Annotated in this window: 50 protein-coding genes and 4 pseudogenes (1 of these 54 running past the window's edge); 41 read left to right on the forward strand and 13 right to left on the reverse strand. The window is 39.5% G+C overall.

The window, feature by feature from the left end; all coding sequences use genetic code 11:
- Nucleotides 1–164: the 3' end of a glycosyltransferase family 4 protein gene (locus JN080_RS05380; protein ID WP_256234893.1), read on the forward strand. It extends 898 nt beyond the left edge of the window; the window shows 164 of its 1,062 coding nt (coding positions 899–1,062); its start codon lies beyond the left edge, outside the window; it ends in the stop codon at nucleotides 162–164.
- Between the two features lie 27 nt (nucleotides 165–191).
- Here JN080_RS05380 and JN080_RS05385 read toward each other — a convergent pair whose 3' ends face one another.
- On the reverse strand, nucleotides 192–1,232 hold the full coding sequence (locus JN080_RS05385) for an LCP family protein (protein WP_256234894.1): 1,041 nt from the start codon (nucleotides 1,230–1,232) through the stop codon (nucleotides 192–194).
- Nucleotides 1,233–1,384: 152 nt separating this feature from the next.
- Nucleotides 1,385–2,017 carry a YigZ family protein gene (locus JN080_RS05390; RefSeq protein WP_256234895.1) on the reverse strand — a complete coding sequence of 211 codons (633 nt, stop codon included), beginning with the start codon at nucleotides 2,015–2,017 and terminating at the stop codon, nucleotides 1,385–1,387.
- Between the two features lie 362 nt (nucleotides 2,018–2,379).
- Between JN080_RS05390 and JN080_RS05395 the strand changes: the two genes are divergently transcribed.
- The 7 genes and pseudogenes from JN080_RS05395 to JN080_RS05420 all read left to right on the forward strand — a co-directional run bounded on the left by JN080_RS05395 (nucleotide 2,380) and on the right by JN080_RS05420 (nucleotide 8,523).
- Nucleotides 2,380–3,522: a sensor histidine kinase gene (locus JN080_RS05395; RefSeq protein ID WP_256234896.1), complete on the forward strand. Its 1,143-nt coding sequence runs from the start codon at nucleotides 2,380–2,382 to the stop codon at nucleotides 3,520–3,522.
- Nucleotides 3,523–3,789: 267 nt separating this feature from the next.
- Complete coding sequence (locus JN080_RS05400) at nucleotides 3,790–4,482, forward strand: response regulator (RefSeq protein WP_256234897.1); 693 nt, start codon at nucleotides 3,790–3,792, stop codon at nucleotides 4,480–4,482.
- A 247-nt stretch (nucleotides 4,483–4,729) separates the two neighbouring features.
- A complete protein-coding gene (locus JN080_RS29760; protein ID WP_375141580.1) occupies nucleotides 4,730–4,909 on the forward strand; it encodes a DegV family protein in 180 nt (59 codons plus the stop codon).
- Nucleotides 4,845–5,135, forward strand: a pseudogene (locus JN080_RS29765) (DegV family protein); the annotation flags it as partial. The gene JN080_RS29760 and the pseudogene JN080_RS29765, both read left to right, overlap by 65 nt.
- Nucleotides 5,136–5,327: 192 nt before the next feature.
- Entirely contained in the window at nucleotides 5,328–6,290 is a 963-nt protein-coding gene (locus JN080_RS05410) for a nuclease-related domain-containing protein (RefSeq protein ID WP_256234991.1), read from the forward strand.
- Complete coding sequence (locus tag JN080_RS05415; protein WP_256234898.1) at nucleotides 6,291–7,781, forward strand: ATP-dependent helicase ComFA; 1,491 nt, start codon at nucleotides 6,291–6,293, stop codon at nucleotides 7,779–7,781. It abuts the gene before it with no gap.
- 25 nt (nucleotides 7,782–7,806) lie between these two features.
- Nucleotides 7,807–8,523 carry a ComFC family protein gene (locus JN080_RS05420; protein WP_256234899.1) on the forward strand — a complete coding sequence of 239 codons (717 nt, stop codon included), beginning with the start codon at nucleotides 7,807–7,809 and terminating at the stop codon, nucleotides 8,521–8,523.
- Between the two features lie 767 nt (nucleotides 8,524–9,290).
- On the opposite strand, the pseudogene JN080_RS05425 reads toward JN080_RS05420, so the two are convergent.
- The 3 genes and pseudogenes from JN080_RS05425 to JN080_RS29770 all read right to left on the reverse strand — a co-directional run.
- Nucleotides 9,291–9,536, reverse strand: a pseudogene (locus JN080_RS05425) (IS4 family transposase); the annotation flags it as partial.
- Between the two features lie 773 nt (nucleotides 9,537–10,309).
- On the reverse strand, nucleotides 10,310–11,095 hold the full coding sequence (locus JN080_RS05430) for a methyl-accepting chemotaxis protein (RefSeq protein ID WP_375141587.1): 786 nt from the start codon (nucleotides 11,093–11,095) through the stop codon (nucleotides 10,310–10,312).
- Nucleotides 11,069–11,266 (reverse strand): annotated as a pseudogene (locus tag JN080_RS29770) (protoglobin domain-containing protein); the annotation flags it as partial. The gene JN080_RS05430 and the pseudogene JN080_RS29770, both read right to left, overlap by 27 nt.
- A 252-nt stretch (nucleotides 11,267–11,518) precedes the next feature.
- Between JN080_RS29770 and JN080_RS05435 the strand changes: the two are divergent.
- The 27 genes and pseudogenes from JN080_RS05435 to JN080_RS05560 all read left to right on the forward strand — a co-directional run bounded on the left by JN080_RS05435 (nucleotide 11,519) and on the right by JN080_RS05560 (nucleotide 39,629).
- Nucleotides 11,519–12,271 (forward strand): helix-turn-helix transcriptional regulator, encoded by a 753-nt coding sequence (locus JN080_RS05435; RefSeq protein WP_256234901.1) that lies wholly within the window; start codon nucleotides 11,519–11,521, stop codon nucleotides 12,269–12,271.
- 532 nt (nucleotides 12,272–12,803) lie between these two features.
- Nucleotides 12,804–14,168: an MFS transporter gene (locus JN080_RS05440; RefSeq protein ID WP_256234902.1), complete on the forward strand. Its 1,365-nt coding sequence runs from the start codon at nucleotides 12,804–12,806 to the stop codon at nucleotides 14,166–14,168.
- Nucleotides 14,169–14,224: 56 nt separating this feature from the next.
- Entirely contained in the window at nucleotides 14,225–15,073 is an 849-nt protein-coding gene (locus tag JN080_RS05445) for a creatininase family protein (RefSeq protein ID WP_256234903.1), read from the forward strand.
- Between the two features lie 541 nt (nucleotides 15,074–15,614).
- Entirely contained in the window at nucleotides 15,615–16,028 is a 414-nt protein-coding gene (locus JN080_RS05450; protein ID WP_256234904.1) for a TIGR03826 family flagellar region protein, read from the forward strand.
- Between the two features lie 59 nt (nucleotides 16,029–16,087).
- Nucleotides 16,088–16,351 carry a flagellar biosynthesis anti-sigma factor FlgM gene (gene flgM / locus JN080_RS05455; RefSeq protein WP_256234905.1) on the forward strand — a complete coding sequence of 88 codons (264 nt, stop codon included), beginning with the start codon at nucleotides 16,088–16,090 and terminating at the stop codon, nucleotides 16,349–16,351.
- 11 nt (nucleotides 16,352–16,362) lie between these two features.
- Entirely contained in the window at nucleotides 16,363–16,833 is a 471-nt protein-coding gene (locus tag JN080_RS05460; RefSeq protein ID WP_256234906.1) for a flagellar protein FlgN, read from the forward strand.
- Nucleotides 16,834–16,849: 16 nt separating this feature from the next.
- Nucleotides 16,850–18,397, forward strand: coding sequence for a flagellar hook-associated protein FlgK (gene flgK / locus JN080_RS05465; RefSeq protein WP_256234907.1), 1,548 nt, complete (start codon nucleotides 16,850–16,852; stop codon nucleotides 18,395–18,397).
- A gap of 9 nt (nucleotides 18,398–18,406) precedes the next feature.
- The gene (gene flgL, locus JN080_RS05470; RefSeq protein WP_256234908.1) at nucleotides 18,407–19,297 is read left to right on the forward strand and encodes a flagellar hook-associated protein FlgL; all 891 of its coding nucleotides are present in this window, start codon (nucleotides 18,407–18,409) and stop codon (nucleotides 19,295–19,297) included.
- Nucleotides 19,298–19,347: 50 nt separating this feature from the next.
- Entirely contained in the window at nucleotides 19,348–19,902 is a 555-nt protein-coding gene (locus JN080_RS05475) for a DUF6470 family protein (protein WP_256234909.1), read from the forward strand.
- Nucleotides 19,903–19,924: 22 nt separating this feature from the next.
- On the forward strand, nucleotides 19,925–20,350 hold the full coding sequence (gene fliW / locus JN080_RS05480; protein WP_256234910.1) for a flagellar assembly protein FliW: 426 nt from the start codon (nucleotides 19,925–19,927) through the stop codon (nucleotides 20,348–20,350).
- Between the two features lie 5 nt (nucleotides 20,351–20,355).
- Entirely contained in the window at nucleotides 20,356–20,592 is a 237-nt protein-coding gene (gene csrA / locus JN080_RS05485; protein WP_256234911.1) for a carbon storage regulator CsrA, read from the forward strand.
- A gap of 326 nt (nucleotides 20,593–20,918) precedes the next feature.
- Entirely contained in the window at nucleotides 20,919–22,316 is a 1,398-nt protein-coding gene (locus JN080_RS05490) for a flagellin N-terminal helical domain-containing protein (RefSeq protein WP_256234912.1), read from the forward strand.
- Between the two features lie 594 nt (nucleotides 22,317–22,910).
- The gene (locus JN080_RS05495; RefSeq protein ID WP_256234913.1) at nucleotides 22,911–24,491 is read left to right on the forward strand and encodes a DUF4046 domain-containing protein; all 1,581 of its coding nucleotides are present in this window, start codon (nucleotides 22,911–22,913) and stop codon (nucleotides 24,489–24,491) included.
- Between the two features lie 931 nt (nucleotides 24,492–25,422).
- Nucleotides 25,423–26,565, forward strand: coding sequence for an acyl-CoA dehydrogenase family protein (locus tag JN080_RS05500; protein WP_256234914.1), 1,143 nt, complete (start codon nucleotides 25,423–25,425; stop codon nucleotides 26,563–26,565).
- A gap of 95 nt (nucleotides 26,566–26,660) precedes the next feature.
- Nucleotides 26,661–29,030 carry a hypothetical protein gene (locus tag JN080_RS05505; RefSeq protein WP_256234915.1) on the forward strand — a complete coding sequence of 790 codons (2,370 nt, stop codon included), beginning with the start codon at nucleotides 26,661–26,663 and terminating at the stop codon, nucleotides 29,028–29,030.
- Entirely contained in the window at nucleotides 29,027–29,323 is a 297-nt protein-coding gene (locus JN080_RS05510; protein ID WP_256234916.1) for an EscU/YscU/HrcU family type III secretion system export apparatus switch protein, read from the forward strand. The genes JN080_RS05505 and JN080_RS05510 overlap by 4 nt, the downstream gene beginning before the upstream one ends.
- 54 nt (nucleotides 29,324–29,377) lie before the next feature.
- Entirely contained in the window at nucleotides 29,378–29,800 is a 423-nt protein-coding gene (fliS, locus tag JN080_RS05515) for a flagellar export chaperone FliS (protein ID WP_256234917.1), read from the forward strand.
- Between the two features lie 17 nt (nucleotides 29,801–29,817).
- Nucleotides 29,818–30,783, forward strand: a complete 966-nt coding sequence (locus JN080_RS05520) for a flagellin N-terminal helical domain-containing protein (RefSeq protein WP_256234918.1) — start codon at nucleotides 29,818–29,820, stop codon at nucleotides 30,781–30,783.
- A 107-nt stretch (nucleotides 30,784–30,890) separates the two neighbouring features.
- A complete protein-coding gene (locus JN080_RS05525; protein WP_256234919.1) occupies nucleotides 30,891–31,328 on the forward strand; it encodes a YaaR family protein in 438 nt (145 codons plus the stop codon).
- Between the two features lie 126 nt (nucleotides 31,329–31,454).
- The gene (locus JN080_RS05530; protein ID WP_256234920.1) at nucleotides 31,455–33,059 is read left to right on the forward strand and encodes a flagellar hook-associated protein 2; all 1,605 of its coding nucleotides are present in this window, start codon (nucleotides 31,455–31,457) and stop codon (nucleotides 33,057–33,059) included.
- A gap of 26 nt (nucleotides 33,060–33,085) precedes the next feature.
- Nucleotides 33,086–33,436 carry a flagellar protein FliT gene (gene fliT, locus JN080_RS05535; protein WP_256234921.1) on the forward strand — a complete coding sequence of 117 codons (351 nt, stop codon included), beginning with the start codon at nucleotides 33,086–33,088 and terminating at the stop codon, nucleotides 33,434–33,436.
- 141 nt (nucleotides 33,437–33,577) lie between these two features.
- Nucleotides 33,578–33,952 carry a flagellar protein FlaG gene (gene flaG / locus JN080_RS05540; RefSeq protein WP_256234922.1) on the forward strand — a complete coding sequence of 125 codons (375 nt, stop codon included), beginning with the start codon at nucleotides 33,578–33,580 and terminating at the stop codon, nucleotides 33,950–33,952.
- 66 nt (nucleotides 33,953–34,018) lie between these two features.
- Complete coding sequence (gene fliS, locus JN080_RS05545; RefSeq protein ID WP_256234923.1) at nucleotides 34,019–34,420, forward strand: flagellar export chaperone FliS; 402 nt, start codon at nucleotides 34,019–34,021, stop codon at nucleotides 34,418–34,420.
- 163 nt (nucleotides 34,421–34,583) lie between these two features.
- Nucleotides 34,584–35,636 (forward strand): annotated as a pseudogene (locus JN080_RS29775) (HAMP domain-containing protein); the annotation flags it as partial.
- 93 nt (nucleotides 35,637–35,729) lie between these two features.
- Nucleotides 35,730–36,575, forward strand: a complete 846-nt coding sequence (locus tag JN080_RS29780; RefSeq protein WP_375141588.1) for a methyl-accepting chemotaxis protein — start codon at nucleotides 35,730–35,732, stop codon at nucleotides 36,573–36,575.
- Between the two features lie 290 nt (nucleotides 36,576–36,865).
- Nucleotides 36,866–37,414: a ribosome hibernation-promoting factor, HPF/YfiA family gene (gene hpf / locus JN080_RS05555; protein ID WP_256234926.1), complete on the forward strand. Its 549-nt coding sequence runs from the start codon at nucleotides 36,866–36,868 to the stop codon at nucleotides 37,412–37,414.
- Nucleotides 37,415–37,703: 289 nt separating this feature from the next.
- Nucleotides 37,704–39,629, forward strand: coding sequence for a YecA family protein (locus tag JN080_RS05560; RefSeq protein WP_256234927.1), 1,926 nt, complete (start codon nucleotides 37,704–37,706; stop codon nucleotides 39,627–39,629).
- Nucleotides 39,630–39,787: 158 nt separating this feature from the next.
- On the opposite strand, the gene JN080_RS29610 is transcribed toward JN080_RS05560, so the two are convergent.
- The 7 genes from JN080_RS29610 to JN080_RS05595 form a co-directional block, all read right to left on the reverse strand.
- A complete protein-coding gene (locus tag JN080_RS29610) occupies nucleotides 39,788–40,786 on the reverse strand; it encodes an Ig-like domain-containing protein (RefSeq protein WP_256234928.1) in 999 nt (332 codons plus the stop codon).
- 354 nt (nucleotides 40,787–41,140) lie between these two features.
- Entirely contained in the window at nucleotides 41,141–42,397 is a 1,257-nt protein-coding gene (locus JN080_RS05570) for a cytochrome c3 family protein (protein WP_256234929.1), read from the reverse strand.
- A 353-nt stretch (nucleotides 42,398–42,750) separates the two neighbouring features.
- Nucleotides 42,751–43,896, reverse strand: coding sequence for a cytochrome c3 family protein (locus JN080_RS05575; RefSeq protein ID WP_256234931.1), 1,146 nt, complete (start codon nucleotides 43,894–43,896; stop codon nucleotides 42,751–42,753).
- 98 nt (nucleotides 43,897–43,994) lie between these two features.
- The gene (locus JN080_RS05580) at nucleotides 43,995–44,960 is read right to left on the reverse strand and encodes a 6-bladed beta-propeller (RefSeq protein WP_256234932.1); all 966 of its coding nucleotides are present in this window, start codon (nucleotides 44,958–44,960) and stop codon (nucleotides 43,995–43,997) included.
- 16 nt (nucleotides 44,961–44,976) lie between these two features.
- Nucleotides 44,977–45,681, reverse strand: a complete 705-nt coding sequence (locus tag JN080_RS05585; RefSeq protein WP_256234933.1) for a tetratricopeptide repeat protein — start codon at nucleotides 45,679–45,681, stop codon at nucleotides 44,977–44,979.
- Between the two features lie 95 nt (nucleotides 45,682–45,776).
- The gene (locus JN080_RS05590) at nucleotides 45,777–46,943 is read right to left on the reverse strand and encodes a cytochrome c3 family protein (protein WP_256234934.1); all 1,167 of its coding nucleotides are present in this window, start codon (nucleotides 46,941–46,943) and stop codon (nucleotides 45,777–45,779) included.
- A 181-nt stretch (nucleotides 46,944–47,124) separates the two neighbouring features.
- Nucleotides 47,125–48,279 (reverse strand): cytochrome c3 family protein, encoded by a 1,155-nt coding sequence (locus JN080_RS05595; RefSeq protein WP_256234935.1) that lies wholly within the window; start codon nucleotides 48,277–48,279, stop codon nucleotides 47,125–47,127.
- A gap of 495 nt (nucleotides 48,280–48,774) precedes the next feature.
- On the opposite strand from JN080_RS05595, the gene secA reads away from it, so the two are divergent.
- Nucleotides 48,775–51,288 (forward strand): preprotein translocase subunit SecA, encoded by a 2,514-nt coding sequence (gene secA, locus JN080_RS05600; protein ID WP_256234992.1) that lies wholly within the window; start codon nucleotides 48,775–48,777, stop codon nucleotides 51,286–51,288.
- A 404-nt stretch (nucleotides 51,289–51,692) separates the two neighbouring features.
- Nucleotides 51,693–52,794 (forward strand): peptide chain release factor 2 gene (gene prfB, locus JN080_RS05605; protein WP_256234936.1). Its coding sequence is split into 2 segments (ribosomal slippage): nucleotides 51,693–51,764 and nucleotides 51,766–52,794, totalling 1,101 coding nucleotides; the frame shifts between segments, so codons are not numbered across the junction.
- Nucleotides 52,795–53,112: 318 nt separating this feature from the next.
- On the opposite strand, the gene JN080_RS05610 is transcribed toward prfB, so the two are convergent.
- Nucleotides 53,113–53,580: a hypothetical protein gene (locus JN080_RS05610; protein ID WP_256234937.1), complete on the reverse strand. Its 468-nt coding sequence runs from the start codon at nucleotides 53,578–53,580 to the stop codon at nucleotides 53,113–53,115.
- A 322-nt stretch (nucleotides 53,581–53,902) separates the two neighbouring features.
- Between JN080_RS05610 and cccB the strand changes: the two genes are divergently transcribed.
- The 4 genes from cccB to JN080_RS05630 all read left to right on the forward strand — a co-directional run bounded on the left by cccB (nucleotide 53,903) and on the right by JN080_RS05630 (nucleotide 57,655).
- Nucleotides 53,903–54,238, forward strand: coding sequence for a cytochrome c551 (gene cccB / locus JN080_RS05615; RefSeq protein ID WP_256234938.1), 336 nt, complete (start codon nucleotides 53,903–53,905; stop codon nucleotides 54,236–54,238).
- Nucleotides 54,239–54,519: 281 nt separating this feature from the next.
- Entirely contained in the window at nucleotides 54,520–55,206 is a 687-nt protein-coding gene (ftsE, locus tag JN080_RS05620) for a cell division ATP-binding protein FtsE (RefSeq protein ID WP_256234939.1), read from the forward strand.
- The gene (gene ftsX, locus JN080_RS05625) at nucleotides 55,196–56,089 is read left to right on the forward strand and encodes a permease-like cell division protein FtsX (RefSeq protein ID WP_256234940.1); all 894 of its coding nucleotides are present in this window, start codon (nucleotides 55,196–55,198) and stop codon (nucleotides 56,087–56,089) included. Before ftsE ends, ftsX begins: the two co-directional genes overlap by 11 nt.
- Before the next feature lie 216 nt (nucleotides 56,090–56,305).
- Nucleotides 56,306–57,655: a murein hydrolase activator EnvC family protein gene (locus tag JN080_RS05630; protein ID WP_256234941.1), complete on the forward strand. Its 1,350-nt coding sequence runs from the start codon at nucleotides 56,306–56,308 to the stop codon at nucleotides 57,653–57,655.
- Nucleotides 57,656–57,671: the final 16 nt, after the last annotated feature.

The following is a 57,671-nucleotide window of genomic DNA, read 5'->3' on the forward strand; positions in this document are numbered from 1 at the left end:
TGATATTTTCACAAGCAAAGCTTTGGGGCTCCATGTTATTTGGGATTGTTTTATTGTTTCTTATAGAAATATTAGCAGAGAAGATAGGGTTATTAGGAAGGGAATTCCGTCCTCTTCTAAAATTGATGAGAATACTTAGATTTTCTATAGATAAAGATCGTTAATAAACAAAGGGACTCTAATTAAGTCCCTTAGCTATTTGAAGCTTCTTTATCTGTATTGCTGAAGGTTTCTGCATTTGTACTTTCAGCACTCTCTGTATTTAAACTTGATTGGAGTTCTAACTTTGCATTCGCTAAAGAATGCGGATCAAGCTGGTAGTAATAAACGCCACCGATTGTTGAATCTTTACCATCAACATGAAGGGTGGTAAAGTCCAAACCCTTACTTGATGTTGTATAGCTTATTAATGATTTTATATCATCAAAGGTAAGGCTGGTCTCCATATTTTTACCAACTGCTTCAATCACTTTTCCTTCTTTAGGTATTGAATCCACAGAAACAGCCTTTTTCAAAATTGCTTTTAAAATTTGCTGTTGGCGAAGACCTCTTTGAATATCATTGTCTTTGTGACGGGTCCTCGCAAGAGCTAGAGCTTCTTCAGAATTTAAATGCTGCATACCAGATTTGAGATGGATCGCATCTGGTCGATCCTTTGAATCCTGTTCAGACAATGCATAAGGGACGTTAACATTTATGCCGCCTAGAGCATCGACCACATCGAGGAATGCATTAAAGTTCATTTTTACATAATAATCAACCGGAACATCTAATAAGTCTTGAACCGTTTCAATCGCAAGCTTTGTACCGCCGTAGGCATTTGCTTCATTAATTTTCGTTTTTTTGCTTCTTCCTGGAATGGCAACGTAAGAATCACGGGGAATGCTTAACATTTTAACTGAGTTTTCTTTTTTATTAAGAGTAACTACCATTAATGCGTCTGTTCTTGTTCCTGTTCCAAAGTGTCTGGTTTGACTGTCATCTACCCCCATTAAAAGGATGGATACATTGTCTAATTTTGGATTTGGCTTTACAATTCTTTTGGATGCTACATCAACTGGTTTATAGGACTTATTTATGGCTGATTCTGCTTTATTATATAGAAATGTTCCATAAGCTGCTGCACTTAGAGCTATTACTAATAGTGGCGTAAATATCCAAAGGACGATGGGGCGAATTCTTCTTCTCTTCTTTTTTTGATTTGATCTCGAGGACCGTAACTGCTGAGACATACATTTATCTCCTTTAAATTGGATAGTATATAACTAGCAAACTAAACTTTATTGTACTATCTTTTCGTTGATTCGTAAATTGTAAGTTTTTGAACAAAAAGAGAAAAAAATCCCCTTACTTGTCGTAAAAGGGGATTTTCGTTTGTTATTTTTCATTTGTCTTCCTCTAAATAGACCTGCTCTCCGCCATCGATCTTGCACTGTCCATTCGTCAATTCCACCATCCACTCAGTGAATGCCTGGATCTTGTCCTCCTCGACATAGGCTTCGATTTCGACGGTGTCTAAATAGTGAATTTCCTTGATGGTGTAGGCTGATGCCCGCAATTCCTTTTCTAGTTTGCCAAGCCAGGTGTAGTCTACTTTAACGTGCATGATTTGGACGAGCTTTCTTTCGACAATTCCAACCTCGTTTAGTCCTTCTGACGTTGCTTTCCCGTAAGCCCGGATCAGTCCGCCTGCACCCAGCTTAATGCCCCCAAAATATCTGGTAACCACAACAACGGTGTCTTTTAGATTGCGCTTTTTTAATACCTCAAGAATTGGTACCCCTGCTGTTCCGCTTGGTTCACCATCATCATTTGCCTTTTGAATCTGGTCGTTTTCGCCTATTAAATAGGCGGAACAATTGTGGCTGGCATTCCAATGCTTTTTTTTTATAGTTTGGATAAATTCCTGTGCTTGCGCCTCTGTTTCTGCTCGAGTGATTTGCGCAATAAAACGGGACTTTTCGATGCTAATTTCATGTTCACCGGTCGTTTTCACTGTATAATAATAGGAAAGCATTGGACAACTCCACCCTCTAAAATCGTGTAATAGCGCTCTTTCTATTATAAATCCTCATAATGACATTCACCAGTGTAATAAAACTTTAATATCGCTGAAATGTTGGCGTGGTATAATAAAACAAGTTCTTACTGTTGGTGAAGTGGGAAAATAGACATGGAACTCTTGCACGTTTTCACTACTTAAGACTGATTTTAAGGAATTCATCTACCATTTCAACATGTTAAAAATGGTAAATAAACGTATAAAACGTTAAAATATGGGAAAAGTAACTTTTTTTAGTAAGAATTCCCAATAGTAGCTGACTCTACTGTGTAACAAACAGTGCTTATTGACAGAGCGCAATGCCTGGAGGAATATGCATGAAAATCATGAAATTTGATACAAAAGCTCTCGATGAGATCATTAGTCGGATGATTAATACAGTGGGATCGAGTAAGGATGAAATTTTTCAAATTGGTGAGCAATGCCGCAATGACTTTGAAAGTTTAACTGATGAATTAAAAAGTGTTAAGGAAATGGTTTTAAAGGTTATTGATGAAGGTGATCGTCTAGAGGCAAAGGCTAGATTATCAAGAAATCGTCTTTCAGAGGTTAGCATGAATTTCAATCAGTACTCGGAGGAAGAGGTTCGTGAAGCCTATGAAAAGGCCCACCAGCTGCAAATGGATTTGTCAATAGCCCGTCAAATGGAGAAGCAGCTTCGTGAACGCAGGGATGATCTTGATCGAAGACTTCATGGAATCCATGAAACGATTGAAAAAGCAGACCATCTTGTTTCGCAAATTTCCGTTGTGCAGAATTATTTAATGAGTGATATTAAGCAAATGGGCGAAGCACTTGAAGATGCGAAGGCAAAGCAGGACTTCGGTTTGAAAATTATCGAAGCCCAGGAAGAAGAGCGTAAGCGGCTGTCGAGGGAAATTCATGATGGCCCTGCACAAATGATAGCCAATGTCATCATGCGTTCTGACCTGATCGAACGTGTCTATCGCGAGCGGGGTGGAGAAGAGGCGATTGCTGAGGTAAAAAGCTTCAAAAAAATGGTCCGGTCAGCGCTTTACGAGGTGCGGCGGATTATTTATGACCTGCGTCCAATGGCACTTGACGATCTAGGTTTGGTTCCGACCCTCAGAAAATACCTGCAAACGATCGAAGAATATCATAATAAGGCTAAAATTGAATTTTCGAATATGGGCTTAGAACGCCGTCTTCCTCCCAAATACGAGGTCGCCATGTTCCGGCTGATCCAGGAGGCAGTACAAAACGCCCTCAAGCATGCGGAAGCAAAAAATATTCTTGTTAGACTAGAAATGACAAAGTCAAATATTAATGTTTTAATCAAAGATAATGGGAAGGGCTTTGATGTGAAAAGAGCCTGCCCAAAATCGTTTGGATTGCTTGGAATGCGTGAGCGAATTGAACTGCTCGACGGTGATATCACAATTGAATCAAAAATTGGGAAGGGTACACTGGTGTACATTCATGTGCCTGTGCCGGAGTGATTGATATCATCATGGACAAGCGGCACGTTCAATGACCTGTTTCGAAATGGTCGGTTCAGCGAAGCGGGAAAACAGAATACTTTCATGAGGTAATACTGGAATGACGGGTGTAATTGCGAAAATGTGTTCATCAACGAATGAGCTGATTACTAATTTAAAAAAAGTAAAATTTATAAACATAAGGTTTTAGAGATTGCTTGACTGCTTGATTCGTGGTTAAGCGTGTTGGTTGCGAAAAATGGGGAATTTTTACGGGAGGCGAAACACATGACGACAAAAATTGCGATTATCGATGACCACCAGCTTTTTAGAGAAGGGGTTAAGCGAATCCTTGAGTTTGAAAAGGCGTTCCAGGTTGTGGCTGAAGGTGATGATGGAAGTGAGGCCTTGAACATTGTGGCTGAACATCATCCAGATGTTGTCATTATGGATATTAATATGCCAAATGTTAATGGTGTTGAGGCTACAAAATTACTAGTTGAAAATTATCCTGAAGCCAAGGTCATTATTTTATCGATTCATGATGATGAAAACTATGTGATGCATGCACTGCAAACAGGTGCTGCAGGATACCTTTTGAAGGAAATGGATGCCGATGCTTTGATTGAAGCCGTTCGTGTCGTTGCTGATGGCGGATCCTATTTACATCCAAAGGTCACCCACAGCTTAGTTAATGAATACAGAAGGCTTACCGCAAATCAGGTTAGCGGGGGGAGCAGCTACTCCAGCATACATAACATTGAAATCCGCCGGCCGTTGCATCTGTTAACTAGACGTGAATGTGAAGTGCTGCAAATGCTTGCAGATGGCAAGAGTAATCGCGGCATTGGTGAAGCACTGTTCATTAGTGAAAAAACAGTTAAAAACCATGTAAGTAATATTTTGCAAAAAATGAGTGTAAATGACCGGACTCAGGCTGTTGTTGTGGCCATTAAAAATGGCTGGGTTGAAGTTCGGTAGTTCATATTTTTTGAGATATGGACAAGCGGATATAGTTTTAGAGATTGGAAGAATTATCCATAATAAGAATGACTTGGAAAAGCATATATTGATAGGATTGAGTACGTCAGGAATTTGGCGTACTCTTTTCTATGTTTTCAGATGAAGTATAGGTAAAAAAATAAGGACGGTACTTTACTATGAAAACGGCAGTTGTAACGGATAGACGACGTATATCCCGTAGGAGTTGCGCGCTAAATGGAGATACATGATCCCCTTACAAGTCGTTTCTGGTGAGGAGGTCTACGAGGAAGAGATCGACCTTCGTTCGAGTGAAATTTTTGAAAAAGTAAAGCATCAGGATCTGCCCGCTACCTCACAGCCGCCCGACGAGTGCCCAGGCCTTTATCAGCAGCCTGCTGCAAGTAAAGCCGCTCCTCCATTTTGAAAATAAGGTAATTGTCCCGTCCGAAAAAGTCCGCACCCGCAAAAAAGCCCAGAAGCGAATCGGGGAACTGCTGGGGGAAGCAATGGGCGGAAGCGCTGAGCCTTATCGCGCCGCTGTGATCCACGCCAATCGCGAGGAAGAGGCGCTGGCTGCGGGTATGCTGCCAGTGCTTTTTTTTGTGGCATTTTGGGGATTGGCGAAATTATTGTGTGGTTTGGCGAAATAAATGAATTTTTGGCGAAATTATCATAAAGATTGGCGAAATAAATGAAAAAACGGCGCAATAATCACCAAGTTTGGCGAAATCAAACTTTATCAACTCACGCAGCCCCAAACTTTTTTTAAAAATAAAAAGGATTTTGTCGATAAACCTAGAATTTTATTTAACAAAGTGCAAAGGAGGAATGATTTTTTGATTATGCAAGAGCGTCAATACCCATTACGTGCCATTTTAGCAAAAATATCGCTAATGCGGCTCCCGTTAAACCATTACAAGCGGCCGCCCATCGAAGAAATGTTTCACCGAGAGGACGCAGGCTATTGGGGAGAAAAGGCTTTAGATTACTATTTAAGCTTTCTACCAAATGACAAGTACTATATTTTTCAACATCTCCGCTTAACCTTCGAAAAATGGACATTCCAAATCGACTTCCTACTCCTTACTAAAAACTTTGCCCTTATTATTGAAGCAAAAAACTACAAGGGAAACCTCCATTTTGAGAGTAAATTCAATCAAGTCATTCAAACTCAAAATGATAAAGAAAAGAGCTACGATGATCCACTTTCACAGGCACAACGGCAAAAAATATTACTTTCAAAATGGTTAAAAAAGTACACCTCTATTGAGCTTCCCATCCAATACCTCGTTGTCATGAGTAACCCCAACGCCCTTTTAAAAACAGATCCCGATAACACAGAAGTCTTAAAAAGAGTATGCAAACCCTTCAAACTTTTGGATAAAATCAAGGAAATAGAAGCCACACATCAAACAGAAATAATGACTGAAAAAGAATTACGAAAAACCAGTAGGCTTCTTGTAAAGAACCATGTCCCTGAGCAATTTAACATCCTCAAATACTTCAAAATTGCACCCGAAGAAATTCTAACCGGTGTCCGTTGTGAATCTTGCGGTAAGCTCCCAATGGAATATAACAAAAGAAAATGGTATTGCCCATCTTGTCACACCTATTCGAAAACGGCTCATATTGAAAGCGTGAATGATTACTTCCTTCTCACCAAAGATACGATAACAAACTCCGAGTTTAGAGATTTTCTTCATCTGCAAACAAAAGACATCGCCCAAAAACTTCTATTAAAAATGAATCTCCCCAGTACTGGAAATACAAAAGCCCGAGTCTACCACAAAAAGGAGCTGACCTAAATGCGCTTCATTGTCCAGGAAGACAAGCTGATTGCTGTGAAGAACAAAGCTGAAAACACCTTTTCTCTTGGAAAAATCAACTCCATTCCCGACCCTCCACTTAATCCTGCGTTCCGATTCATCCCTGAACTCCAAGCGTTTTTGACCGGTAAACAACTCCTCATCGACGAACTTCCTTTCACGCTCGAACAAATCCAAAGTCATTATGAAAATGGGTATATTACTTATCGAAAAGGGATCGACTATAGCGGGAAAAAGCCAATCTGTATCAGGTGCGGGAACCAGGACCCATCCTGGTTTGCGTCCTTTCCATGCTCACGCTGTGGCGAAACATGCTTATACTGCCGAAAATGCTTAATGATGGGAAGAGTCAGCGCCTGTACACCGCTCTTAGGCTGGAAGGGACCAGCACCGCAAACGTTGCTCCCGCAGCAAGTCCTCGAATGGAACGGGAAGCTTTCGGAGGGACAAAAGAGAGCATCAGATCAAGTAGTCGAGGCAGTTCAACAGGACAAAGAGCTGCTGGTGTGGGCAGTGTGCGGCGCCGGCAAAACCGAGGTGCTTTTTCAAGGGATTGAAGCTGCTCTCACGGCTGGAAAACGTGTTTGCATTGCCACGCCGAGAACGGATGTTATCCTGGAGCTGACGCCCCGGCTGAAGGCAGCCTTCCCGAAAATTACCGTTGCATCACTTTATGGCGGCAGTGAGGACCGCCATTTGTATGCCCCGCTAACAATCGCGACCACGCACCAGCTGCTCCGCTTTTACCAAGCCTTTGACACGGTTATTGTCGATGAAGTCGATGCCTTTCCTTACACTGCTGATCGATCGCTGCAATATGCAGCAGCTCAGGCGCGAAAGCCAACCTCCACGATCATTTACCTCACAGCCACTCCAAATGAAAAATGGCAGCGGGAATGCCGGCTAGGGAAAAGGCACTTTGCCACGATTCCGGCCCGGTTTCACCGCCATCCGCTTCCGGTCCCGGAATTTGCGTGGTGCGGCAACTGGCAAAAGCTGCTCAAAAAAGACAAACTGCCTGCCAATATCCTAAACTGGGTCAAAACCCGCCTCCAAACCAACAAACAAGCACTCCTCTTTTTCCCGCATATCCCCTTAATGGAAAGATCATTGCCAATCCTTCGCGCCCTCAACCTAAAAATAGAAGCCGTTCACGCTGAGGACCCCGACCGTAAAGAGAAGGTACAGCAAATGCGCAGGAAAGAACTCGCTTTGCTGCTGACAAACACCATCCTCGAGCGTGGTGTTACGTTTCCCAATATCGATGTCGCCGTCATTGGTGCGGAAGATACCATTTTTACAGAAAGTGCCCTGGTCCAAATTGCCGGCCGGGCCGGCCGAAGTGCTGAGCACCCAACGGGCAATGTAACCTTTTTTCATTATGGGAAAACCGAAGCAATGCTAAAGGCACGAAAACAAATCATATCGATGAATCGGGAGGGGGTGAAAAGGGGGTTGATTGATGTATGAATGATTTTGAAAGGGGTGAGAAACGATGAACCTATTTCCACAACTACGTTGTCTGCTTTGTCACGAGATTATTCTGCCCACCATCGGATGGAACGCACTGTTTTCAGCTGAGAAAGAAAAGCTACTATGTGCAGCGTGCGAGGGCAAGTTAGAAAAAATCAGCGGCGAGTGCTGCCGAATTTGCAGCCGCCCATTCTCACAATTGGATGTGCAGTTCCGTCATGGTGATTTGTGCAACGACTGTGTCCGCTGGGAGGAAGACCCCGAGTGGAGCGGATATCTCGATAAAAACGTGTCACTTTTTCATTACAATGATTTTTTAAAGGAGGTCATTGCCAGGTATAAATTTCGCGGCGATTACCTGATTGCAAAGGTATTTGCTGAACAAATGAAATCAGAGCTGGCACTACTTGATTACGACTTTCTTGTGCCCATTCCTTTGAGTGAGGAGCGGCTGTACGAGCGCGGCTTTAACCAGGCGGAGGCACTCCTCGCCGAATCAGGATATACTCCCACATCTCTCCTCACAAGAATCCATTCCGAAAAACAATCGAAGAAATCACGGAACGAGCGTATCCATGTTCCACAGGTTTTTCAAGTTTCAGAGGATCGTGAATTAAATGGAAAGTTGATTCTGCTGGTCGACGATATCTATACCACCGGCTCTACGTTGAGACACGCGGCTAAGGTCCTTAAAGGAGCGGGTGCGGACCGCATTCAATCTCTCACACTAGCAAGGTAAGTTATAATGGAAATTAAATAGCAATTAAAAATTGCAACAGATAGATTATAGTAAGCCCTAAAAAAACCATTCAAGAATACTACGATAAGTATTCTTGTTTTAATAATTTAGGAAGTGAGGAGTTCCTGTCACTTAATCAATTTAAACAAACCAAATCGGCTTCGAAGAATTAAGTAAAATGTTAAACAGATAAATAATATTCAAAATATTTGAATATTTACTTTATTAATATCTTATAATACGGTAATATTAGGATGTATTTACCTGAGCTGGAAAACTATGATATTTTTATTAGCTATAATAGCTCATGTTAAGGCAGGCAATTGAAATATTTTAAATTAATGTACTCTTTGATTCATTTGGGGTTATATTCTATCTTATTAACTTTTATTTTGTAAGAATATTTAAAATTCACAAACTCATTACAAGGCATTTACTTTTCAACCATGGTAAATTAACAAATCAGGACTAAAATAACCCTAAAGTGAAACTTGTAGGAGGAATTATATTGAAGAATTACTATGTTCCACTAATTCTTTTATTCACACTTTTTCTATCGTTTAATAAAATTAAAGAAACTCTTGAACAATTAATAAGAATATATTTTTATTTATGAATTCACTAGTGTTGCATAAATAATATCACAATTTTATGTTTGTCAGTTATTTCCATTTTAGCCAAAAACTTAAATACCTAGTTAAAGGCGGCTTTGTAAAATTGGAAATAATTTTACAATTATACCTGTGCGACGACAACAATTTTGCTTATCAAGGGATGGCTGGTCCTTCAATCTTTCGCAGCCAAAAATGCGCTGGTTTCCATAATGCAGCTCTCAAATAACGGCTAATTTGTAAAGCTTTTCACTTACTTTTTGTTTCAATTTGTACAAGAACATGTAGGCAAAAAACAATAAGTGCGATAAATACTTGATTTTGAATCGCTCATTCCCTCTGACCGTAAAACTTTTTAATGCTGAGATGTTGTTTGATCCATTTGAAAAACAATTCGATCGCCGCAACACTAGCGTTATGAAATTAGTGTTAAACACTATCTTCACATATCAAGAACTACATAAATTTGATAATAATCTGAAATGCATGTGATTTTTCTTTCTACAAATTGACCGCTAAAACATCCAATATTAGGAAACTGTGCTCTTGATTTTAACTCTTACCAACAAAAAGGTTTTGCAATTCATATTTTCTCCATTTTATAAAAGACGATCAATTATTACGTTTAAAACATGATAAGATATAAGCTCTTTATCCATCAGACTCATAGGTAATACCAGTGACCCTAACTTCTTTCGAGGAGTTAGGATTACTTTATTTTAGGAGCAGTACGAGCGCGGCTTTAATCAGGCGGAAGCCCTTCTCGTTGAATCAGGATATACTCCCACCCCCAAGAATCCACGTCGCAAAACAATTCAAGAAGCCGCAGACCGAGCGTATTCATGATCCGGAGTTTTTTCAGGTTTCAGACAATCTCGGACTAAACGGCAAAACGATCGTTTGGTCCACGATATTTATACAACTGGCTACACGCTAAGGCACGCGGCCAAGCTTCTAAAAGGAGTGGGGGTCTGCCCAAATTAATGATGTAATAATGCTAGTCATGTTTTTCCATTAAAGGGTCTATAAAGTAGAGTTGAAGATTAACAATCTTATTAAAAGACACATAGTTTTAGGAATAATCGTGGTGAACCGTACCATAAGTAAATGAGGTTTTCATAACTATAAAAATAAATGCAGCCATTCAAGTTAAATGGCTGCTATATTGAGTTCTTTTAAAGATCTTTTGTTAATGTTTTTAATTCGCCCATTAATTTCAGAACCCCTGTGGAAGCATTATTTATTTGCTGGATATTATCATTTAATGAGTTTAATTCTTCTTCGATTTGATGATTTTTTGCTTGAGTTTCAATCATGGAATCTAGAATCAGTTCAAAAGAAGAACTTGTTTTTAAACTTATTTTATTACCTGTATTCGCTTGATCTTTCACTATTTCCATTGATTGTACCAAATTGACCATTTTCTGAGTGGCCGCGTTAATCAAGTCTGTAATGTCATTAGCAGAAATTTTTGTTTGTTCGGCTAGTTTTCTGACCTCATTCGCTAAGACAGCAAAACCTTTTCCAGACTCGCCAGCACGTGCCGCTTCAATGGCAGCATTTAGGGCAAGCAAATTTGTTTGGTTGGCAACATTTTGGACGATCTGTGTGATGTTCTTCATTTGCATAAAATTACTTTCTAGGTTCTGTAATTCCTCTGAAATTGTTACAGTTCCCCCTTCAACATGAAGCGCATTTTCCTGCAGTTCTTCCATCTGTTCTTTACCTTCCTGTGCCTTATTCTTTGTTTTGATGGAAAGCTTCGATCCTTCTTTAGAATGAGCAGAGACTTCATGAGTTTGATTTATAATCTCCTGAATAGAATGATTCGTTTGGTTTACCAGCTCTCCTAATTGAGCAGCTGTAATTGTTACCGCATTTTTAATTTCATTCCTAAATTGAAAACTCTCTTCAATTACTCTCTTACTTTCTGTTTCATAGGCTCCTAAAATAAGAAGCATTTCAAAATTTAAGATTTTACCTACAGCTGACACAATGGTTAAAGCGTCTTTTAAATTAGTTATATTTTGGGCAACTAATTCAAGGAAGCAATTGTTAATAACTTGAATGGCAGAAATAAACCATGGGACTGATAATTCCAAAACCGAATTGTTGTGGAAAAATTTCATCATATAGGCCTAACTATCTATAATTAGACAATATTTTTACAAATTCACCAACTTGCAAATGGAAGCATGGGGACGGTTCTCATGCTTCATTCACTCCGTTTTTTTTCACAAGAACCGACCCTCTGCTTTCATAAAAAAGCCTCCTCTGTAGTACTAATCACAGTTAATAGGTGCAGCCCCAGAATCAAATATACAAAGTCGCAAAGAATAATATAGAATGATCTTAAGGCAAAATGCATAAGGTAGGGACTTTAAATGAATGAACATCGGCAAGCAGAGACTCCAAATTTACATATAAATCGAAATGGGCCTACGCCTGAATACATTGAAGCTGGCCATAAGCTAAGGGAAAAATTACTCTATGGAATTCAACTTTGTGATCGGAATTTGATAGCAGAATATGAAAGGGACTCGTCTCAGAAATTTAGAGACGAACAATTAAACCTTCTTAACAGAGTCCCAAATAATAAAGTTCGATCTTATAAAAATATTCTATTATCACACAATACACTTTATAGCTATGCAGCTGAAAAGGGCGGGTTAAGTCCATGGCAAAGCCACTTTATATCAGAAAAATATGCCATTATGATCGAGCATGCCGAAACCATTTCTGAACTAGATAAGATTCATTCATATATGGTATCAGAGTATTCCGACCCTGCAATCCGAAAATCTAAAAGTGACAACTTAACCATTGTAGAGAAAGCAGAAAACTATATAGAAATGAACTTTGCGGAGGACATTTCAATGGAGGAAATGGCGGGAAAATTACACGTTCATCCTTCCCATTTAATGCGTGCGTTTAAGAAAGAAAAAGGCATAACCATTAGTCATTATCGAAATATGAGAAGAATAAAAGAAGCAAAAGAACTAATCCTATTCTCCAATCTTTCCATGACTGAAATTGCCATTATGGTGGGATTTAGCAACCCACAGTATTTTTCCAAATTTTTCAAGGAGGTAGAAGGAATAACTCCTGTAGAATATAAAAAGAAGTGTAAGAAATGAACAATAAAAGAATGAAGAGAATTATGTGGAATCTTTTTAGTGGCGCATGAGAATCATGCGCTTATTTATTTTCCCTTTTTTTCAATGGAAAAGGGGCTGAGCTCCGCAAAAGTGATTTAGTATAGCTAATTGCAACGACAAATATCCATCTTCCAACGGGAAAGTAGTGTAGCCTTGCTTCACTCACACCGCCTTTATTGGCAAGCATGATTTTCTGAGTAAATTTCCATAGTAGATGTGGCGTGGACCGCCATAATGGTTTTGGATAAAAACTCATGCAATTATACTATAAAAACATGCAATTGTAGTGCAAAAGTGTTTTTGTTATTCGGTGTATACTTGTATTCAAGTACTAGATAAAGCGCTTACGGATAAATAAGAAATTATATTTGCAATTATAATAAACTGCATTATGAAGTACAGGAATACCTTTTTTTAACTAAAAATGTAAGCGGTTAAAAAGGGGAGAGTTAACCATAATGCTTCAATGCGAAATGAAAAATGTTATTAACTTTACAGAGGAGGCTAACTCATGAAGAAGTTTGGAGTAAAAGACCAAGTTGGATATGCGCTAGGAGATATTGGAGGAAGTTTCGTTAACTTATATATAGGCGGATTTTTCTTACTCTTTTGTACCTATGTATTAGGTGTAAGCCCTTACTTTATGGGAACTATGTTTTTATTAGGTAAATTCTTTGATGCACTTTGTAATGTGGTAATGGGAACCATACCTGACCGTTGGAAATTAGGAAAATCCGGCAATAAATTCTTACCTTATATTAATATTTCTAAATGGATCTTAGCAGCTTCTTGTTTATTATCTTTTGCAAATGTATCTAGTTGGGGATCTGCAGCAACTCATGTTTGGGTAGTATTCGTTTATTTATTCTTCTGTGTTGCTTATACAGCTGATTCCATCCCTTACGGTTCACTTGCATCTGTTATTACAAATGATCCTGTTGAACGCACAAAATTATCACGTGCTCGTGCGATTGGTGGTATGGTTGTTGGACTTGGATTCTTATCTTTCGTTCCAATGTTTATTTATGATAAATCCCATTCTATAGTTCCAAACGCATTCTTCCAAATTGCTATTGTATTTAGTATTTTATCAGTAATAGCTTATACAGGACTTGTAAAATTAACAACAGAACGTATTCGTGATGACAAGGGCGCAGGAGCAAAATCCGATTATAATTTTAAGGATGCATTTAAAGTAGCGATTAAAAATAGACCGTTAATCGGTATGATGGTTGCATCAATTGGCTCACTTCTTATGATAAATGGTGTAAGCCAATTAGCTCCAATTGTTTTTGCAGAACATTATCATATGCCAGGTGCTTTCGCTATCAACTCTTTTGTTAGCATTGGTGTTACGCTCGTGTTATTCGCAATCGTTCCTAAACTGGTTGTAAAGTTTAATAAAAGAAATTTAGTTATTGCTACATCCATCTTCAGTTTAGCTGCAACACTTTTAATGACATTGGTTGCATTTAAGAATGTATACGTGTTCATGGCTTTATATAACCTTGCTACAATCGGTTCATCTGTCTTTATTATGGTTGTTTGGGCTCTTGTAACAGATTGTATCGATTATGCAGAGCTTCAAACTGGAAAACATTACGAAGGAACGCTTTATTCCTTATACTCCTTTGCTCGTAAAGTTGGTATGGGATTAGGCTCAGCTATCGGGAGTTACGCTTTAGGTTGGGTTGGCTTCGTTACCGGGGCAAAATCTCAAACACCAGCAGTAGCAGAAGGCGTATTAAAAATGTACACTGCCATGCCAATCATTGCATTCATTATCATGTTAATTGGAGTAGGTATAATCTATAACCTAAACGCAAAGAGAACAAATGAAATGTATGCAGCATTAAAAGAAAGAAGAGCGTCTTAATAAGGAGATCTCTTTATAATAAATCTTAATAAAATGAAATTGTAGGAGAGGTTCATATGCGTACTAGATTCCTTTCAAAAATGACAAATGGGGAAGTCGAAGAATATTTAGAACGAAATGATATTATCTATGTTCCAGTTGGAGTAACGGAAACTCATGGAGCTTTACCGCTGGATTCTGAAACAGCTTTAGCGGAAGCGATTGCTTTAAAAATGGCTGAAGAATCAGATGGGCTTGTTTTGCACAACTTACCTTATTTCTTTCCAGGTGGAACGATTGTTGGCAGGGGAACCATTCAAATGAGCGTAAAAGATGGAATGGCTTATTTAGATATGATTGCAAAGTCATTACTAAAACAAGGCTTTAGACGGCAAATTTATATTACCAGTCATGGTCCGGCTTATTTGACAGTTAGTGGCATGGTTCGAGATTTCTTTGATGAAACAAAAGTGCCTGTCCTATATATGGATGTATTAAAATCAGCAGAGGCAGTCCATTTCAATCTGCTGGATGCATTCCATGATATGACCATTGGTGCTTATAAAGTGTTAGGCAGATTGGAGGATGTTCCCTTAGATGTACCTGAATCCCATTCTGTAACTTATGATGTTCAACATATGTTAGCAGGGATGAGTAAGAATCCTGGTAATCTATTAGGAAAGTACGCTTATCAATCCGGTGCAGTGGGTTCTTACTTTGATGAACCGTCCGATCATATGGCTACACCGCTTTTAAAAACACCTGAGGAAAGAGAAGCACATGCAGATGCAGGTGTTCAAGCGATGAATGAACTTGTTAAGGCATTGGATATGCCGACGATCGTTGAAACACTTCGTCAAGTGGATGTTTATACGAAGGACACTATTCTTCCTAAATACGGGGCACATTTGCCAGGCGGAAAATAACAAATAACAAGTCGTGCGAACCATATAGGTATCGCACGACTTGTTTCGTTTATTGGAGGAATTTAAAGTTACGAAGCCTGCACTTACCTTCGATGAGACCTCATTTTGATTGGTTACGGTGAACCGTATCATAAGTAAAATAAGGTTTAAAAGTGACATAACAGGATTATCTAGTTATGTCACTTTTCTTATAGTAGTTCTCAACCCTAGGGTTACTTCACTTTTGAAGCAGTAAAAGGTAATAGTGAGTAGTCTAATATAGTAAAAGTTAAACAAAAGTAACGTAATTTATAAGATAAGGCCACCAGAATAATTAAATGGTGGGTTTTTATATGATTCCCCACCATTCCAATCACCAATCTAGCAAGCTATAATAAGTGAAAAAGAGTTTTTTGGATTAATTCCGCCAAACGAGACGATAATTCCGCGAAAAATAGAATTATTCCGCCAAACTAGACGGTAATTTCGCCAAAAATAAAATTATCTCGCCAAACGAGGCGATAATTTCGCCAATCGTAACCAATCAAGGAGTGAATCCAAAATGGAACTAGTAAACTGTCCAAACTGCAATGCAATTTTTGAAAAAAATAAATTTCGTGATGTCTGTGCCAACTGCTGGAAGAAAGAAGAGGAAGACTATCAAATCGTATATAAATTTATGCGCAAACGGGAGAACCGCGCGGCAACAATCATGCAGATTGTTGAACAAACAGGTGTAAAGGAAGATTTGATTATAAAGTTTGTAAAAAAAGGGCGTCTTCATCCAACGCAGTTTCCTAATCTTGGCTATCCTTGTGATAAGTGCGGCCGGATTATTAAGAAGGGAAAGCTTTGTGAAAAATGTGCAAATGAGCTGCGTGACGATCTGGAAATTTTTCATAAAGAAGAACAGCGCAAACAGGAAATACTTGAAAGAGAGAAAATGACCTATTATTCACGAAAGACTAAAGATTAGTCAATAAGATCCGATAATAGGGATAGAACAAGGTTCGGGATGAAAGCGAGGTTAAAACTATGAAAATCAATCCGTTAGGATCACAGGGGATCAACCCGTATAAACGGCAAATGAACAAGCTAGATCAAGCTGGTAAAACAGCCAGCAAAGCGGCGGATAAAGTAGAAATTTCTTCGGCTGCGAAAGAAATGCAGCAGGGCTCACAAATCAGCGATGCACGCGAGGCAAAAGTTAATGAGCTGAAGATTCAGGTCGAAAATGGCACCTATAAAGTGGATCCGAAAGCCGTTGCCAAGAGCATCGTTGCTTTTTATAAAAAGTAAGGGGAAGAAAAATGTCGGCTGAAAAATTAACAATCACAATGGAAAAGCTTTTAAAGCTTCATAAGAGTCTTTACGAATTGGCGCAAAAGAAGACTGACATCGTTAAAAAAGCAGACATGGATGCCCTTAATCAAATGATCAAGGATGAGCAGGCCCACATTGCAGCGATCAACATCTTGGAAAGCGACCGGCAAAAAGTCGCCGCAGCCTTGGTTTCAGGGACGGAAAAGCCAACAATGGAGGATTGTCTGCACGCAGTGGATGATGGCCAACGTGAAGCGCTCGACCGCCTGCGGACGGATCTTGTTGGTGTCATTTCACAAATCCGGCAACGGAATGATTTAAACCAAGAAATGATCTACCAGTCGCTCCAATTTGTCAATTTATCCTTAAACTTAGTGGCGCCACAGCCGGAGGATTTTAACTATGGCCCGCAGGCAGGACAGCCAAAGGGGCCGGGACTGCTGAATGTAAAAGCATAGCAATGGAGGAATCTCAATGGCTTCAACCTTTATGGGATTAGAAATCGCGCGGCGGGGGATGGCTGCTCAGCAAGGCGCCTTATATGTAACGGGACAAAACGTTTCCAATGCCAATACACCGGGTTATACACGTCAGCGCGTTAATTTTCAGGCAACGGAGCCCTATCCGAGCGTTGGCAGCAATGCCCCGATGATGACTGGCCAAATGGGGACAGGGGTCGAAGCGGGCTCGATTCAGCGGGTGCGCGAAGGTTTCTTAGATGTCCAATACCGCGGCGAAAATAACAAGCTGGGTTATTGGCAAACCAATTCAGATGCATTAAGCAAAATGGAAAGTATTATGAATGAACCATCCGACTCCGGTTTATCCAATACAATGGACCAATTTTGGCAGTCACTGCAGGATTTATCTGCGGACCCGACGAACTCAGGGGCACGCTCGGTTGTGCGTCAGCGCGGAGCAGCGGTTGCCGATACGTTCAATTATTTACATAACTCTCTTTCTACTGTCCAAAAAGATCAAAAGGATCAAGTGGATGTGACAGTAAAACAAATTAATTCGATAACTGGTCAGCTTGATCAGATAAATAAACAAATCGGCAGCGTTGAGCCGAATGGATATCTACCGAATGATTTGTACGATGAACGGGACCGGCTGATTGATCAGCTTTCATCGATGGTCAATATTAAGGTGGAATACGCAAGCTCCGGCGGGAATTCAAACCCAATTGCCGAGGGCAAAGCAGTGATTAAGCTTGTTAATGATAGCGGCTCGGAATTAGGTGTTCTAGTTGGTGCGTCAAGCTCAACCGAACTGAAGGTAAATTACGATGGTGTCGATAAATCGGTCAAAACGGTTACGCTAGGTCCGTCCAATTTTGATTTTTCAAAAATGAACTCAACCGGAAAGCTCAAAGCGCTAGCCGAATCGTACGGATATGAAAACAACGGCAAACCAGCCGGCACGTTTACGGATATGTTGAATCAGCTTGATGACCTTGCCTATACGTTTGCTCAGAGATTCAACGAGGTTCATGAGGGCGGAATGAGTCCGAATGAAATTGCAGCCAAGCAGAATCAAAGCATTCCGTTTTTTTCAGATCAAGCTAGCACTGATATTACCACCAAGGCGGGTTTTGCCGGCCGGATTCAGCTTTCACAGCAAATTCAGGACAGCGTTGATAATATTGCGACAGCTGACGGGACAGACCCGGCCAATGCCACGTTAGGGGATGCCACCAATGTGAAGGCTCTTGCGAATGTCATTAATGAACAGCTTCAGTATAAACAAGGCGCAACCGCTGATTTTCGAAATTACTACCAAAATGTGATTGGCGGGATGGCGGTTCTTTCCCAGGAAGCAACGCGAATGACGACCAACAGCACGACGCTCCAGCAGTCGGTTGACGCAAAACGGCAATCGGTCAGCTCAGTATCACTTGATGAAGAAATGACAAATATGATCCAATATCAGCATGCCTACAATGCGGCGGCGAGAATGATTACGCTGCAGGACGAAATGCTTGATAAAATTATTAACGGTATGGGAACCGGTGGAAGGTAGGTGAAATAAATGCGCGTCACACAATCGATGCTAACCGCAAGCTCACTGAGTAACATCAGTAATAGCTATTTGAAAATGGGGCAATACCAGGACCAACTGTCAACCGGCAAAAAAATTACGAAGCCGTCTGATGACCCGGTTACGGCAATGAAGGGAATGTATTACCGTTCCGACTTAACGTCAGTGCAGCAATACAAGCGAAATTTGTCAGAGGCTCAAACGTGGATGGACAATTCAGAGTCCGGAATGCAGCAAGCAGATAGCGCTTTGCAGCGAATTCGCGAGTTGGTCGTCCAAAGTCAAAATAGTTTCCTTACGGATGTTGACCGCAAGGCGATTTCTGCTGAAATTGGCCAAATGCAGCAGGACTTAGTGAAGACAGCGAATACTCAAGTTGCCGGCCGATACATATTCCATGGCAACGACGTCATGAATCCTCCTATTATCCAAGAGGACCCGCCAACGGTTGCCGCTAATTTAACTGATCCGCAAATAAATAATTATAGTGTCGAGGTTTCTAGCGGAGTCTCGCTTAAAGCCAACGTCAATCCTGCAAACGTATTTAGCCAGGAATTATTTGATGTAGTCGGCGGGATTCAAACTTCGCTGCAAAATAGTAGTTCAACTGATATGGACAGCCTTCTCACCAGGCTCGACAATGTGATGAATACGATGTCAGCAGAGCATTCTGAGCTTGGGGCCCGTTCCAACCGTCTTGAAATGGTGTCTAGCAGGCTTGATCAGCAAGAAGTCACCGCCACCCAGGTTTTGTCTGATAATGAAGATGTCGATATGGAAAAGGTCATTATGGATTTGACTAACCAAGAAAGCGTCCAGCGCGCTGCCTTGAGTGTCGGGGCAAGAATTATTCAGCCTTCGTTAATGGATTTCTTAAAATAAAAGCTATTCTAACTTGAATAGCTTTTTTTTACTAGAAAGGAAGTAATCTTATGAACTTCCCACAGATTACGATGCAATCTACTTTTGCAAAAATAGGAATAAACACGCAAAATGCCCAGTTGACGATTGAACAGCCTCCGGCAGAGCTAAGTATTGAACAGCCTCCGGCGGAGATGGTCGTGGAAAAGACACCATCGCGGCTCACGATTGATCAATTGCGGGCCCGGGCGGATGTTGATTTAAAGAGCGCACAGCAAAGAATTGCGGAAACAGCGCAGGAAGGGCACTTAGATGTACAAAAAGGAATTGCCCGCCGCGTCCAAGAGGGCGAACAATTGATGCAGATTGAAAATAGTGGCAACCCGATTGCCCAGCAAGCAAATCAGCATAAAATAATTTCTGAGCATGAATTTGGGCTAGGTTGGATTCCTTCATGGGGCAGTGTCAATATCAACTATGATCCGGGCAGGCTTGATATTAACTGGAAGATAAACAAGCCGATAATTAATAGTCAGTCCTATCGGCCGATCATTAATTACTACCCTGGAAAAGTAGATATTCAGATGAAACAATATCCGTCACTAAATATAGACATTGGATTATAAAAAATAAAGGAATGATAGAAGCATGATTCAGACAAAATATCATGGCGAGATTGAAGTTAATAAAGAAGACTTTCTGCATTTTGAAAAAGGAATTCCCGGCTTTCTAGATGAGAAGGAGTTTATTATTCTGCCGTTGTCAGATGACCAAACCTTCTCGATTATGCAATCACTAACAACACCGTATGTAGCGTTCGTAATCGCTAGTCCTTTTCACTTTTTTCAGGATTATGAATTTAAGCTTGAAGATTCAATAGTTGAGGAACTCGATATAAAAGCAGAGAAGGACGTGTTGGTATTCTTAATTCTTTCAGTGGGGGATCCTTTTGAAAAAACAACAGCAAACCTGCAGGCTCCGGTTATTATAAATAGTTTAAACAATAAAGCAAAGCAAGTGATTCTAAATGATAGATGCTATAAAACGAAGCATCCCATTTTTCAGAAAGGGTGATTTCCTTGTTAGTACTGACACGAAAGAATGGCGAAACAATCAAAATTGGTGACGACATCGAAATCACCATCGTCTCAGCGAAAAATGATCAGGTGAAAATCGGCATTAACGCTCCAAAAAATGTCGAGATTTTACGCAAGGAAATTTATGATCAAATCTTAACGGAAAACCAACAGGCGTCACAAGATATCTTCAGTTTGCTACATTTCCTTAAAGAAAACTCACCAACTGGCAAGCCGTAAGGCGAAGACAGAGACGTAGTTGCACTTATCACACTCGTAAATGCCACATCCTGAGGCACTGGCCTAACGAGGACATCCTGTCCGTCGTGCGTTCAAAATTTATGGGATAAATTTTGATTAGCCAAAAAAGATCAAAAAAATACAAAAAAATAAATAGTACTATTAAACTATTCCACCTTGATGCCGATAAAAAAATTGTAAGAGAAAAATAAGGGCGGCCGACCTTATCACTCAAACCAATTTAAGTTCTGTTAGTAGGCTCAAAGAGCTTAACTATAAATAGGACAAGGATGTCCTAAAAACAAAATTCAAGGAGGAATTTTATTATGATAATTAATCACAATTTAGGTGCTTCAAATGCAATTAGACAAATGGGTATCAATTCAACTAATGCAAACAAATCAATGGAAAAACTTTCATCAGGTCTTAGAATAAACAAGGCTGGAGACGACGCTGCAGGGCTAGCTATATCAGAAAAGATGAGAGGCCAAATTAGAGGTCTTGACCAAGCATCAGCTAACTCACAGGATGCAATATCATTAATTCAAACAGGTGAAGGTGCATTGAATGAAACTCATAGCATACTTCAAAGAATGAGAGAGCTTTCAGTTCAATCTTCTAATGGTACAGCTACAGACGATGATCGTACTGCAATTCAAAATGAAGTTAATCAGTTAACTTCTGAGATTGACAGAATTGGAAACACAACTCAGTTTAATACAATGAATCTTTTAGATGGTAGCCAAGGAAAAACTGTAAACTCAAGTGCTGCTAAGACAGCTATTCAAATTACAGATGCAAAAGCGTTGGATTCTTTAGATAATGGAACATATACGTTGACAGTTGCAAATAAAGCGGGTTCAGCTGCATTTTTAAGTAAAACAGGTACTAATAATACTTTAGGTCAAGGCGATGTTGCTCTAGATACCACTTCAACTGGGGCAAATGTTGGTGAAACTTATACCTTATCATGGGACGATGGTGATGCAAATAATGCAACTGTAACATTGAAAGATAGTTCAGGAAAAGCTCTTGGAACTATTGCTGCACAAGATTGGTCAACACCAAGTGCTACTCAATCAGTTTCATTTACAGTTAATGCACAAACTTACAAGTTTACAGTTGATACAAATAAAACTGGAGATGGTGCAGGCTCAATAACATTTAAAACAGAAATGAAAGCAGATTATACTGTTACTAATTCTGGTGGAGTTGCAAGTAAATTAACTGGTCAGTTGTCAAGTGATGGTCAAGTAGATGTTGGAGGATTTAGAGTTTCTGTTGATAGAAACTTAACAAATGCAGGTCCATCTAACTTAGTTGTTTCAGGAAATGATTTAGACTTCCAAATTGGAGCAAATGAGAGTCAAACTACAAAACTAGCTATTAGCGACATGAGAGCTTCAGCTTTAGGAGTAGCTAATTTAGATGTAAATGACCAAACAAGCGCTCAAACAGCTATAACAACTATTGATAAGGCAATTAAATCTGTTTCAGAAGAAAGAGGAAAACTTGGAGCTCTTCAAAACAGATTAGAGCACACAATTGCTAACTTAGGAACATCAAGTGAAAACTTAACATCAGCTGAATCAAGAATCAGAGATGTTGATATGGCCAAGGAAATGTCAACATTCTCAAAGAACAACATTCTTTCTCAAGCTGCTCAAGCTATGTTGGCTCAAGCAAACCAACAGCCTCAACAAGTTCTTCAATTATTAAGATAATTGATAAACTTTTAACAATTATACCTAGAAGTCAGGGTGAATTCTCTGACTTCTTTTTTTGTTTAGGAAACAAACAAAAGGCCGGTGCCAAGCACGATCACGCCCTTAAATAATCTTGTTTCACGTAATTGTTCAAATCATTATTCTTTCGTATCAATACTTTAAATTAATGAAATTGAATATCTGTGTTGATAACACTCGCCCATTAATCAACAGGATCGAACCTCTCATTTTTTTCGTATGTCGAATCCCAAAGTTTCCTGTCATTTTGATCGACCTCCGTATATTTACTAAAGTATTAAAGTTTTATACTACATCTATCCTAACAGAGGGGGGTTTTTAAAATCGTAAATGCAAATATAACGAATTTTGGTAATGATTGTGGTAACCAATGAAGCCAAGAATGGGAATGAATATGGGTCTAGAGGAGTTAGAGGGATTCTTGAATGATATATTTTTTAAAAATTTTCTATCGACAAACTGTAAATTTTCCATTTATGTCTGTAGTGAGAAAATTACCAAAATAGGGAAGTAATTTTATATCTACGAACATTTGTTTTTATTTATATGCTATACTTGTTTTAGGTGATAAATATGAATCTCGATAAATACCGTAAACTTTCGCATGACGATTTATCCGAAACTCCCATAGTCATTATCTACCATAATATGATTGCTGGAAATATTCATGCATTACCTACGGGTACATGGCAAAGAGATGAAGATGTAATTGTTCTTATTCGCTATGTATTGGAAGTAAAGCTGGGCTTATTGAAGGATCAAATACCTAAAATTAACCGTTCGGATATTAAGAAATGTAAATTATGGGGTGCTCTAAATCGCTTTAAATCAATTCGAAAGCTGATTCATTTTGTTTATCCTGGCGTGTACCATGAATGTGATTTTAGTAGAGTACCAGTTGATTATTGGAAAGATATTGGCCGGGTGAAAGAAAGGTTTGAATGGAAGCTAGCGCAAGCAGGGATGAAAATAGTCGATATCCCATCTGTTATTAATTATGATCTTCTTATTAAATGGGGCTTTGCCAATCCATTAAAGCGCCATGGAGATTCGCCATTTCGGTTATTGAATGCCATATATCCATCCAAATTCAAGGAAATAGATTTTAAGAAAGTTCCTCACCACTTCTATGAAGACAAAACTACATTAAAAAAACAATTTTTCGATATGCTAAAAAAAGAACAAATTACCTTCAACGAAATTCCTAAAAAAGTAAATCAAGAGAGGCTCATTAAATATGGCTTTTCCAGTGTTCTATCTTCTTATTCAAGATCTCCCTTCAAGTTAATTACTTCATTGTTTCCCGATTATTTTTCAATAGAGGATTTTGCAATTAAACCTAATGGCTATTGGAAGGATCTTTCTAATGCTAGACGTGCAATTGAACAACTATTAGCTGCCGAAGGTGTAAGTGAAAAGAACATTCCTCAGTTTCTTACAAAAAAAAGACTTCAAGAGGCTAATTTGAGTGGACTGCTGGATAAATTTCATGGTTCGCCAATTGAGATTGTAAATGTGCTTTATCCGGGAAAGTTTGATATTTTAGAATTTCAACGAGTGCCAAATAAGTATTGGTATTCGCAGAAAAACCGAATATATGCCATGAGGGCATTTTGTGAAAAACATGGCATTCAACGTGAACAATTGCCATTGTTGAATCGTGCTTATTTTCGTAAATATCTCCCGAAATTTATTAGCATTGCAGACCGTCATTATGATAGTAAGTTTTATCAATGGATCATAGAAAGTTTTCCGGAACATTTTTTTCTTCCAGAGGAATTTCAACTGTTAATGGGTGAGGATGGTCAAGTTTGTGACTCTAAAGAGGAGTTAGTATTGCATAATGTTTTTATCCAGTGGTTCTCAATAGAGAGGGTGAAAAGGGAAGCACAACGTTTCTTTAACAATAAGAAGAATGAAGCATATATTCCGGATTGGATCATTGAGAACAATGGACAGAAATTTATCATTGAATACTTTGGCCTCTATGAATCTAATTTATACAAAGGGTATACCGAAAAGACAAAAAGAAAAATTACATTTTATCAGTCACTATCAGAATATATATTTGTGGCTATTTTCCCCCGTGATTTTAAAAAAGTAGGATTTGACAGATTGTTAGATAAGCTGAACATGTCAGGACTAACGGAATAAATTATTTTAATTAGACTTGATTATTCAATTCATAAACACCAAGGTTATAGGTAAATTGTGCATAGTTAGTGTTAAATTACAGTTAACATATTGTTCATGAATTGCAGTCGAATAAGAAGGCGCGGGTAATAATGGGAACTTTTTATACGCTAGGTGTCATTCACAAATTTAAAGCAACTTCTAATCAGCCCCTTACAAATAAGGAATGGATTAAAATACTAAACGTAAGAGTAGGTTTGATCTGCTAATCACAGATGTAATAGTAAACGGAAGCTTACAATCCAACATTTTTAAAGAAAATATTATTGGTATTTATGAAATATTAAGAGGCATTCTAGGGGCAGATAGAAACCCAAACCTTGATTATTATGAAAAAGAATATGGTATCACTCTGGATAATTATCAAATGTGTCGAACCAGCATGAACATTCAAAATGAAGATGGACTTAATGTAAGGCTGGATCTCACTATTGCCCTTCTATTCATAGAAGGCAAGGTCTTTGTGGAGGAGTTTTATTCAGACCCAATACTGATCAATTGGTTGTTTAGACACAGCAACATTAAAAACAAACTTGCAGGTTGTATTATAAGCAATATAGTTGGTTAAAGGAGGTTTTGTGCTTAAGGCACGGCACCAACTGTTTAAAAGCTATAGAATCTTGACGTAAAGAGAGCAAGCTTGACATGATAGAAAAACTAATTGGTGAGCAGATGAATCCACTAAAGCCACTTTACTGATACAAGCTTAACTAAATTTTCATCCTCTTTCTTAAATAGTTCAAATTGAGCTGTCATGTTATAATCAAAGCAAAAGTCGTTCATTTTACAACATATATTTAAAAGCAAAAAGGGTAAATGAATGGTGTTTGCTTTTTTACTGACATTAATTCCACCTATACATATCTGATTAATAGAAAGAAGGATAAAATAAGTGACTGCTCAAAACCGTGAAACAATCCTGACTAAACTAAAAAACCTATCCCCTGCTTTCCAAAACCGCGAAAGTGAATTAGACGCATTAAACTCTTTTCCCTATCAAAATATAAAAGACCTAAAAGAAATCGGCTATACCACCTTAACCCTGCCAAAGGATCTGGGAGGAGAAGGGATTACCTTAACGGACTTTCTACTATTTCAGGAGCAAATTGCCAAGGGATGCGGGTCAACGGCATTGTCGATTGGCTGGCATATGGGAACGATCCTTGAATTTGCTGAACATCGCCATTGGAATAAAGAGCTTGTTCCTTTTTTGAGTCAGGAATTTTTGAAGGGGGCAATTATTAATACGGCTGCAAGTGAACGAAATGCCGGCAGTCCACTTCGCGGTGCCAAGCCGACAACTACTGCTGTTTTATCCCCAGATCAGCAGAACTATATCATTACAGGTGAAAAGACTTTTACTTCGGCAGCTCCCGTGCTTGATTATATTTTCGTGACCGCAACGATGGACGATGGCAAGGCTGCTACGTTTCTAGTTCCACGGAATTCAAAGGGTGTTTTAATTCGCGAAACATGGGACAGTGTTGCACTCCGGGGAACTGCCAGCCATGATTTGATTCTTGATCATGTTGAGGTTCCAGCTAATTACATAAAAGAATACACGACCGCTGAAACTTCAATTCACCGGAAAGGATGGATGCTCCATATTCCAGCCTGCTACCTAGGCATTGCCGGTGCGGCCCGCGATTACGCGGTTCAATTTGCAGCTAACTATGTACCAACAAGCCTTGGGAAACCGATTGGAACTCTGCCAAACATGCAGCAGCAAATCGGTGAGATTGAAGTGAAATTAATGGCCTCCCGTCAATTCCTATATGGGATCGCGACCCAATATGAAGAAAATCCAAACAAAGATTTTCAAGTCGAAATGGCCGCGGTAAAAACGTTCGTAACCAACAATGCGATTCAAATTGTTGACCTAGCGATGAGGATTGTCGGGGCTAGAAGCCTGTCCCAGCAGAATCCGCTGCATCGCTATTACCAAAATGTCCGTGCTGGGCTGCACAATCCGCCAATGGATGATATCGCGTTTAAAATACTGGCTGAAAACGCCCTGGAAAAAATGGAAGATTAATGGATGGTGGTTATCACCATCCATTTTTTGTCATTTGAAAGTTTTCAAATATTGCCGATACAAAGAATAGATAACGTGTACGGAGTGAGCAAATAATGGAAGTTAATAATCGAAGCATGATTAGCAAATATATGGTTCCGGATCAGGCAACTTCTCCGATAAAAGTTGGCGATATTATCCCAGTGATGATTAAGGAAAGGTCCGGAAACAATGTAGCAAAGGTTCTATTAAAGGGGCAGGAACTCACAGTCAGCTTTGACGGGCAGTTGCCTGCAGAGGACCGAGCCTCAGTCCAAGTTACAAACCAAAGCGAGAATGGACAGTTTACCGTGAAGCCTCTCTCAACTCCAATAGTTTCCACTAGTACCCAAACAGTCGATGATGTGCTCAGAAAGTTTGGTTTTGACCCAGGTGTCAATCCAGGGTTAAAAGAAGCAACTACGAAGATCCTTTCAGGAGGCGGCAATATTTCTAAGGATTCGCTGGAAAATATCCAAGATTTTTTAAAAAACGACACGGGATCGATAACGGAAAAGCTTAAAACAATAAAAGTCATGGAGCAAAAGAATTTGGAGTTTACACAACAGCAATTGCACTCGGTCAATGTAGCATTAAATGGTACATCCTTAACAGATACGCTAACCAACCTAGTGGGTGGCCCAATAGAAATATCAGCTATCCAGGAATCCAAGAGTCAGTCAGCCTTGGAACAGGCTATTGCTCAAGTAAATAGCGGTTCAGATCAATCCAACATACTCGAAAAGGTACTAGCCTCTCTTGATCCGGTTAAAGACGTACAAACCATTGCTGACATTAAAAAAGCGCTGCAAATCCAGCAGGCGGGCAATGAACGAATACTCCAAGCCTTACCTGAATCTGACATTAAGGAAGCAGTCCAGAAGGAGACAAATTTTGCTCAAATAATTCAAATTCTCAAAACGCAGCATCTTCCGCAAAACGTCGAAGCTGCGATAAAGGATGCCTTAAAACTTGAAAAAATTGGTGCCGCCCGGTTGGAGGCTGCATTAAAGGGAATAACAGATGGTGAAACCCCTGAAGATCCATCGAGTTCTGCCATAAAGGAAATGATCAATTTAATTCAAAAAGAACCTTCCTTGGCAAATGTTCTGGATGGTATTCAACGTTTACTGGAAGCAGATTCTTCAACAAACATTGACCTGAGCGGGCTTAAATCAGCTTTAGAAAAAGCAACCCAGCTGTCCGGCCAGGGACGGGAATTAGCTGCAAGAAAAGAGCTGGCATTAGCTGTTCAGCACCTCCAGGAAAACAACCCTTCGCTGCAAATAGCGGCGGATGATACCAACATAAGCAAAGCAGAACAATATTTTATTAACGAAGCAATTCAATCACTTCAGCTTGATTCCAAAAACATTCTGGTTACTCAGATTACTAAAAAACTATCACAGCTGGCAATTGATTTTAAACAAATGCGGCAGGAAATAAGCCGGAATTTGGATTCTGCAACGAGATTGATGGAGGCAAACAAACAGGGCAGTGCGGTTTTAGCAAAGCAAATATTGGAGTCTGCAATTAACAAGCTGGACCAATCCATTTTAAAAAGTGACATCCTATTATATACGGATATGTCAACGGAGAAAAAATTGCTCACAGCAAGTTCGCGGCTGGCCGAAGCTAGAAGTCTTTTATCGAAAGGAAACGTCGTTGAAGCGAACCAAATTGTTAAAGAAGTAAAAAACAGTGTAGACCAGCTTATGTTTAAGCCATCCGATAGCAGGGTAAAGCATTTTGTCTCCGAGCAGGATTTACTTTCTCCTAAAGCAATGCTTGAAAAAGCGATTCGTCCTTTTCCAGATCAAACATCAGGAGCGAGAAGTGTTTTTGAAACAGTAAAGGGACTTGGCTTAACTCATGAAGCGGATTCTGCTAAGGCACTGATTCATAAGGAGGAACCACCAGCAAATGTAAAGTCTCTGCTGCTGCAATTGTTGGAAACAAATGATGGCCAGTCGAAACAGCCAGTTGAGCAGGCCTTATCAGCAATTACCGGACAACAGCTATTAAATAAGCCGGACAGTTCAGGCGTTCAAAACCTTTTCATGCAGCTGCCGATTCTATTAAACAAGCAAGTGGAGAATGTGAAGGTCTATGTTAATTCACAAAAAAAAGGTGAAAAAATTGATTGGGAAAACTGTAATTTAACCTTTTTGCTTGAAACCAAAAAGCTGGGGGAAGTCGGGATCGCCATTTCTGTTGTAAATCGGAATCTATCGATTACTTTTAAAAATAATAAAGAAGAACTTCAAGCGGCGATCAAGCCTTTGACCGAGGTAACAAAGGATCACTTGGAGGAAATTGGCTACCATGTTGGGGGTATTCAATTTAAGCCACTTATTGAGGATAACGCAAGTGAGAAAGCCAAAGCTGAGAAGTCTACTCCTATTACTGCTGCCTTTACGGAGAAAGGGTATGATTTCACCATATGACCAATTACTTTTTTAATGCCAAAAAGCGAAAGCAAATAAATGGTCCATCAGCAGCAGTGATTAAATATGACAAAGAAACAGGGAAGGTGCCTACGGTTGTTGCCCACGGTTCTGGCTATGTTGCGCAGAAGATTATTGAGGCTGCAAAGCAAAACAACATTCATCTTCAAGAAGATTCAACTCTAATTGAAAATCTTTTGCAAATTGATTTGGGTGACTCCGTCCCGCCGCAGCTGTATGAAGTGATTGCTGAAATTTTTGTGTTGCTTGAAAAAATCGAGGAAAACTATTAATTTTTCCAACCAATAGCCGATAAAAATAGTACTGAGATGAACGGAGGTACACAAATGGAACTCCTTACAGAAGAAATTTTATATCAAAAAAGTTCTCAAGAGTTGACAGCTCTTTTATATGAAGGAATCATGACTAACTTGGAAGAGTCAATTGAATTGATTAACGCCAAAAACTTTATTGAGGCAAATAAGAAATTACAAAAAGCGAATGACATCCTTGAACGCTTAGGTGTTGGGCTAAAGTATGAAGCAGGCCCGATCGCTGAGCAATTCGATACATTGTACAACTATATGGCAAGCCAGATCATCGAGGCGAATCTGCGAAAAGACCAACAGCTCATAAAAAATGTTTTGCAGCTCATTCAGCCAATTGCGGAAGCATGGAATGAAATAGTAAGGAAACAAGTACATACACAGTCAGGTAATACGAAAAAAGTATTAGCTTATGAAAATAGTATTATGAGAAAAAATTATTAACTAGAGGAGACTTATCTATGCGGATTAATCATAATATTGCAGCATTAAACGCCTATCGAAATTTAGACATCAACAATGAAAATACATCAAAAAGTCTTGAAAAATTGTCTTCCGGACTTCGAATTAATCGTGCGGCTGATGATGCAGCGGGTCTAGCTATCTCTGAAAAAATGAGATCGCAAATCCGCGGTTTGGATATGGCAGAGCGCAATGCGTTAGATGGTGTTTCTGTCGTGCAAACAGCTGACGGTGCCCTAAGCTCAACTCAGGAAATTTTACAGCGGATGCGCGAGCTTTCTGTCCAAGCGGCAAGTGATTCGAATACCGATTCTGACAGGGCACAGATTCAGCAAGAGATGAACCAGCTGACATCTGAAGTCAATCGGATTGGCAATGCGACTGAGTTTAATACTGGTAAATTATTGGATGGAAGCAGGTTAGACAAATCGGCGACTGGCGGTTCGGATCAATCGATTAATTTACAAATTGGAGCCAATGCCGGTCAATCAGTTAAGCTTGAAATCAATGACATACGTGCTCAAGCCTTGGGAATTAGTTCTAGTACCACTGGCGGTGCAGCCCAAACGATTACATTATCAGATGGAATCACCACCCAACAGGTATGGTATACATCAACGGCTAGTGCAGATGATGGAATCTCTGCTGCTCCTTCTGAATGTTCTATTGACATAACCAGCTCGGCTAAGGCAAGTGCAGCAATAACCGTAATCGATGACGCGATTCAACGGGTCTCATCTGAACGGGCCCGACTCGGTGCAGTCCAAAACCGTTTAGATTATACAGTCGATAACCTAAAAACAATGAGTGAAAACGTGACTTCCGCTGAATCTCGGATCAGGGACGTCGACATGGCTCTTGAAATGACAAATTTCACAAAGAATAATATCTTGAATCAAGCCGCACAGGCCATGCTTGCTCAAGCAAACCAGCTGCCTCAGGGTGTGCTGCAATTATTGAAATAATTTTCACAGGAGAGGGAGACCTCTCCTTTTCACATATTTAATCTATTTGCAGCTTCAAAAATAGATTATAATTTAGGTAAGAGTTTACTGAGAAAAGGTGTGAAGCAATGGAAGTCCAACACGTTAATAATGCTTCTATTTCCAAAGTGGGGTTTAAGGAAGAAACTGCGAAGGCTTCAATTGCCTTTAATGCAATTATGGATAAAAAGCGTTCTGACGTAACGTTTGAGCGTCTTAATCAAAAAATGCAGGAAATTGAGAGACAGGGAAATAAACTGGCTGATTCACGAACAGTTGAAAACTTACGTAAATATAAAAAGCTTGTAAAGGATTTTATGGACGATGCCGTGAAAAATGGCTTGGAACTTCAAGAAAAACGCGGGTTTAGCCATCGGGGATCATCAAAGATTTACAAGCTTGTTAAAGAAGTAGATAAAAAATTGATTGATTTAACGAATGCTGTTCTGGATAAAGAGCAAAAAGGTCTTGGTATCCTCGGAATGGTCGGGGAAATTAAAGGAATGCTGATTAATATTTATACATGAAGCACAGTAGTAGTACTGTGTTTTTTCTTGATAATAGAATCATTAAACTTTCTAAAGGATAAGCCGATATAATAATAAAAGTGCATGTTATCGGGGTCTTAAAATAAATGACTGGTGGTGGAAAAAGTGAGTACTAGTAGCAGTGGAACGATTTCCAGCCAATACAGCGGGTTAATGCGTGTGAACGGCATGGCCAGCGGTATGGATATTGATGGGATGGTCAGTAAATTAATGAAAGCCGAATCGGTCCCGTTAGATAAGATGAAACAAAAACAGCAAACCCTCCAATGGCAGCGCGATGATTATCGTGACATAAATACTTCGCTTAAGGATTTAGACACAACGATTTTTAACGGGCTTTTCTTGCAATCGTCTTTTAACAAAAAAACAGTGACAAGTTCTAATGATAATCTGGTATCGGCATCAGCCATAAACGCAACAGGTAACATGTCAGCCCGAATCGGTGTAGGTAATTTAGCAACAAGTGCTTCATGGAAATCAACTGTAGTACTACCTTACCCTGATCATCCAGCTTCTAGCGATACAACCTTAAAATTTACTGTAACCGACCCGGGAAATACCGAAGGAAGTTCTACAGACAGAGTAGTTTCCATAGCTATTGCAGCAACGGATACAATTGATAACATCATAACAAAGTTTAATAGCTCCAGCCTTGGCGTAACCATGTTTAAGGATGATACAGGTTCTCTTGTAATATCTAACAATAAAACGGGCAGCGAGGGTGTTATAAAAGTAGATTCACCTTTTATGCATGATGTCTTAGGGTTTGATGTGTCAACAACTCCAGACGCAAATGGTAATTATACCTTTAACACAGGGACTGCCAATGCAATTGCAGGAGTGGATGCAAGTATTACCTTTAACGGCTATTCAATGAAAGAGACATCCAACAATTTTACAATTAATGGGGTTAACTATACGATCAAAGGTGTCACTCCAAAGGACACACAGGGTAATGATATCCCAGTTAATATTTCAACCGCCACAGACGTTGATTCCATTTATAATTCAATCAAAAGCTTTGTCGATAAATACAATGACGTTATCAAAAAAGTAAATGACAAAATCTCTGAAAAGCGGAATCGTGATTTTCCTCCCCTTACCGATGACCAACGAGCTGCGATGAATGATACGCAAATCACTCAATGGGAAACGAAGGCCAAGAGCGGGTTGTTAAGTAACGATTCCATTCTGTCGGGCGGACTGAGTAAAATGCGTCAAGATCTATATTCGCCCGTTTCTGGAAGTAATCTTACTACAGGGTACACTCAGCTTTCGCAAATTGGAATCACGACGTCAGCGGATTATTCGGAGAATGGTAAATTAGTGATTGATGAAACTACGCTTCGTCAAAAAATTCAAGATAACCCGCAGGCGATTTATCAGTTGTTTAATAGTGGTGTAAGTTCTAGTGATACAAGCGGTACCTATTCCTATGGCACAGAGGGGCTTGCAAAACGTCTGCGTGATTCTATTTCCAATATGTCAAGTCAAGTTACTACCATTGCCGGAAAAACAACCTATACAAATAACCAATTTGATATTGGCAAACAATTAACGGATCTGGGAACGCAAATTACTGATTTTCAATCAAAGCTGACAGACATTGAAAACCGCTATTATCATCAATTTAGCGCAATGGAACAAGCGATGCAGCAATCCAATCAGCAGGCAGCTTATATTACTCAGCAATTTAGCAGCGGCGGTTGATGATCAATAACAGGTGGTCTAAACTAATGAGTATAGTACAAGATGTTTTCAATCTGAGTCGTGAGTTTTATGAAGTAGTCTCTAAGCCTTCACCAAAAGGTGAGCGGGACAGTTTAATTTTAAAAATTAATGAATTTCTAGCTAAACGCGAAATTCTTTTAAAAGAAATGAAGGGTCCTTATACTCCTGAAGAACAGCAACTCGGAAAACAATTGATTGAGTATGAGCAAAAAATTCAAACAGCCCTTCTATCCATTAAGCTGGAAATTCAACAGGATTTTTTAACAGCAAAAAATAAAAAAAAGCACGCTCCTAAGTATATTAATCCTTATACGGATGTTTTTACTGAAGGAGCATATTACGATAAAAAGAATTGAACCTTTGATAAGAGCTCATTCACAAAATGTGATGGGTCTTTTTTTTTGCAAAAATTTTTTAGACTACCATTTGTGACTAAAGGATTTCCTTTTAAATCCGATAGTAAAGATAGAATGGATTGTATGTAAGGGGAGATTATGATGATCGAACGTCTTATCGGTACAGACACCCCCATCCAACCAAGATCTGCAGTACACGAAGGGGTAAAGGGTAACCCAATTAAGGTAGATGAAAAACCTGCGACAACGAATCAGTCTGAGCAAAAACAACCAGAATACTTTGACGAAAAAAAGAAAGAAAAGCTTGAGGAGGTTGTAAGTGGTCTAAATCATTTTCTCGAGCCGGCACATACATCAGTCAGATTCAAGCTGCATGAAAAGCTTAATGAATATTATGTTGTCATCGTTAATGACAATACAGATGAGGTTGTCAAAGAAATTCCTGCAAAAAAATTATTAGATACCTATGCAGCAATGGCGGAGCACCTCGGTTTGCTCGTAGATAGAAAAATATAAATCAAATGTCCTGTTTATAAGAGGAACATTTGAGCTGAATGCAACTATTTAAGGAGTGTCAGGTAAATGTCAGTAAAAAATCCATATCAATCCTATCAGCAAAATTCAATTAACACGGCCTCACCAGGGGAGTTAACGTTAATGTTATATAACGGATGTCTTAAATTTATTCATATTGCCAAAGCGGGCATCACAGAAAATAACATTGAGATGAAAAATACAAATATTCAAAAGGCGCAAAAGATCATTCAGGAACTAATGGTCACCTTAAACCAAGACCTGGAGGTTTCGAAAAGTATGTTACCCCTTTACGATTACGTTTATCGCAGGCTTGTTGAGGCGAATATTAAAAGTGATGCAGCCATTTTAGCAGAGGTGGAGGAGTTTGTGACAGACTTCCGTGATACGTGGAAGCAGGTCATCCAAATTAACCGGCAGAAGCAATACGCTCAAGGCGGTCAGGCTTAGGGAACAAAGTTAGTCCAAGACATACGTCACCATTGTAGCAATATATTACTTTAATTTATAGGAAAATAGTAGTCTTATAGGCTATAGCCTTTATCAAAGGTTTGGCCTTTTATTTTTGAAAGCAAAACAACATACAATTTTAGAGAGAAGGCTTCCCATTCAAATGAAAAGACACCGAGAGTCGAGTAAAAAGAAATCAGGCTTCACGATTCGCAAAAAACTATTTTTGTCCTTTTTATTTATTTTATTAATCCCATCTATAACGATCGGTTTTTTCTCCTATCATAGTGCTCAGCAGAAAATTCAGGAAAAAATTCAACTGAGTGCAAAAGAAAATGTAGGAATGATTGATCGGTACTTAACAAATTATATCCAACCCAAAATGAAGGATTCCATCCATTTTGCTGGCTTGTTAAATCAAACTTCTTTTGAGAATAGTAATGTTGAAAATACGCTGGCATTACTTCAACAATATAGTGAATTTCATCAAGAAGTCGTTTCACTTTATGCAGCATCGGAACAAGGCAATCTTTTAATCTATCCGCATACTGAGTTACCTGCGGGGTTTGATGCACGGACACGGCCATGGTACATCCAAGCTAAAGCCGCAAATGGCCAAACAATTATTACAGAACCCTATGTTGATAAAGTCTCAGGCGATATCCTTGTCACGGTCGCAAGACAGTTGAAGGACGGATCTGGTGTATTTGGCTTTGACCTAAACCTTGCTGCCTTAAAAGAAGTCACAAGCGGCGTAAAAATTGGCAGGGAAGGCTACCCTTTAATTGTTAGTGCAAAAGGCAGTTATCTTGTCCACCCAACTTATAAGTTAGGATCACAAGCAAAAGGGAGCTGGGTTCAACCGCTTTTAGAAAAGAATACCGGCAGGATTTCCTACAAACTAAACGGTGTTGACAAGGAAATGGACTTTACGACAAATAAGCTAACTGGATTCAAGATCGCAGGGACGATGAAAATGAATGAGGTAAATCAGGATTCCAATCCGATTTTAATAACAACCTTTATCATAGTAGGTATCTTTATTCTAATTGGAGTTATCACTGCATACTTCATTGTTAACTCTATTACGAAACCGCTAAACCAGTTGGTTGCTGCTACTGGGAAGGTCAGTGAAGGCGATCTGACCCAAAAATTTGTTGTGAAAAGCAACGATGAGATAAGCAGGCTGGGAGAAAGTTTTAATAAAATGGTTTCAGCACTACGGGATGTTATTAAACATGTTGATGAAAAAGCAGAACTTCTTGCCGCGTCTTCCGAGGAGCTTATGGCCAGTTCAGAACAAAATAGTATGGCTACGGAGCAGATTGCGAACTCCATTCAAGAGGTTGCTGCTGGTACCGAAAGACAAACAACGATGGTAAAAGAAACCAATTCCATTATTCGGGAAATGTCCTTAGGGATGGAACGTGTCAGGGAACACTCGGGGACTGTTGCAAATGAGTCATTAGAGGCAGCAAGTATTGTAAGTAATGGGAATGAAGCGATTCAATTATCGACAAATCAAATGGAAAACATCCAGGATACAATTCAAAACCTTGGAAATGTCATTCATACTCTTGGCGAACGTTCAAAAGAAATTAATCAAATCATTGATGTTATTTCGGATATAGCTTCACAAACCAATTTATTAGCGTTAAATGCAGCAATTGAAGCTGCTAGAGCTGGAGAGCATGGGAAAGGGTTTGCCGTTGTTGCAGATGAGGTTCGCAAATTAGCTGAACAATCGTCCAAATCAACAGAAACTATCCGGCATTTAATATCATCAATCCAAACTGATACGAATCAAGCTGTTTCTTCAATGGATAAAGGAAAGACGGAATTCGCAAAAGGAATGGATCTTGTAAAGAGCGCCGGTGAGGCCTTCCAGAAGATTGACCAATTCGTGAATCATACGAATGTTGAATTTCAGGAAGTATCTGCCTCGATTAAAGAAGCCGTAGCAGGGGCTGAACATGTTGTTGAAATTGCAACTGAAATTGAAGAAATAACAAGTAAAGCAACTGGAGAAACTCAGGATGTATCAGCCGCAACGGAAGAACAATTAGCTTCCATGCAAGAGATCGCCGCTTCGGCTGCTACGCTTGCGGAGATGGCAGAGGAACTTCAAGACGCAGTCAAAAAGTTTAAAATTTAGGTTTAAAGAGGTGTTACAAAGGAGAGTCGTTGGAGGTATTTCCATTACTCCAAATTTACTGTTACACTGACGGTGTCTTTTACAGTAAGAAAAATTTGGTAAAAAAAGATTTTTTTGTAATAAAAAAAGAACAAATAAAGACGGCTGATTCCATTGGTATCAAGCTTCTCACTATTTCCCCAATGTTTTTGTCATTAATTCGACAAAATTTTTCTTCTGGTTAAGCAGGATAATGATAGGGTAAAATAGAAATGTATTTACATAGTCTTAACAAAAGGAGGAGTTCACTTATGAATTATAACATTCGGGGTGAAAACATTGAGGTAACTCCAGCAATTAGAGAATATGTAGAGAAGAAAGTGGCAAAGTTAGAACGCTACTTTAACGAAACACCTGAGGCAAACGTAAATGTAAATCTTAGATTTAATCAAGATAAAACATCTAAAGTTGAAGTAACGATTCCAATGCCAAACAGCTTGGTCTTACGTGCAGAGGAAACCAATTCTGACATGTATGCAGCAATTGATTTGATTGTCGACAAGCTTGAGCGCCAAATCCGCAAGCATAAAACAAAGGTTAATCGTAAATCTCGCGAAAAAGGCGATATCGGACTAACGTTTACAAATGCAGTGATTGAAAACAATGAGTATGAGGAAGACGAACTTGAGGTTGTCCGTACAAAACGTTTTGATCTTAAACCAATGGACAACGAAGAGGCCATCCTGCAAATGAACCTGCTGGGCCACAGCTTCTATGTTTTCACAAATGCCGATACAAACCGCACCAATGTTGTTTACAAGCGTAAAGATGGCCGCTACGGCTTAATTGAAGCACAATAATCTTTCTTAATTAATAAAGTGGAACGCAGCCCTGGATCTGGGGCTGCGTTTTTAGGTTGAGGTGCAAAAGAAATGGTGCATAAAACCTCGAATATATGCTGGAAGTTTTCGGCGGAGTAAGGTTTATGTTTATAGGATACTGCCAAAAATGGTATTATGATGGTGGGAGGACTCGGTGTGAATCTTCTAGATGAATTAATTGATACATATTCACCAAACAATGGTCCTTGTGATACATATTTTGATATAAAAGAAAAAGTGTGGTTGAAGGAATTGGGGTGCTGAGAGAATGGATGTCAAAGTTAGCAGGAATGCACTATGTCCGTGTGGAAGTGGGAAAAAGTATAAAAAATGCTGTGGGGCCAATGAGGTCATATCGCTTACCCAGGTGGTAGAAACGGAAATTGAAGAACTGCAAAGGCAGCTATTACATTATGCTCTGCAAAATTATGGGGATGAAATGGAAGACAATTTTGAGGACTTTCAACAGGAATTTCAGATGAATCATGAAGCTGAAATTGAGTTCTTTGAGTTTGTCCATACGATTTGGTTTACCCTTTTTGAACGGCTTGACGAAAGTGGAACGATTCTGGATGGATTTATCGCTTCAGAGCTCAGGAAAATAAAGCGGCCGAAGCTAAAGCAAATTTTGCAATCCTGGAAGGATGCTAGGGTGATTGTCGGAAAAATTATTAGCGTTGAGGGTAACACTTTTATTGTTGAGGATCTCTTATCATCCGACCGGCTTGAAGCGATTATGGCAACAAAGATTGATGAGCCGTATCAAGTGGGCGTCAGCTTTTCCGGAATTCTGTTACCCTATGATCAAAAATATGTCTTTTTTCCAGCACCGTTTGATCTGCCTGACTTAGCACCTGAATCAGTAACCGAATTTATTAAGGATACAATGCTTGAAGCAGACTATGATGATCCACAGGAGTTTCTTACAGATTATTTTTTGGAAATGATGTACGAGCTTCCTACAATTGATCTGAATGTCGAAATTGACGATATGGAGTGGCCTGATCCGATATATCAAGATGTTGCTGAGCTTTTTCGAGCAGAGTTTGAGCGGATGGGGGAAGATAAGGAACTGATTGACACAGGAATTTTGCTATGGAATTCTTTTTGTCAAATAAAGCAAAAGCGAATCAAAAATCCGAATCTATACGTAGCAGCACTTCATTATTTCATGTCAACGATAGCACCAATAAAATCAGCTTATACCCAAAAAGAACTTGCCGAACAATACGGCGTTTCCACAGGCTCCTTATCTTCTGTATATAGGGAATTGGATATTGTTCTGTCTGAAATTGTAGATCAAAGCAATTATGATGAGGACGAACCAGCAATTCAGTTCAGTACAAAGGGAGGGCCCATGGCAACAGAGCGGGCAATGCAGGAAGTACTCGAAGAAATACAAGGGAAAAACTTTAAAAGCATTGATGAAGTGAATGAATTTTTAAATAACAAGCTTTCCTCTCCAAAACAGGTATCCAATAAGCTTCAGGATCAAGCCCAGCAGCTCATCTATGATGCGTTTGAGGCAGAAGGAAGCGAGCGCTTCCGCCTTGCTGAAAAGGCGCTGGAGCTTAATCCAAATCTTGTCGATGCCTATAATATTCTCGCTGAAAATGCTGACAGCCTTGAAGAAGCGGTACAAATGTATGAAAAGGGTATGTGGATTGGAAATAAGGAATTAGGCAAAAACTTTTTCAAAGAAAACAAAGGACATTTCTGGGGCTTACTTGAAACGAGGCCATTTATGCGGGCGAAGGGGAACTATGCAGAGGCTCTCTACCAATTAGGAAAAATAAAAGAAGCTATCGTGCAATATGAAGAGCTGCTGGAGCTTAATCCAAATGATAATCAAGGAGTGCGTTATTTCTTATTTATTGCCTATGTTGATAAAGGCGATTTGACTAAGGCTCACAAGTTACTTGGGCAGTATGAAGAGGGTACAGCACAAGCCTTATACAATCGATTACTGTTGGAATTGTTGGAGCATGGCTATACAGCAAAAGCAGGTAAATTATTAAAAAATGCAAAAGAGAGCAACAAATTTGTGATCCAATATCTAACAGGAAAAAAACGTCTGCCAAAAGTGATCCCTGACTACTACGGATTTGGAGACGAAAACGAAGCAATCATCTACGCAGAGGCTCATATGCACTTGTGGAAAAAGATTGATGGAATAAAGGATTGGTTGAAATAATGATGAAACCGAGAGGCAAAGTGCTTCCCGGTTTCTTATTGTTGAATTAAATTATTATTTCCTTGGAAATTGTCGAAACCGGATATTAAACAGCAATTTTTGAAGATATAAAACAGCAAAAAAACGAAAAGCACTTCTTTTCATTTTTTTGCTTAGTTCTAATTTGATTTTAACAGGTTCGGGTTTTCTTTAGTCCACCCAAGATGTGATTCATGACAGCTTGCACATGAGCTGGATTCGTTAAATTTTGTTGGATCGGCACTTTGGTGGTTGCTGCTGTTCGTGTCAACTTGTGATGCGACAGTCCCGTCATGACATGCCATACATAAATTACTGTATGTATCCCCATATTTGCCGCCTTCAAGTTGGGCATTTTTTCCGTTATGGGTGTTATGGCAGTAATTGCAGGCATTTGTTGTATTTGAGTAATACCCATGAATCCTGTCTGGCTGTCTGGCATTTTCCGGGTCGCTATAGTTGGTTGAATCATTTTCAAATTTATAAGTTAGAAAAGGATCTGTGTCACTCATGGTAGTAAATTTAAAAATGCTTGGTGTTGTCGATACATTAACATCACTTTGATTTAAATAAACATAATAAGTTGTTCTTGGGTCAAGTTTGCTTGAAGGTGTAAATGTGTATACAAGACTGTTATCTTGACTATTGGTTTCAATCAATTTCTCTTTCACTGATACGTCTTTCCCATTACTTGACTTAATTTTAAGCTCAGGGTCAGATGTTTGCACCGTTCCGTCATCGTTTAACACAAGCCGAATCTCTTCATCAAGACGCACTTCTGTCATATTATTTACAGACAAGAAGCTGCTTGTATCGTTAATATCTTTAATAAGATTCATTTCTTTCACATAGTTAACCGTAAATGTCCAAGTCAAGTCACTATTTTGTCCGCTTTCGTCGGTAACTCGGAAAGTTAAAGTATGTGTCCCTTGGCTAAAGACACTTGAATAGGAAAAGTCTCCTGCAGGAGAAACCGAAAGTACTCCCTTGCTAGTAATATCAACAGGGGAACCGTTTTGAGTTTCCAATACTTTTAATGAAAGATTGTCAGGAGTTGTAATGTCATCAGAAATTGTTCCAGTGAATGTAACTGTCGAAACATCAAATACTGATCCATCATTTGGTGCTGTAACTTTCACTACAGGGACGCCTGAACCTGAGATAGCGTTGCTATCAGGAGAATATATTAGGAGGGAACCTATAAAAACGCTCCATATGGCAATGCATGAAAAGATCTTTCGTTTGAAGTTCATCCTCTTCATGAAATTCATCCTCTTCTTTTGACATGATTAAATAGATTTAAATAGATAATTGCTAGATTTATTATATCAACTGAATGAACCCTTATTTTCATCGTTAAGTTAAATAATTTTGACGTTTTTTTATGAAGTTTTTTATAATAAGACAAGGCGACAAAAGTGATATTTGTCACCTTGCTAAGAAACTCATATTGCAGCTAACAAATCTTACTATTTGTTAGCATTTTTTATGAATTATTTTATCTGATTATTAGTCTTAGCAGAATAGTCTCCACCTGGAATTGGACTTAGGACTGTTTTGGTTGTCATATTTACAGCACCTTGTGTATCAATTTGGTGTGTTGATTGGTGACAAGCCCAACATACTGCCATGTTTGTATATCTCTTTAAGTTAGATTTGCCATCTTTACTTACATCTTTCATGTAAGCTCTTGCTTTGTCTTCAGACCAAGCATTTCCGCCATTAGCAATTGATTTTTGCAGATCTGCGATTGTTCTACCAGATGTGTCTTTTAATAAGGTAATATCAGTACCGTGAGCATAGTGACATGATGTACATGCTCTACCAGACTTGGTGCTGCTGGTTGAGTGTGAATACAGATGTGAACCGTCTTGGGCTAATTGGTCTCTAGGTCCATCTTCTCTGCTTCTGTAATAATCTGTATGACAGCTTCCACAGAAAGCAGAGTAATTCAATCTTTTATCGTATACTTTTGCAAGTGTGTCTACTGCAGGATTGGTTGGATCAGCTGCAGTATAAATACCGCTTGATTTGGTAATTTTCAATCCATTAGATCCTGTTGCGTCATTGATAGCTTTATAGGCAGGATCAAGTTGTAAATTAAGTTTAATTCCTGCTGTTCCCAATGGAACTGTAGTAAGTTTTGTAATTTTTTCTTCGTGTGTTGTATTATTAACATAAACATCATAAGTACCAGCGAACTGATTCCCAGCTACCGTTTCATTTAAAATACGGTCGTTAACTGAACCGTGTGGATTATGACAGCTAGAGCATTCAAATGTTGCTGTTTCAGTATTTTTTAATGATGAACCATTTGTATCAACTTCAGTTGCTTGTGCTCCAGGAGCTGCACTCACTTGTAATTCTGAGTCAACATGGTGCATAGATGCGCTTGTATCTTGTGAATACATAATTCCTGCTTCACTTGCCTCTTTAACGTTATAGAAACCTAATGTACCATCATGACAGGACATACAAAGCTCAGAACCGCTACTCTTCATTAATAATGTACTGGTTTCCCCGTTATGCGTACTATGGCAGTTTGCACAGGAGTTTGTGTTATTTTGGAAGTTACCATGTGTTCTTTGTAAGTTAGGATCTCCATTGTTGTCGATTGTAGCATTATTCAAGGTTGATGCCGGGTGCTGCAAATTAGTTGGATCAAACCCTGCTGCAGAAGCTGCGGCTCCAAACATGCCTAAAAATAGGAGCATGAATAATGCTGACAAGCTGATTTTCAACCTGCTCATTTCTAAAAACCTCCCTGATTTCTCTTTTCTCTCTTTTTTTGGTGTAAAATTGGTGAAAAATAGCTCTGTATTAACCACCTCCTTAATGTAATCCAACTAAATCATTTTTTTAAATCTAAACTTGCATATGTTGCATGTCATTACTATGTGTCTTTTAAAAACCAATAGTTTTGGCAGAAAAACGCACTGTGTTCTGTACTTTTCAAAGTAATATGAATAAACTACATAGTACATATTGTTTCATCATTCGTTTAATTTGATTTAAAACAAGGTAACAATTTCGATATTGCTACCTTGTTTTATTTATTCAAAACTATTTAAGTAGATATAGTTCGCTCTTTGCTGTCAGATCATTATTTAATCGTTGTCTTACCAAGGAATGCACCAGTCGTAGGATCTAAATATTTCGGATCAACTGGGTTGGTTTGAATTTTATGTGTTGATTGGTGGCAAGTCCAACATACGACTGTGTTTGTATATTTCTTCAGCTTGGAATCACCATTTACATCTTTCATGTATGCTTCTGCTTTGTCTTCGCCCCAGCCTGCAGCCACATAATCAGCAACCTTTTTACCTTGTGTATCCATCATTGTTGTTATATCAGTACCATGTGCATAGTGGCAGCTTGCACAGCCTCTGCCTTGCGAAGTGCTGTTTGTTGTATGAGTGTAACTGTAATGGCTAGTATCACCAGCAGCAGTTTTAGCAACGTTGCTTGGTCTTTGAGTAGTTGATGAACTTCTGCTAGCCAAGTAATCGTTATGACAAGATCCGCAGAACTGTGAATAGTATGTTTTGTCGGTAGTTCCTAATGGACCGCTAGATGTTTTGATCAGCCCGCCGGTAGCAGTATTAAGAGCTGTTAATTCAGGAGTAGAATTGTCTACTTTTAAATCAAGATGAATAGTTTGTGTTCCGTTTGGAACAAGAGTTTTTACATTATTAACAGTATTGAATGCAAAAGCCGCACCGTTGATTACATTTTCATTTAATAAACGGTCATTGACAGAACCATGTGGGTTATGGCAGCTTGAACATTCTAATACTTGATCATCCGCTGCTTGATTATTAAACGATCCTGGAGCAGCGTTAATTTTTACTGATGATTTAACTTCGTGCATAGATGCACTTGTTTGAGTGCTGTTAAAAATACCAGCTCCGCTAGCATGGTTTACGTTGTAAAAGCCCATTGTTCCATCATGACAAGACATACAAAGATCATATTCGTCATTGAACTTCATTAACAACTGAGAAGTTTCCCCATTATGCGTACTATGGCAGTTTGCACAAGAGTTCGTATTGTTTTGGAAATTACCATGTGTTTTTTGTGTACCTGGATTCCCATTGTTATCTACATCGGCTACGTGGATATTAGGTGCCGGATTAGTCGATGTCGGGACGAATGATGGATCTGGAGCTGCTGCAAAGGCAACAGTACTGAATATGCCAAATAAAACTAGCATAATTACAGTTGATAAGCCTAACCTTACCTTGCTCATTTTAAAACCTCCCAATTTTCTCTCTCTTTTTTTATTTAATTTAAGTTTCAATGCAGTGATTTCTCACCATCACCTCCTTAAAGTAAAGTAATAGAATATTAACGGAAAATGGATACCCTTTGGTTAACTGTATCTGTGACGTACATAGTATCACTATCATCAATAAACAAACCATTTGGGAGATAGAACTTATCATTTTCAGTTCCCATTCCGCCTAATTGGTATAATTCTTTCCCAGTGCTATTAAAGGCATATACAGTGTGTGATAGATTATTGACAACATAAATATTACCCTTTGAATCAACTGCTACACCTCTTGGATTAAGGAAAGTAGCACTGCCTTTTCCATCTTTTGATCCATTAATGGTCTTAAGAAATTTACCGTTTTTATCGAAAATTTCAACTCTATTATTTGCAGAATCTGTAACATAAATATTATTATCAAAGTCTACTGCTACAGCATTAGGAGCAATGAATTTCCCTTCTTTATCCCCAGGGCCACCGATTTCCATTAGTTTTTTTCCTTTAAGATCAAAAATAAATAGTTTGTTTTCTTTAATATCAGTTACATATAACTTTTGATTATAAATACGCAGCCCGCCTGGCGCTTTAAGGACCTTATCCTTGTCATCAAAGTATTTGACAAACTTCCCTTTTGAAGTAAAGATGGAAATATTCCCGTTATTCATATCAGCTACATAAATGTTGCCATTTTCATCTCCAGCAATTCCATAAGGAAATTGAAATTCGCCTTCGTTTGTACCCAGTTTTCCAAATTTAAAAACTGAGCTCCCAGACTCATCGAAAACCTGTACTTGCTGACTGTTTGCGTCGGTAACATAGATATTATGATCAACCTTTGTGACATCCATCGGTTTTTTAAGAGGCTGATTAAAGTCCCCATATAATGAGTTTGAAAATACTTTTGGTCCTCCTCCTGATGCTACCTTTGCAACTGCCGGTTTTAATCTATTTTCCAAATGAAAAATAGATACTACTGCAAATAAGGCAACGGAAAGTGCGACAATGCTACCCATGATTAAATAAACAGTTCTCTTTTTCAAGTCTGTTCAACTCCTTCTACTTGTTGTCTTTAAGTTTTGCAGCGACTCTATCCAAGCCTTGAGATGCAGGTTTATACAGCGGGTCGTAGCTTAATGCTTCTTTAAAAAATTTCTCTGCTTCTTTATAATTGCCCTGACCTTCTTTAACTTTACCTATTTCTGTAATGATATCTGTGTTTGTTGGCATGATCTTAAGAGCTTCTTGCAGTGATTTAAGTGATTTATCATACTCTTTTAAATTACAATAGACCATCCCCGATAATAAATGTGCCTGGAAATTTTTAGGCCCAAGTGCTTCAGCTTTTTGGGCCATTCTTATCGCATCATTGTATCTTTTCTCAGAATTGTATACCAAACCAAGGTTGAAATAAGCACCGAAGTTTTTGTTATCCAAGTTCGTTGCAACTTGCAGTTGTTTAACCGCATTATCGTTATCACCTTTTAAAAAGTATGAATAGCCCAAATTTACCCGATAGTCAGGGTTATTTGGTTTCGTATCTACCAAACCTTTATAATAATCAATTTGTTCAATGAGCCTGGCTTCATCTTTATTTGGCCATAAATACTTATCGCATATTAAATATCCAGCACCCAGACTCACAATTAATGTTGCGATGATAAGCAAAAATGCTTGTAGCTTTGTAAAACTCTTCTTTTTTTCCTGTAGCTTCGTTCTATCATTATTTTCCGGTTCTGGATTTACTGGCTGATTCGCCTTCATAAATATCCACCTCAATTTAGTTTTATCTGCATAACTTCTAATAGTTAGGTTGATCGAAAAATCCAACAAAACTATCAGAAGTATTTACTATAGTGCTATTCTTCTTTGTGGCATTTGGTACAAGTAGCTTTATCATGGCACTTATAGCATGTCCCCGAAGGCTTAGTTATTCCAGTTAGCGGAATTGGATGACGTTCCTTAAAACCTGTATTTTGACTATGGCTGCTTGGATGGCATGTAGAACAAATTACTTGGTTTCCACCAGCTGAACTTATCTGACTGATCTCGTGGCATGCTTTACATGTCTCCAGATTTTTGCTGGCAAGCGTTCCATGATTATTGAAGAATTCGCTGTTATGACTTGCTGGCTTCTTAGAATGGCATTTCTCACAGAAAGTATTTTCCTTGGCATATTGTTTTGCCGTAATGGTACTGTCTGCTGAACTTCTGTTATCTAAAAATTGCTGTGAAACTGTCTTGGTTTGTAGTCCCTTTATCGGGTTATCAGACATTGAGTCATGGCAGCTGTTGCATTTCTTAATATCTTTGTCAGCAAGCTTGCCGTGTCCGCCCTTCATAAAACTAGGGTCATTATGTGAGTCTGGCTTCATACCTGTTGAGTGGCAAGTCTTACATGCTGTAGAAACGTTACGAGCTTGGTGACAACTAATGCAATCTGCCATTTTCGGTTCGGTGAATTTCACATCACTCATCATTTGTTTACCAAGTGTGCTGTTCCATTTATCGTAATCTGTTTTAAATGTGACATTACGATCAGCAATGTCTCCATGAGCGACACCGCTGTGGCAATCAACACATTTGACGTCATCTTTTAAGTGTTTTTCATGGGGAATGATGATGTCTCCTGATGCTGTAACATTTCGCGTTTTCATATTGTGACATTTCTCACAAGATGAATTTGGTATTTGAGTTGGCATATGAATAGGTGCCGGATAACTATCGGTTGCCTTTTCATAAACCTGTACAAGACCGTTCATTTTCGCCTTTGCATAATTTACTACCCCTGATTGTATATGACACTCTTTACATTCCACTTCACTATGTGATGAGGCTTTTAATGTCTCAGCTTCCGGCTTCATTTCGTGGCAGGTGGAGCAAAACGATTTACTTGACGTTGCTTCGACTCCTACAAAACCTACAACTACAAATAGAACAACAAAAAAGAGTGAAACCGTCAGGATTTTATACAATTTATAGCGTGTGCGGGAAGGGGTAGACTGATTATTTTGTTCATCTTCCATTCAATGTCCCTCCTGATTCATGACGAATTTTTTTTAGATTGGATTCACCTTTAAATTCAAGTCGATGTCAAATCTTTGTAAAAATAAACATCTGCAGGTGCCTGTCCATCCTTATGAGTTTTGATAATTGTGATCATGGCACATATATGTTTCTGCTTATGTCCGAAGCCATTCTCACTCGTCAAGTATTTGAAGGGAGCTTGTTATGGCAAGTGTTACAAAATGTGTTTGTTTTTGCCTCTTCTTTTGCTTTTTCAGCATTTGGTATATATTTAGGAGCTTTGTCTCCATATTTTAGTAATGTCATAATATCTTGTTTCGGTATTTCCTTTGTCCAATTGGAATCCTGGTGACAGGTTACGCATTTATCCAATTGCTGAACGGCGTCTTGTCCATGATTTTTATCAAAATCTGCAGCCTGATGGTTCTTAGGAATGCCGATGTCTTGGCTTTGGTGGCAGGTTTTACATTCCATTGATAATTTCGTATTAGTTTTATTAGTGCCGATTGCTTGTAAGATGATCTCTTGGGTGTCTTGTTTTGTTTCTTCCGTATTTCTAGCTGGTGCTTTTTCGGGTTCATTCACTTTAGCTGCCTCTTCTGGATTAGCCGGAATGCTGTAAGTGATTTCTTTCCAAGGCTTTTCACCTTTGTTTACTTTGTTGTGGCAGTCGATACATGTTCCCATATTCGGACGTAAATATTTTTCTTCAATTAACTTTTCAGCATTTTGCTTTGATGTCCATTCACTCCGATCCTTGCCAACGTTGAGTTCGCGTGCTGCCATTTTTGCGTGAACGACGCCGGAGTGACAGGTGATACAAGGGATGCCTTCATCAATGTGTTTCTTATGGTCAACCTTCAAATCATCAGATGCTGTGACTTTCCGGTTTTCTGAGTGACATTGTAAGCAGTTCTGGTTGGAAACAGCTTCTTCTTCGGTTTGGACAATTTGATTTGGAACACCTGTTACGTGGTAATAGACCTCTTTAAGCGATTTCACTTTGTGCGTCAGCATGTTCACAACACCTGGTTTGATATGACACTGAACACAGCTGATTTGGTTATGTGCACTGGCTGTATATGTAGAGTATTCCGGAGCCATTTCATGACAGCTCGAACAAAAAGATGGCGAGTTTGTGAAGGAAAGTACTCCATACCCACCACCAAATACAATAATACAACCGACCAAACTAGCTAAAAGCAACTTCCAACGATTAACGGGGTCCTTCCAGTTAATGCTCTTAATCTTTCGCCACAGTCTTCGTATGGGGCCAGATTTATTTCTGTCTTCTCTGGTTTTGATCTCTGTCTGTTTTTTCCCCCAAAAGGCCACTATGCTCACCCTTTCTGTTGTGGAATAGCCCTATTAGGCTTTTTTATCCATATTAACCTCTCTAAAGGTAGTATCTAACAATGAAAGCGCATATTCCAATGTACAATTTGTGAATATTTACCCATGGAATCAAGGGCGTATTTTAGATGAAAAACAACGTGAAAACATTGTTAAATCAAGATGTTGTTAATACTACCCAAATAGTGGAAAATGCATAATGGTTAATTTTTATACAAATTGGACATACTTCATACATTTGTTAGAAAATATTCACAGGCACAAATTCGTCATTGGAATTCATTATTCTCCGTTTAAGAATAGTGAACTTTAAGATTTTGTAAATGTCTGCTTTGAAGCTTGGATATGTTGTCACTGTATAGCGGAAGTGGTAAGATGGTTAGAGGTATTGACAAATGATTTTAAGAGGATTCGGCCATTGTGTAGCGAATCTTTTCTTATTATTAATGGCTTTTTAGCATAAAGGAGAGTTTATCAATAATGGGGATTTTAAATAAAGTGTTTGATTTAAATAAGCGTGAGCTAAAGCGGTTGGATAAGCTCGCCAATCAGATTGATGCTCTTGCTGCTGAAACGGAAAAATTAACGGACGATCAGCTTCGTGAAAAAACAGAAGAATTTAAGGCTCGCTATCAAAAGGGTGAAACGCTCGATGATTTGCTGGTTGAAGCGTTCGCAGTTGTTCGTGAAGGCGCACGCCGCGTACTTGGTTTGTACCCGTACCATGTACAGTTGATGGGGGGCGTTTCGCTCCATGAAGGAAATATTTCCGAGATGAAAACAGGTGAAGGTAAAACGCTGACGGCGACGATGCCTGTTTATTTGAACGCTATTTCAGGCAAAGGTGTTCATGTTATTACGGTCAATGAATACTTAGCAAGCCGTGACGCGACTGAAATGGGAGAGCTTTATCAATTTTTAGGACTGACTGTTGGTTTGAATTTAAACAGTATGACAGCTGAAGAAAAACAGGAAGCATATGCTGCTGATATCACCTATGGGACAAACAATGAGTTTGGCTTTGATTACCTGCGTGATAATATGGTCCTTTATAAGGAACAAAAGGTACAGCGTCCGCTTTTCTATGGAGTAATCGACGAGGTTGACTCGATTTTAATCGATGAAGCACGGACACCGCTGATTATTTCGGGAGCTGCTGAAAAATCAACCGTTCTTTACATTCAAGCAAATGCGTTTGTGCGTACGCTTACGAAAGATGAAGATTACACCTATGATGAAAAAACAAAAAGCGTCATGCTGACCGAGCAGGGAATAAGCAAAGCTGAGCGCTCGTTCGGAATTGAAAATCTGTTTGATATAAACCATGTTGCCCTCAATCACCACGTTAACCAAGCGTTGCGGGCAAATGTCAGCATGCATCTCGATGTCGATTATGTTGTCCAAGATGGTGAAATTGTCATCGTTGACCAGTTTACTGGCCGTTTAATGAAGGGCCGCCGCTACAGCGAAGGTCTCCACCAAGCCATTGAAGCAAAAGAAGGCGTTGAGGTACAAAATGAAAGCATGACAATGGCGACGATTACCTTCCAAAACTATTTCCGTATGTATGAAAAATTAGCTGGGATGACCGGTACAGCGAAGACGGAAGAAGAAGAATTCCGCAACATTTATAATATGAATGTAATTGTTATTCCAACCAATATGCCGATTATCCGTGACGACCGTGCTGATTTAATCTATGCCTCAATGGATGGGAAATTCCGTGCTGTTGTTGAGGATATTGCCGAACGCCACACGAAAGGTCAGCCAGTGCTTGTTGGTACGGTGGCAATTGAAACATCTGAGCTCATTTCGAAGATGTTATTGAAAAAGGGTGTTCGTCACAATGTCCTAAACGCGAAAAACCATGCGCGTGAAGCGGAAATTATCTTGGAGGCCGGGCAAAAGGGTTCAGTTACGATTGCAACCAACATGGCCGGCCGTGGTACAGATATCAAGCTTGGTGATGGGGTTGTCGCATTAGGCGGGCTTGCTGTTATCGGTACTGAACGACATGAAAGCCGACGAATTGATAATCAGCTCCGCGGACGTTCAGGACGGCAAGGAGACCCAGGTGTCACTCAATTCTACCTTTCCATGGAAGATGAATTGATGCGCCGTTTCGGTTCCGATAACATGAAGTCGATGATGTCAAAGCTTGGTATGGATGATACCCAGCCAATTCAAAGTAAAATGGTCTCAAGAGCAGTTGAGTCAGCACAGAAACGGGTTGAAGGTAACAACTTTGATGCTCGTAAACAGCTGCTGCAATATGACGATGTTCTTCGCCAGCAGCGGGAAATCATCTATAAACAGCGTGATGAAGTGCTCGAATCAGAAAATCTCCGTGAAATTGTCGAAGAGATGATTATGAGAACGATTCAACGTAACGTTGATGCTCATACACCAGGATCTGAGGACGAGGAAGACTGGAACTTGTCTGGAATCGTTGATTATGTCCATGCGACTCTTCTTCGTGAAGGGGACATTACAGTTGAAGATCTTAAAGGCAAGGATCCGGAAGAGATGACCGAGACTATTTTTGCAAAAGTAAAAGAGCGCTATGATGAAAAAGAAGCAGTTTTATCATCGGAACAAATGCGTGAATTTGAAAAGGTTATCGTGCTTCGTGCTGTTGACTCTAAGTGGATTGATCATATTGATGCGATGGATCAGCTCCGTGATGGAATTCATCTTCGCGCCTATGGCCAAATTGATCCGCTTCGTGAGTATCAGTCAGAAGGTTTCATCATGTTTGAAAACATGGTTACTTCGATTGAAGAAGAAGCATCCCTTTATATCATGAAGGCGGAAATTCACAATAACCTTGAACGCCAAGAGGTGGCCAAGGGACAGGCTGTCAATCCGAAGGAAGATGGCGAAGAGGTCAAGAAAAAGCCGGTTGTTAAGCAAATGAAAATTGGCCGGAATGACCCATGCTTCTGTGGTAGCGGCAAAAAGTTCAAGAACTGCCACGGTACAGTAAGTTAATGTTTGGAGGCCGGCCGAGTGCCGGCTTTCATTTTGGTAATGACTAGTAAGCGAGAAATTTGAAGAAACTAAATGGTATGTAGAATCAGATTGGATTTTTGTAGGCTAACAAAGCGATTATGTAGAATCACAATGATATTATGTAGAATCATGATGATAATATGTAGAATCACAATGATATTATGTAGAATCATGATGATAATATGTAGAATCACAATGATATTATGTAGAATCATGATGATAATATGTAGAATCACGATGAAATTATGTAGAATCATGATGATAATATGTAGAATCAACAAGAAATTGTGTAGAAATACCCTGAAACTATTTGGTACATTCGTTATAATGGATAAGTAAATTATATGAACAGTGGTTTTTTAATTTTTATAGAGGTGAAGAAAATGGAATTAGCAGATATTCGAAATGATTTAGAGAAAATAGCTAAGCAATTAGCGGGTTTTAGGGGGTCTCTTTGACCTCGAAAATAAGGAAGCAAGGATCGCGGAGCTAGATAATGAAATGACTCATCCAGATTTTTGGAATGATCAGCAAGCAGCGCAAGTCGTTATCAATGAATCAAACGCATTGAAGGACCAGGTCAATGTGTTTTTTGAAATGAATGAAAGCTATGAAAACCTAGAATTAACCTATGAGCTCGTGAAAGAAGAAAGTGATGCTGAGCTGCAGGCGGAATTAGAATCAGAGCTTGAACAGTTAATGAAGCGTATGGAAGAGTATGAATTGCAGCAGCTATTAAGCGAGCCATATGATAAAAATAATGCCATACTAGAGCTTCATCCTGGTGCAGGCGGAACGGAGTCCCAGGACTGGGGTTCCATGCTGCTGCGCATGTACACGCGGTGGGCTGAGAAGCACGGCTTCCATGTTGATACGCTCGATTACCTCCCTGGTGATGAAGCGGGGATTAAAAGTGTAACCTTGTTAATTAAAGGACATAATGCCTATGGATATTTGAAGGCAGAGAAGGGTGTCCATCGGCTGGTTCGGATTTCGCCGTTTGATGCTTCAGGGCGCCGCCATACTTCCTTTGTTTCCTGTGAAGTGATGCCGGAGTTTACTGATGAAATTGAAATTGAACTCCGTCCCGAAGATTTACGGGTTGATACGTATCGCGCAAGCGGTGCAGGCGGTCAGCATATTAACAAAACGGAATCTGCGGTCCGGGTCACACATATTCCAACGGGGATCGTTGCCGCTTGCCAGACGCAGCGATCACAGCTTCAAAACCGTGATCAGGCGATGAAGATGCTGCGCGCAAAGCTTTATCAACGCGAGGTCGAAGAAAAAGAGAAGCAACTGTTAGAGATTCGTGGTGAACAAAAAGAAATCGGTTGGGGCAGTCAAATTCGCTCCTATGTTTTCCACCCGTACTCAATGGTAAAAGACCATCGAACTAGCGTCGAGTCGGGAAATGTCCAAGCTGTTATGGATGGGGATCTTGATCTGTTTATTGATGCCTACCTAAGGTCAAGAATTCAATAATTAAAAAGCCTTTGCCACATGATTTAATAGGCAAAGGCTTTTTAGCGTTTAACAAGGAAAAAATAATAACCTACTGTTTAATAACTTTGAATGAAGTTAATCAACGTCTAGCTCCGGCGCCTAGCGACGTATGGACCTCGCCCACCTCCCTACGATAAATCAACATCGAACCGCTAACGCGCTTAGTGTTCCCTGATCTCAGTCGGTGTGCTCCAGCCTGTCGTGCGCTAAACGGACGCTTACGCTTTTGTTTTTTGGGGTTTTATTTTGCCGAAATGGAATGGCGGGTGAAGAGATTCTGAGGTTGTTATAGTGGAACTAACTTTGCATGCGCATTTTAATTTGGTTGATTTCCTTTTCGTGGATGCCATCTTTTTTGCTAAGATGTTCAATATCAAATTTCATGCCTTTGATTTCATCGGAAACGGTTAAAAAAATTGCTTCATGCTGGTCCAATTTAGATTCAATGTGTTTAAAATGACTGCGAAGCTCAGTAGCATTGTTTTCTGCCGTTACCTTGAGGGACTCAACGCTGGTTTCTAGATTATCCAGGCGCTGATCGACTCCATCCAGGCGTTGGTCCACCTGGTGAAGGCGCTGATCGACTCCATCTAGGCGTTGGTCCACCTGGTGAAGGCGCTGGTCCACCTTATCAAATCGCTGGTCCACCTGGTCAAAACGTTGATCTATCGAATTAAAACGCTGCTCCATCGAATTAAAGCGCTGATCAATTTTTTCAAACTGCTGATTCATTTTCTCCATCATTTTTTCTAGCAATTTCTCCATCACGATCATCTCCTTTTCGACATTATACCATGAAAAACAGAAGAAAATTTTTAGTGTCTAATTCTACCGCGGAAATTATGAATAAAATAAACAACCTTGTGATAAAACTAATTGCATATACATTACTGCCTTCAACAAGCCAATGTTAATCAGCACCGTATTCGTACGATTTCACAAAATTGATACAATTGGTCTAAGGCATTGATCTATCCGCATTTGTCAAGTTAGAGTAGCTTTAACAGTATGTGAAGATGGTTTCAATCTTGTGGACTATTGGGTTATACTAGGTTTGCTGGAAATTATTTCTGAAAGGGGAGTAGCAATGAAAAAGAAGCTGCTAACATTCGTAATGGGTACAGCCCTTGTCATGGGACTTGCTGCTTGCGGCGGTGGATCCGATACTTCAAAGAATAAGGGGACAGATACTGCTTCAAGCGGAGATGCACAAAAAATCGTTTCCCAGAAATGCGCAAGCTGCCATGGAGACCAACTGCAGGGGGTTGTAGGTCCTAGCCTGCAAAAAATAGGCAGTAAATACTCAAAAGCCGAAATTTTAGATATCATCAAAAATGGTAAAGGCGGCGGAAAGATGCCAGCTGGCTTAATCACTGGCAATGATGCTGATACTGTTGCAACATGGCTTGCAGCAAAGAAATAATTCAACTTCCTTAAAGATTTTACATATGCTGTGACTCAATTACAGCTAAGAAGAATAAGACGGTCTGCTTTCAGGCAGGCCGTTTTTTCTTTTTCTATTAAAATAATGTAAAGAAATTTGTCAGAATTGAAAAGAAACTGTAATATTTTTACCGCTTTTTTTGTCGGATTATGATGTTATAATGAACCTATGTGAAAAATACGCATACCTTTGAACACTGATGAACATATCTAGCTGTCTATTAGTTTTTGGGAAAAATAAAACATCAGGTGATGATAAATATGATAGAAATGCAAGAAGTTTATAAAAAGTATCCAAATGGCGTTACGGCTCTTAATGGGATAGATGTTCAGATTGATCAAGGCGAATTTGTCTACGTCGTTGGACCGAGCGGGGCAGGTAAATCCACCTTCATTAAAATGATGTACCGTGAGGAGATGCCAACTTCTGGTACGATTATGCTGAATGGTGTTAACCTTGCAAAATTAAAAATGAAAAAAGTTCCGATATTTCGGCGCAATATAGGCGTGGTTTTTCAGGACTTTAAACTGCTTCAGATGAAAACAGTCTATGAAAACGTTGCCTTTGCCTTAGAGGTTATTGAAGCCCACCCGAAGGTTATTAAAAAACGAGTGATGGAGGTACTTGATCTCGTAAATTTAAAGCACAAAGCAAAAATGCTGCCAACAGAACTATCTGGCGGTGAGCAGCAGCGTGTTTCCATTGCCCGCTCGATTGTTAACTCGCCAAAGGTTGTGATTGCCGACGAGCCGACAGGGAACCTCGATCCGGATACATCTTGGGAGATCATGAACATTTTTGAAGAAATTAATAACAGAGGAACAACGATTGTTATGGCTACCCATAACAGAGAAATTGTTAACTCAATTAAACATCGCGTCATTGCCATTGAAAGCGGCAAAATTGCTCGTGATGAACAAAGAGGTGATTACGGCTATGAAGGCTAGAACACTAGGCCGTCATGCTCGTGAAAGCTTTAAGAGCATTGGCCGGAACGGTTGGATGACATTTGCGTCAGTAGGCGCGGTTACGGTAACCCTGATTTTGGTTGGCGTCTTTTTCGTCATTATGATGAATCTCAATAAAGTAGCCCAAACGATTGAAGAGGACGTGGAAATCCGCGTTCATATCGATGTTGCGGCCACCCCACAGGATCAACAAACATTGAAAAAACAGATTGAACAGCTTCCTGAAGTGAAAACCGTAAAGTTCTCTTCGAAAAAAGATGAATTGAAAAACCTGATCACCAGCCTTGGTAATGAGGGGAAAGCTTTCAAGCTCTTTGAACAGGATAATCCATTAAACGATGTATTTATTGTAAAAACGACAAACCCGACAGATACGATGAAGGCAGCAAAGAAAATTGAAAAAATGAATTATGCTTCCAAGGTCAAGTATGGTCAAGGACAGGTCGAAAAACTATTCAAATTTGTTAAATCAGCTCGAAACGTTGGAATTGTTTTGATTATTGGTTTACTATTTACAGCCATCTTTTTGATTTCCAATACGATTAAAATTACGATTATTGCACGAAGAAGAGAAATTAAGATTATGAGATTGGTAGGAGCAACCAATTCCTTTATTCGCTGGCCATTCTTTTTAGAAGGCTTATGGTTGGGGATTCTTGGCGCGATTTTACCAATCATTCTTATTTCGATTGCATACTACAATGCCTATGATTACATCGCTCCAAAGTTGGTAGGTAACTTTATTCAAATTTTGCCGGTTACGCCATTTATGTACCAGGTTTCCGGCTTGCTCATCGTAATGGGCGCTGCAATCGGCGTCTGGGGCAGTGTTATGTCTGTAAGGAAGTTCTTAAAGATTTAGTTTTTTCATAGGAAGGGAGTTTGGTATTCTCTCTTCCCTTTTACATAGAAGGTCGGATGGATCAATCAAACTCGATTTACCCGTACATAGATTTTTTAAAAAGATAAGAATATGTAAATTTTTGACTTTGAGAATTGTCTTGCTTAAGCGCCCAGCGACTAGTGTACGTCGCTAAACGGGCGCTTGCGCTTTTCTAATGGAAGGAGAAATCGGAAATTGCGAAAGTCATTGGTGTCGCTTACCGCTGCAGTAACGGTAAGTATGGGGAGTTTATTTGGAGGTATGGCGGTAAAGACAGAAGCCGCTGAATCAATCTCTAGCTTAAAACAGCAGCAAAGTGATCTGCAAAGTAAAAGTGCGGATCTAAATTCCAATATTTCTGAGAAAGATAAACAGATTACTAATTTACAAGGGCAGCAGGTTGATGTTCAAGCAGAATTAAAACGGATAGGCTTGGCGATTGAAACCACTACAAAAAATATTCAAGAAAAAACAGCAAAGCTACAAGAAACAAAAGCTGAAATCGCCAAGCTTCAAGATGAAGTCAAAGTTATTCAGGTCCGAATCGAAAAACGAAATAAGCTGTTGAAGGATCGGGCCCGCAATTATCAGGAAAATGGTTCGGTTAACTATGTGAGTGTCTTAATGGGAGCACAAAGCTTTAGTGATTTTATTGACCTTGCGGGCGCCGTAGCCACGATTATGGAAGCCGATCAGGCGATCTTAAAACAAGCTGAGGCGGACAAGCAGGAGCTTGAACAAAAGCAAGCACAGGTTCAGACAGACCTGAACAACTTGCAAAAAATAGTTGGCGATCTCGGGTCATTAAATAATCAACTGAATTCACAAAAGGCGAAACAAGCTACTTTATTAGCAAGCCTTCAAGAGCAGGAACAAGAAGCAACTGATGATAAAATGAATATGGAAGAACAGGCACAAATTCTTGCTGCACAAGCAGGAGCCATTCAACAAGCGATTCAAATGGAACAGGCTCGTCAAGCCGAGGCAGCAAAACAAGCCGAGGCAGCAAGACAAGCTGAAGCAGCAAGACAAGCAGCTGCAGCTGCGGCTGTGAAGTCTTCTTCTCCTGCAGGTACTACTTCGTCCAGTGAAGGCGGGGGTGGAGCATCTGTAGCAGCACCACCTGTCTCAGGCGGCAGCTTTACGAGACCAGCTTCAGGAAGTATCTCCTCAACTTATGGGGGGCGGACAGATCCATTTACTGGAGCGGCTACTTTCCATTATGGAGTGGATATAAGGAACAGCGGCGCCAACGTGCCAATCGTGGCTGCTGCGGATGGTGTTGTTGTGACAGCTCATTTTTCTAGCAGCTATGGAAATGTTGTCTATATTGCCCATTCGATTAATGGCCATGTTTATACAACGGTTTACGCACACATGTCGAGGTATCTTGTATCACCAGGGCAAACAGTTAGTAAAGGCCAGCAGATTGGAGTCATGGGCAGCACGGGTGAATCCACTGGGCAGCACTTGCATTTTGAACTTTATAATGGACCATGGGCCTATCATAGTGCCATTAATCCAATGGGAATCGTCCCACTTTAATGGAAGAGACTTTGTC

Origin of the sequence: Bacillus sp. EB600 (assembly GCF_024494385.1) — a bacterium.
Lineage (GTDB): Bacteria > Bacillota > Bacilli > Bacillales > Cytobacillaceae > JAEVLT01.

Bases quoted from the DNA above. Each gene is read 5' to 3' on its own strand.
- flgK (WP_256234907.1), top strand. From the start codon at position 16,850: ATGGCTTCAACCTTTATGGGATTAGAAATCGCGCGGCGGGGGATGGCT.
- hpf (WP_256234926.1), top strand. From the start codon at position 36,866: ATGAATTATAACATTCGGGGTGAAAACATTGAGGTAACTCCAGCAATT.
- JN080_RS05490 (WP_256234912.1), top strand. From the start codon at position 20,919: ATGATAATTAATCACAATTTAGGTGCTTCAAATGCAATTAGACAAATG.
- fliS (WP_256234917.1), top strand. From the start codon at position 29,378: ATGGAACTCCTTACAGAAGAAATTTTATATCAAAAAAGTTCTCAAGAG.
- flaG (WP_256234922.1), top strand. From the start codon at position 33,578: ATGATCGAACGTCTTATCGGTACAGACACCCCCATCCAACCAAGATCT.
- JN080_RS05570 (WP_256234929.1), bottom strand. From the start codon at position 42,397: ATGAGCAGGTTGAAAATCAGCTTGTCAGCATTATTCATGCTCCTATTT.
- cccB (WP_256234938.1), top strand. From the start codon at position 53,903: ATGAAAAAGAAGCTGCTAACATTCGTAATGGGTACAGCCCTTGTCATG.
- JN080_RS05450 (WP_256234904.1), top strand. From the start codon at position 15,615: ATGGAACTAGTAAACTGTCCAAACTGCAATGCAATTTTTGAAAAAAAT.
- JN080_RS05415 (WP_256234898.1), top strand. From the start codon at position 6,291: ATGCGCTTCATTGTCCAGGAAGACAAGCTGATTGCTGTGAAGAACAAA.
- JN080_RS05510 (WP_256234916.1), top strand. From the start codon at position 29,027: ATGACCAATTACTTTTTTAATGCCAAAAAGCGAAAGCAAATAAATGGT.
- JN080_RS05575 (WP_256234931.1), bottom strand. From the start codon at position 43,896: ATGAGCAAGGTAAGGTTAGGCTTATCAACTGTAATTATGCTAGTTTTA.
- JN080_RS05520 (WP_256234918.1), top strand. From the start codon at position 29,818: ATGCGGATTAATCATAATATTGCAGCATTAAACGCCTATCGAAATTTA.
- JN080_RS05435 (WP_256234901.1), top strand. From the start codon at position 11,519: ATGAATGAACATCGGCAAGCAGAGACTCCAAATTTACATATAAATCGA.
- ftsX (WP_256234940.1), top strand. From the start codon at position 55,196: ATGAAGGCTAGAACACTAGGCCGTCATGCTCGTGAAAGCTTTAAGAGC.
- fliT (WP_256234921.1), top strand. From the start codon at position 33,086: ATGAGTATAGTACAAGATGTTTTCAATCTGAGTCGTGAGTTTTATGAA.
- JN080_RS05430 (WP_375141587.1), bottom strand. From the start codon at position 11,095: ATGCTTCTTATTTTAGGAGCCTATGAAACAGAAAGTAAGAGAGTAATT.
- JN080_RS29760 (WP_375141580.1), top strand. From the start codon at position 4,730: ATGATCCCCTTACAAGTCGTTTCTGGTGAGGAGGTCTACGAGGAAGAG.
- JN080_RS05590 (WP_256234934.1), bottom strand. From the start codon at position 46,943: ATGGAAGATGAACAAAATAATCAGTCTACCCCTTCCCGCACACGCTAT.
- JN080_RS05460 (WP_256234906.1), top strand. From the start codon at position 16,363: ATGTCGGCTGAAAAATTAACAATCACAATGGAAAAGCTTTTAAAGCTT.
- JN080_RS05585 (WP_256234933.1), bottom strand. From the start codon at position 45,681: ATGAAGGCGAATCAGCCAGTAAATCCAGAACCGGAAAATAATGATAGA.
- JN080_RS05400 (WP_256234897.1), top strand. From the start codon at position 3,790: ATGACGACAAAAATTGCGATTATCGATGACCACCAGCTTTTTAGAGAA.
- ftsE (WP_256234939.1), top strand. From the start codon at position 54,520: ATGATAGAAATGCAAGAAGTTTATAAAAAGTATCCAAATGGCGTTACG.
- JN080_RS05560 (WP_256234927.1), top strand. From the start codon at position 37,704: ATGGATGTCAAAGTTAGCAGGAATGCACTATGTCCGTGTGGAAGTGGG.
- JN080_RS05440 (WP_256234902.1), top strand. From the start codon at position 12,804: ATGAAGAAGTTTGGAGTAAAAGACCAAGTTGGATATGCGCTAGGAGAT.
- JN080_RS05390 (WP_256234895.1), bottom strand. From the start codon at position 2,017: ATGCTTTCCTATTATTATACAGTGAAAACGACCGGTGAACATGAAATT.
- JN080_RS05610 (WP_256234937.1), bottom strand. From the start codon at position 53,580: ATGGAGAAATTGCTAGAAAAAATGATGGAGAAAATGAATCAGCAGTTT.
- JN080_RS05395 (WP_256234896.1), top strand. From the start codon at position 2,380: ATGAAAATCATGAAATTTGATACAAAAGCTCTCGATGAGATCATTAGT.
- JN080_RS05475 (WP_256234909.1), top strand. From the start codon at position 19,348: ATGAACTTCCCACAGATTACGATGCAATCTACTTTTGCAAAAATAGGA.
- JN080_RS05420 (WP_256234899.1), top strand. From the start codon at position 7,807: ATGAACCTATTTCCACAACTACGTTGTCTGCTTTGTCACGAGATTATT.
- JN080_RS05505 (WP_256234915.1), top strand. From the start codon at position 26,661: ATGGAAGTTAATAATCGAAGCATGATTAGCAAATATATGGTTCCGGAT.
- JN080_RS29780 (WP_375141588.1), top strand. From the start codon at position 35,730: ATGGCTACGGAGCAGATTGCGAACTCCATTCAAGAGGTTGCTGCTGGT.
- flgM (WP_256234905.1), top strand. From the start codon at position 16,088: ATGAAAATCAATCCGTTAGGATCACAGGGGATCAACCCGTATAAACGG.
- fliS (WP_256234923.1), top strand. From the start codon at position 34,019: ATGTCAGTAAAAAATCCATATCAATCCTATCAGCAAAATTCAATTAAC.
- JN080_RS05525 (WP_256234919.1), top strand. From the start codon at position 30,891: ATGGAAGTCCAACACGTTAATAATGCTTCTATTTCCAAAGTGGGGTTT.
- JN080_RS05445 (WP_256234903.1), top strand. From the start codon at position 14,225: ATGCGTACTAGATTCCTTTCAAAAATGACAAATGGGGAAGTCGAAGAA.
- JN080_RS05410 (WP_256234991.1), top strand. From the start codon at position 5,328: ATGCAAGAGCGTCAATACCCATTACGTGCCATTTTAGCAAAAATATCG.
- JN080_RS05495 (WP_256234913.1), top strand. From the start codon at position 22,911: ATGAATCTCGATAAATACCGTAAACTTTCGCATGACGATTTATCCGAA.
- JN080_RS05385 (WP_256234894.1), bottom strand. From the start codon at position 1,232: ATGTCTCAGCAGTTACGGTCCTCGAGATCAAATCAAAAAAAGAAGAGA.
- flgL (WP_256234908.1), top strand. From the start codon at position 18,407: ATGCGCGTCACACAATCGATGCTAACCGCAAGCTCACTGAGTAACATC.
- fliW (WP_256234910.1), top strand. From the start codon at position 19,925: ATGATTCAGACAAAATATCATGGCGAGATTGAAGTTAATAAAGAAGAC.